The organism is Tolypothrix tenuis PCC 7101 (assembly GCF_963874875.1).
GTDB classification, from domain to species: Bacteria; Cyanobacteriota; Cyanobacteriia; order Cyanobacteriales; family Nostocaceae; genus Aulosira; species Aulosira tenue.
In genome coordinates, this window is sequence record NZ_CAWNJS010000001.1 from 6416335 (window position 1) to 6474005 (window position 57671).

Sequence of the window (57671 nt, forward strand, 5' to 3'; positions counted from 1 at the left end):
ATCTTCAATATGTGAACAAATGGGTAGCTTTGGCTGATTTAGCCCGTATTCCTACAGTTGGGACACAATATTGTGGTTTATTGCTACACGCAGGTATTGGTTCTGTAGCACAATTGGCACAGGTTCCAGCGCACCGATTACACAAACAAATTTTACGCTTGCAGGTAGCAACAATGCAGCGCCGAGATTTATGCCCAGCAATTGAGTTAGTACAGCAGTGGAGTTATCAAGCAAGAACAGTTCTGAGTTCTGAGTTCTGAGTTCTTATCTGTGAGTAATTCTAGTTCCTAGTCCCTAGTCCCCAGTCCCTAGTCCCCAGTCCCTTCCAGTCCCTATTCTTTCGCTAAAACTCCATTAAGAAAGATATCAGCAAGTCCTTCTGCCATTTGCTGCATTTCTTGGGGCGAGGCGTTTGGTTCCATGAGGGTATTGTTGGAAAAGCCTGCGATCGCGAACATTCCCAAGAATACCTTAGCAACCAGTTTGGCATCCGTTTGGCGATAAATGCCTTTATCCATAGCTGTTTGGAAGAAAGCCTCAGCAACGTCCGTCATTTTAGTAATCACATCCAATTGAATGCGATCGCGCAAGTCTGGATGAAACTGCACTTCCATAAAACAGACTCGCATTAAATCGACATTTTTGTGCAAATTCCACATCCGACGGCGCATTACCTGAGCAACTGCTTTATAGCTTCCCATTTCGCTCAATTCTGTGAGCAAATCTGTAAGAATATCTACCCAACCGCCAGTTGCAACTTCTACCAAAATTGCTTTTTTATTAGGAAAATGACGAAACAAGGTACCCTCAGCCACACCAGCTGCTTGTGCTAAGTCGCGGGTAGTAGTACCGTCAAAGCCTTGGGAGGCAAATAATTTTTGTGCCGCTTGTAAAATACGGGTACGTGTTTGCGCTTCTGAGGGGGGAGAAGAATTAAAGACTCGCATAGCAATTATTGTTAATTTTCCGGAACATGACTTGTAGCATTATTGTCTAACGTCAAGTACAAAAATTACAGAAAGCTTAATACAAGATTAACGCTCTGTTGCTCAATTAGCCTGTCTCTTAGGTATTAAACAATTAGTAGTTCATAGTTCGTAATTAATAATTCGTAATCATGTGATGCCAATTCATCTAGAAAATACGAAATTACTCGTTGAGGTAGGGAAAAGTCAACAGTTTACAGGGAGGATTTCCCCATGATTTAGGGCTGCCATCTGTGACAAAGACTGTTTTAATAAACGAGGATATCAATTCAAATTTAATTACGAATTACTAACTAGTAATTACGAATTATGATGAAACTTTGCTTTAGTTACCGCTGATGAATCAACCCAGTTACTTGCCAGCAATTTTATATTCTTCAAAGAAGGTATCTATGATACTTTATCGATTGTTTGCTACTTTATTAGCGCTGACTATGCTTTGGAGCAGCGTGCTACCAGAAGTGGCTTTAGCGCAAACTCAAACAGCATCTCCAGCACCAAAAGTACAGCCACCTAGCAAAACTCCGAGTTCGATTCAACCTTATTTGGATCGCGTCATCAAGCAGTTGACGGAGTTTCGCCTAGATAATGGGCTAAAGTTCATTGTTTTAGAACGCCATCAAGCACCTGTAGTTTCCTTTCTTACCTACGCAGATGTGGGTGGTGTGGATGAGCCAGACGGAAAAACAGGCGTAGCACACTTTTTAGAGCATTTGGCTTTCAAAGGAACGAAACGCATTGGTACAACAGACTACAATGCTGAGAAACCATTATTAGAACGCCTAGAACAGTTAGATGCTCAAATTAGAGCCGCGAAAGCTCAGGGTAAAAAAGATGAACTTGCCAAGCTGCAAGCTGAGTTTGAGCAAGTAGAATCGCAAGCAACCAAGCTCTCCAAGCAAAATGAAATGGGGCGAATTGTCGAACAAGCGGGAGGTGTAGGTTTAAATGCCAATACTTCCACGGAGGCGACTCGTTATTTTTATAGCTTTCCAGCCAATAAGTTGGAACTGTGGATGTCTCTAGAATCAGAGCGATTTCTTGAACCTGTACTCAGCCGCGAGTTTTATAAAGAAAAAGAGGTGATTTTAGAAGAGAGGCGTTTGCGGGTAGAAAATTCACCTATCGGCTTAATGATCGAAAAGTTTATCGATGCAGCCTATAAAGTCCATCCCTACAGACGACCGGTAATTGGCTATGACCAAGATATCCGCAATTTGACACCTGAAGATGTGCAAAAGTTCTATAACACTTACTATGTACCCAGCAATTTAGCGATCGCAGTTGTGGGTGATGTGAACCCAGCAGAAGTGAAAAGACTGGCACAAATTTACTTTGGACGTTTTCCTGCAAAACCCAAAGCGGTTGAGCAAATCCCCACAGAACCAGTACAAAAGCAAACGCGTGAGGTAACTGTGCAGCTACCTTCGCAACCTTGGTATTTAGAAGGCTATCATCGTCCAGCAATTACCGATCGCGATAATGCAGTGTATGAAATCATTGCTAGTTTATTAAGTAATGGGCGCACTTCGCGGTTGTATAAATCTTTGGTCGAACAGCAGCGTGTGGCATTGACTGCCCAAGGTTTTAGTGGTTTTCCTGGCGATAAATACCCAAACCTAATGTTATTTTATGCTCTGACAGCGCCTGGTCATACAGTTGATGAATTAGCCACGGCTTTGCGAACAGAAATTGAGAAATTGAAAACTGAGCCTGTAACAGATGCAGAATTGCAGCGTGTAAAAACTCAAGCTAGAGCAGATTTGTTGCGTACCCTCGATTCTAATATGGGAATGGCGCAGCAGTTGTTGGAATATGAAGTGAAAACTGGCTCTTGGCGGAATTTGTTTAAGCAGTTGGATCAAATTGCGGCGGTAAAGACTGCAGATATTCAACGTGTGGCGAAAGCATCGTTTACAGCCGAAAATCGCACAATTGGCAAGTTGTTATCAAAGCAAGCATAGGAAACTAACCGCGAAGTACGCAAAGGACGCGAAGGGAAGAGATGAAGAAAAATATGCGAAAGTATCAGAGTAAAAGGCAGATGTTATTCAAAATCCAAAATCCGAAATCCAAAATCCAAAATTTGCGGCGGCTGATTTCTGCTTTGGTAATTGCTTTTGCCTTTGTACTTTTTACTTTTAACTTTTCGCAGGCGGCGACAGCAGCAGCCAAGCATTACACAGAGTTACAGCTACCACCGTTACCTGAGATTAAGTTACCCAAGTATGAACGCTTTGTCCTGCAAAATGGCATGGTTGTCTATTTAATGGAGGATCACGAGTTACCATTAGTAGGCGGTACAGCTTTGGTACGCACAGGAAGCCGCTTAGAACCTGCAGATAAAGTTGGCTTGGCTGACTTTACAGGTGAGGTAATGCGAACTGGGGGAACTAAGAAGCATTCGGCGGATGAACTTAACGAATTGTTGGAACAACGCGCCGCTTCGGTAGAAACTGGGATTGGTGACACTTCTGGTAGCGCTAGCTTTGAAGCACTGACGGAAGATTTAGAAACAGTATTTGGGTTATTTACTGAGGTGTTGCGAGAACCAGTATTTGCTCAAGAAAAGTTAGATTTAGCGAAGACACAAGAGAAGGGTAGTATTGCTCGCCGCAATGATAATCCCAATTCTATAGCTATCCGAGAATTTCGCAAATTGATCTATGGGAAAGATAGCCCCTATGCTCGCACCACAGAGTATGCAACTCTCGATAAGATTTCCCGTGAGGATTTGCTGAAGTTTTATCAGCAATATTTCTACCCCAACAATATAATTTTGGGCATTATAGGTGATTTTGATGCCAAAAAAATGCGATCGCTCATTCAAGCAAAATTGGGCGATTGGAAACCAAACCCCAACCTAGCTAAACCCAATTTACCGCAAGTATCCCAAGCGAATACTAGCGGCGTATTTTTTGTCAATCAGCCGCAATTAACCCAAAGTAATATTTACATTGGGCATTTGGGAGGAAAGCTAGACAGCGTAGACTATCCAGCCTTGGATGTAGTCAATGGGGTATTGAATGGCTTTGGCGGACGCTTATTTAATGAAGTGCGATCGCGTCAAGGTTTAGCTTATTCAGTATACGGTCAATGGAGTCCCCGTTACGATTATCCCGGAGTATTCATTGCTGGAGGACAAACGCGATCGCAAACTACTGTGCAGTTCGTGAAATCTCTACAAGCGGAAATTAAACGTCTGCAAACTCAAAGAGTCACCCCACAAGAACTGGCTTTTGCGAAGGAATCTACACTCAATTCTTTTGTTTTCAACTTTGAAGATCCCAACCAAACAATCTCGCGGTTGATGCGATATGAATATTACAGCTATCCTAATGATTTCTTATTTCGCTATCAAAAAGCGGTAGCAGCCACAACCACCGCAGATGTACAACGAGTTGCAAGAAAATACCTCAAACCAGAAAATTTAGTAACTCTGGTGGTGGGAAATCAAACTGCTATTCAACCGCCATTGACACAACTAGCAACACAAGTAACGCCTATTGATGTAACAATTCCCCCTGCACAACCACAAGCCAAAAATTAGTCACCATAACATTTCTGAAGCCAGTTCTAGCCACATTATCTATAGAGATGCAATAAAATGCGTCTCTATTTTTTATTTGCATTGAGCGCCATACTTACCGATAACTTTAATACTTGTCGGTTAAGGGGAAAAATGGGAATGGGAACAGGGAAAGAAAAAACCTTTAACCCTTAACCTTTAACCTTTTCCCCAAAACCAATTTTAGATTCAAAACGCTTAACCGAGTAGTATTACCGATAACCTATCTCTTCTCTAGACTCTATTCTCTATTCCCTAGCCCCTCAAAAAAAGACAAAACTCCTGTACTAAAGTCTGTAGAAGTATAGATAAAATATTGCTTTTATCAATGTAATACTCAACTATAAAAAAGGGATGAAGCGTAGTATAACTCTCTATCACGTTAATTTTATTAGTATAATTCACCTTCTGATTAAGATATCAATCGTCAGACATAAGACCTTTAGTTGTGTCTATAAAAGCATATTTAAAGCCTTGATTTTATAGGTTTATTCAACAAAAATAAAATCATGGATTAAGCAAAACAAAGTTTAATCCTCCTAAAAAAATCCTCAAATTAGTTTTATTTCGGGAGAAAAATCATGGCTTCCATCAAAATTTCTGAATTACGTCCAGCTGGTTCTGAATTATTCCAAGATTCTGAAAGCTTTCTCAATGATTTAAATTCTCAAGAAATGGAAATCATAGGAGGAAGAATTCTATTTATTTCGCGTGCTGGTTCAGTGGCTATTAGTATCAGTGCACAAACAGTTGTTGGCAATACTGTCAATGCCAATACTTTTGGTAACTTAAACACAGTGGCAGTATAAGCTCGCTTGAGCAGCTAAATAAAGGATAATTTCTCATTATTAGCAAAATCTAGTGAAGTAAATAATATTTAATATGATTTACTTCACTTAATTTGCTTAAATTTACTCAAATGTATTTCTCGCTCTCTGCAGATAGCGAAGCTTTGACAATGAATTGATGAGGATTAATTTTGTCTAATAAGACAAATAACAAATAAAAAGGAACCTAAATGTCTAATATCAAAATTTCCGAAATACTTCCCGCTGGCTCAGAGTTATTCCAAGACTCAGAAAGTTTTCTCAATGAGCTAACAAATGAGGAGATACTCGATACAAAAGGAGGTCGTCTGCCTGCCTCACTTGTTACAAATAGTTTTATTAGCATCAATAGTCAGATTAATACCATCATTACAGCTAATTCCAACTCAATTAATGCCAACACAATAGGCAATGTTAACACGAGAATAGCTTAAGAGACTTCCAGAAATTAAATTATCCAATCTTGAAAGTGAAGATGAACATAAAGATTGTTCCTCCCATCGCCTCTTCTACTCTCCTAGTTGCACTAGTGATAGGATACTTATTTACTGAGAAGTCACTAAAAAAGTTTCTCTGATACTACAACTAGATATTCAATTTTTCTGGCTCATGAATCAAAATTCTCTAAAGATTTCAACTGTCATTGCAAATTAACTGAACTGAAATGACTGTAAATATTTTTGTACGTCTATTTACTAGGCGGCAATGCGCCAAAACAAATTGGATAATTGCTCAAAGTTTTGTTTTTAGTACATAGGTTGAGAATTTATTTCTGATTTTTAGACATAATTTAAGGAATTATGTCTAAAAATTTATTTACTGGAATTTGACTTTTAGGCTCACAATTGTAGAGAATAATGTCAAGAGTACAAAGTTGAAAAATTCGACATATGTTTTTCAATATTTAGCTAATCTCGCTTAAATCATATAAGAATTATAACATTCATGTAAATATGGGTTTGAGTTAGGAGTATAACATGACTACAATCAATATCTATGATCTATCTATTCTTGGGTTAGATCTGTTTCAAGATTCTGAAACTTTTCTCAATGAGCTAACGGAAGATGAATTAAATTATATAAGTGGCGGATTTCTAGATGACGTTTTTGATGTATTGCAATTAGCAATAATACCTCAAGAAAACCAAGCAAATATTAATGGGCAAACTATAAATGCATTCACCCAAAACAACTTTAACACGGCTCCATAGTTATTGCCTAAACTCTGAAAAATATATTCTTGTTAGGTAGAGTATTAGCTCAAATCTATAAATGCTGCTCTATCGTTAAATTATTTTATGATAAGCTACGCCATGCTTATTTATAATTTAATTCGCTTACTTTTAGCTCTATCTGACATAGTATAAACTCAAGAAAATACAATCAGATAAATCTGGATTTGGCAATCAATTCTTTACATAATATTTTTTTAAATATGGCATTACATTTGAGTTCTAATAACATTTTGAATTATATAAATGAACAGGGTTTCTGTACAACAGAAGAACAGAAATACTGCAAAATTGAACCGAAATCAGCTAAAAATTTTAACTTATTACTGAGTTTTCCAAATGGTCGTCAACTCCTGGTAAAGCAAGAGCCTTTAAACCAAGCAGGAAAAGCATCTGGTGAATTTTTACGAGAATGGCGAATTCAAGAATTTGTCAATAAATTTCCAGAATCAACACAAATTCGTGACTGGATATCAGAGGGAGTTCACTTTAATCCAGATGAGTCAATCATTATTTTTAATTACCTAGATAACTACCGTGATGTGATGGCTTTTTATGGCAAGGAAAATATTTTTCCGACAGAGATTGCATCTGCTATGGGCATAATTTTAGCCAGCATCCATAGCTTAACTTTCGATCGTAAAGAATATCACGCTTTTTTGACTCAAGAACAGGGGAATGAATGCTCTGAAAACCTGCCTCATTTAGCTCAAAATTTGGGACGAATTAGCCCAGAAATTTTTGGTTCTGTTCCTGCTGATGGGTTAAAGTTCTTTGCTCTCTATCAACGATATGATAGTTTGGGCCAAGCCATAGCCGAACTGGAAAGTGCTTTAAAACCTAGTTGTTTGGCACATAATGACCTGAAATTAAATAATATTCTTGTGGCTGATGATTGGGAGCAAGGTATTGGCAATAGCACAATTAGAATTATAGATTGGGAAAGATGCGGTTGGGGAGATCCAGCTTTTGATTTAGGTACGCTCATTGGTAGCTATCTGCACATCTGGCTGAGTAGCATGATTCCCAGCAAAACTATGAGTATCGATGAATCTTTGCGGATGGCGACAACTCCCTTGGAAGCTATGCAACCATCTATTGCTGCTTTAGCGATCGCATATTTAAATCACTTTCCAGAAATCTTACAGCATCGTCCCGACTTTTTACAGCGAGTCGTACAATTTGCTGGTTGGAATTTGATTATCGCTATTCAATCAACCCTGCAATACCAAAAGTCTTTTGGTAATACGGGTATCTGTATGTTGCAAGTGGCAAAGTCTTTGTTATGTCGTCCAGCAGCATCGATTCCCACAATCTTTGGTATGTCAGCATCAGAACTTACATCTACAAGCTTATCTCCCGTTTAGAAAAGGGTACTTTTGCGCTCACTTTTGCCTTTCATCATCTCTTCCTCGTTAAAGGCTCACAACTATGCAACTACTAGATCCACAGCCTATACAACTGGCAACTATTCCAGAAGCATTGCATACTTCATTGCAAGACATTGTTAATAAAATTCAGATAGAATCGAGATTTTGTATTCGCCATCCCGACTATAAATCTTTAGAAGTACCAGCTGAGACACTTCCACGCTTTCAGCAATTGCCCTCAGATGTACAAAATAAATATTTAAACGCGCAATTATCTAATTTTCTTTACGGCATTTATTACAACGGTTCCCTCAAAAGTGCTTTAGCGCTTGATGGGGAAACCACAAATTTACCAGTTAACCAAAATTTAGAAAATAACACCTTTTTAGGCGTAGATGTGGTGTTTTATAACCGCCTCCATGAAAGTAACAAAGGTGAAGGCTATTTTAGCCCTGATTGGCTAGTTGTTAAAGAAGAATCTGATGGCGCTTTCGCCGTACATAAGGGTGGTTTAACGCTGCATATTGACCGCACTAAACACTTGCGATCGCCAGATGAAGTTGTAGCTGTCGGGAACCAAGTTGCTATCAAACTGCCGAAAAATTTGGTACAAAACGGCTTTTACATGGCTGTTAGTAATGCAGGTTCTTATAGTGGTGAAAATATAGTCCGAGTCTATTTCAACTTAACTACTGATGGTGCAGTTGCGGTGATGGAAAGCTTGACTACCCAACTCAATGCCATCAATTTACCTTTTAACTTTAAAGCTTTGTATAACCCTTCAGATTATGGGCGTTATGACTCAGCGGTGCTTTACTTTGACAAAAACAACTATGCAGATGTTCACCCAGTCCTACAAAGGGTGTATGCAGAACATCAATCCCACTTTTTGCCAGATGTGCCTTTATTTACTAAATTGATTGCACCAGGGTTAGCGATCGCAGAAGAACCAAACCAAAAATTTGGCGAAAAAGAAAGCTTTGGCATGAATCGCTGCCAAATTGTAGCTAATGGTCTGATAGAAGCCTGGCAAAACTATGATGATTCGCCACAAGGTCGTTTAGCATCGATTTTGGCACAATTTTCTTTATTGGAAATAGACTTACAGCGTCCTTACCTCAATGCCAAATCAAAGGATATTTACCCAGCTTTAAAGTTATGAAAATTACTAACCTTGCTCCTGTTATTCAGACCCCTGAGTTTCAGCCGCAATTAACTGCAGCCGATGAACTTGCTCTAGCTAATAGTAGATTTGCTCAATCAGACCTACCTTTTTATCGCAAACTTGGGCGGACTAACTTAACTGTGAGTTGTTTAGGACTAGGAGGTGGGGGGCATATATCTAGTGAAGATACCCTTTACGCCTTCGATCAGGGCATCAACTACTTTTTCTACTCCAGCGATTTACATCAATATCTTTATAGTTCCATGCGTCCCGCACTCCGACAATTATGCGGACGTGGTTCTTCCATACGCGAGAAGGTAGTGCTGGCAACTGTTAGTTACATGATTAGAACCCCAGATACCGTATTCACCTATTTATTCGATCAGTTTATTGACCTGGGTATTGACTACATTGATGTGTTTTTTTGGGGCTGGATTGATGAGCACAATCATCCGGCTTTCGAGAAATGTATCAGCGCCTCTGATGATATTCGCGGGCCAAGTTCAGTAACTCAGCGCCAAATAGAGAGAGTGTTTGGTGTTTCCGAAAAGATGAAAAAAATGGGTGTGGTGCGCTATATTGGTGCTTCTTTTCACGACCATGATTTAGCAAAGCAGTGGGTGAATAGTCCCTTGTTGGATGTGGTCATGGTTAGGCACAACGTGGCACACCGTACTGCCCAAAAAAAGGTTTTCCCACATTTAGATGCCAACGATCCTCATCGTCCAGGAATTGTTACTTTTAAGTCAGCAGGTATGTTTGGCCCCCTTTGGGAACCTCCATTAGGCCTACCAGATAATTGTTGGCAACCTTCAGTCCCAGATTTATACCGCTATTCTTTAAGCCAAAACTCTGTTGATGTGGCCTTAGCAGGTTGGCAAACTCGCGAACATGTAGATGCCGCAATTCAAGCTGTGCAAAAGGGCAAACTTACCTCTGAAGAAATCGACTACCTCAACCTTTACGGGGATTTACACCGCAACCGCATCAAACCTCACGAAATTCCCACAGAACGTTTGCTTGTTGCCAGATAGAAATAACAATTTTATTTGAAGATAATCAAGCCATGACAGAACAATTAGAACAAACTCTATCCCTCAAAGTTTTACCCCAAGAACCAGTCAAACCTCACCCAGTCAGCGATGCAGAAATTTTGGCATATCTGCGTCATTCTGCTAAGTTTGCAGAAGTTGCCGTTGCTGCTGAACGTGAGGCGTTAGTTTTAGCCAACTGCAACCAGTTGGGAATTGAAGTATCTGATGATGAGTGGCAAGCGGCTGGTGATGCTTTTCGCTTAGAACGCAAGTTATGGGGAAACACAGAAACTCTGGCATGGCTGGAGGAACAGCGTATTAACGTAGAGGAATGGTCACAAGGAATTAAAGTTGCATTGTTAGAGAACAAGCTCAAAGAATATCTCTTTGGTGCAACAGTCGATGGCGCTTATATTTCCAACCGTGACAACTATAGACGAGTGGCCCTATCGCAAATTCTGCTGACTGACTTAGCAACTGCTTGGAAAATCGTACAATTGCTACGGGAAGGAGAAGCTTCTTTCTGTGCTTTGGCATTGGAACATTCTAAGGGTAAGCAATCTCAAGAAAATGGCGGCTTTGTTGGAATTCGCTATTTAGTAGAACTAATACCAGAAATTGCTGAACCTCTTAGCCAAGCTAAAGAAGGCGAAATTATTGGCCCTGTGCAAACAAAAATGGGATATCACGTTTTGAGGGTAGAAAAGTGGTTCCCCATAGAATTGAATCAAGGTGTGAGACAACAAATTATGGACTCGTTGTTTGACGCATGGTTACAAAATTTAAAAACCTCTCACCATGAGGGTGAATAGAACTCTGTAGGAGAAGGCCGCAAAGCGGCTCAAACCAATGCTCTGCTACACCCCATCTCTCCTCATTTAGTCTTGCTTGCTGTCTATCAGCAAGCAAGATGCAATTAATGCAGCTCATCAGGAGAAAATTATGAGCATAATTTTGGTAGCTAGTAATGCTAGCGAGACTATTAACGGTACAGATGGTGATGATATCCTTGCAGGTTTCGGCGGTAACGACATCATTAATGGTCTCGCTGGTGATGACATCATTGATGGTAGCGATGGCAATGACCTTATTAACGGTGGTTCTGGCAATGATATATTGACAGGTGGTCTTGGCATAGATACGCTGACTGGTGGGGAAGGTAAAGATGCTTTTTTATTTTCTGATAGCCCCTTTTCTGGTGGCTCTACAGCCCTAGCGCCTAACGGTATCCTGGTTTTGAATCAGCCGGATATTCTAATTGACTACCAAATTGGGGAAGATAAACTAGAATTTCAAAAAAGTCAGCTGGATATTGATGTATTCAACTTCCAGAAAGGTAATAGCAGCAATTTAGCTGGTAAGAGTAATGTGCTAGTGCTACTAGATCCGTTTCCCAATGCTGCAGCTGCTGCTCAAGCGATCGCAGATAATAATGCAATTACCAGCGATCGGGGTTTGTTTGTCTATTTCAACACTACTTTAGGCTTTGCCAGAGTTGTCTATTCCCAAGATTTAAGTGATGGTGGTGCAATCAGCGTTCTAGCCAATTTAACTAATCAAACCGATCCTGCTAACTTGGCACAGTTTTCTTCTGGTAACTTTGCATTGACTTGATAGTTTTTTAATTTTAGATTGATCTCAACATTTTTTAGGGGGTGCACAGTTGTGCGCCCCCATACCATTGGCAATGAAAAGTGATTACCCAGAGATAATATTATGCTGCTTGCGATGATTGTGGCTTGAGCATTTCTGTTTGATAATTATTGTTGATATCAAGTTGTGCCACTATTTCATATTGCTCAAGTTTTTGTTTTAACCAAGCAGTAAATAAATCTCCTAAAATTGTGCCCCGTAGTTGCTCATCTAATTGAGGTTTGATAATTTCTTCTACCCAAATTAAATGTACTCCTTTAGCAGTAATTATGGGTTTGAGAAGTTGTGGCGGATTAGTAGCAAATACTGCTGCTGCTATTTCAGGGCGAAAATCATGACGGCGTTTAATACCTTGATAGCCTCCGGCGCGGCGCAATTCGGGATTGTGAATATATTGACGGGCAATTTCTTGGAAATTAATTTCGCCTTCTTGCAAGGCATAAAATAGTTCTAAAGCGAGTCCTTCATCATCTAAGATTACTTCATAAGTAACCGCACCAGCATAGTTAAGTTGATTTTCATAAAAAAACTGCTCTACTTTTTCACCAAATAGATGAGTTGCTAATTTAGCCGAAATTAAATTAATTTGTGCTACCTCTTCAAAGTCATCAAGGGAAAGATGATATTTTTCTAGCCATTCCCAAGTATCTTCTGCTTTTAGGAGTTGGTTTGCTAAACGTAAGCTATCGGCTGCTTGTTGGATTTCTTCGGGAATTACTTCAATACCTGCCTCTAACGCTTCATTCATGATAATCTGGCGAGTGGCGATCGCCTCCAACAAACTGGGAATTTGACAATTTATTTTGACGTGATGCAATATATCTTTGCTGGAAATAGTTAAGATTTTATTCATGACAAGATTCCTCAAATTAGTCAATCATATCTGTGCGTGGAATTATAATTTTTAGTAATTACACCCTCATTGATATCCTCTATCAAGGTGTTTAAATTTCGCTTTATTTATAAGACTCATATTTAATTTTTGAATCTTCCGTAGGATGCGTTAGCGATAGCGTAACGCATCAGCAACAAATTTATTTTTTTACCTTGATTACTGTATTTTTTAAATACATTTTATCTATTGATTATTGCATAAAATTAGCCTTCCATAGGTAATAATATTGATTTCCTTTACAATTGCATTCCACCTTTCTGCAGCTTCTTAAATGGATCTAAAATAAAGTCGATAACCCGACGTTGGCGAACAATGACTTCTGCAGTTGCCGTTTGTCCTGGTGTTAAGTAAATACGTTTATTTGCTGATGCCAGATAAGGCTGCTTCAGAGTAATTTCTAATTCATACATTTCTATTTTTCCTTGATTAGTTTCTTGAACTTTGGAATCAGGTGAAATCCAGCTAACATGACCTTCTATCACTCCATAATCCTGGAATGGATAAGCATCAAACTTGATTTTTACAGGCATACCTTTCTTCAAGAAACCGCTTTGTTGGCTAGGCATTTGAGCTTTGAGTACATAGCCAGTATTTTTTGGTGCAATTTGAGCAACCATTTGGCCTGGTTGTACAACTGAACCAGGTTTAGAAATAGGTAACGCGAAAACAGTACCATCAACAGGCGATCGCAATATTCTTTGGTTTAACTGCAGTTTTAAGGAGATGATTTGACTGCGACTTTGCATAATGTCCGATCGCAGTACAGCAATTTGTGTTTGTAAGTCTTTAAGTTGTTCCTGACTCTTGAGAACAGTCAACTTTCCAGCTTGCATTAAGCTTTGATAGCTACTTTGTACTTCTTGCAGCCGCAGTCTTGCTTGCTTAATATCCGACTCCATCTGACTGATTGTACTTTGATAGCGGCTTTGTTCTTCCGCTAACCGCAATTGTGCTTGTGTAATATCAGATTTTGCCTTTTCATAGAGTCGTTTGCTTTCTTCTTCTTCTTTTTTGAGTTGATCAACTTGGTTTTCTGAAACAGCACCAGCCTTCACAATTTGAGTAAAGCGTTCGACTTGTCTAGAATCGATAGTTAAACGACTTTGAGCTGATTTTTGATCATTCTGGGCGCTAGTAATTTGTTGCTGCACCTGATTGACTAATGCTTGTTTTTCTAATTTTTGTAAGTTATAAGTACTCAGCTTCCCATCCAGATTTTGCTGCGCCTGATTAACTTGGGCAGTTTTTTCTAACTCTTGGGATTGGTTTTGTTGTTCTTGGACACGAATCGACATTTGCAGTTGATTTTTCAGTAAATCTAATTGCATCATGCGATTTTGTTGTCCATCTAACTTCGCTTTTGTCTGTTGGAGTTCGGTTTTCAAAACACCTGTTTCCAATTCCACTAAAACTTGTCCTGCTGCTACAGTTTCGCCTTCTTTAACCTTGACTGCAGTCACACTCCCACCAACAGCACTATCTAATTTTTGGGCTGATCCTTTAGGTTCTATACGCCCTCTAGCGTTTCCAGTTTCATCAACTTGAGACAGCATACTCCAAGGTAAAGCGATCGCCGCAAAGCCAATCAAAAAATACAGCAAAGAACGTGTCCAACGCCTCGGTAAAGCATCTAATAGTTCCTCTGTACTATGCGACCAATCACTAGTATCATTCGCTGTTGCTATGTGCTGCGACTCAATAGTATCTTTTACAGCTTCAGATTCATAGTTGTTTTGAGGTGCATCTTCATGAGATTTAGTTAATATTGTTAACGAATTCCAGGATGAATCAGGCATATGTTTTTACCTGTATTGAAGAGGTAATTGGAAATGGGTAATTGCTAATTGGTAATGGTTACAAGAAAATCAAAAAAGCAGAGTAAGTAGAGAGAAAATAACTCAATTTTGACTCTTGACTCTATTTAAGAATGAACTTGTGCTAATTGTTGCTGATTGAGATAAAAATAATGACCTTTCTTTGCAATTAATTGCTCGTGAGTACCGCTTTCAACTAATAAGCCACGATCCAAAACTAAAATTAAATCAGCATTCCGCACCGTGGAGAGTCTGTGAGCAATAATTAAGCTGGTGCGGCCTTTGAGTATGGTTTTCAGATTTTGCTGAATAATGCGTTCCGATTCCGAATCTAGGTGACTGGTGGCTTCATCTAAAAGTAATAGACGCGGATTACCCAACAAAGCACGGGCGATCGCTAAACGTTGACGTTGTCCACCAGATAACATCCCGCCACCTTCGCCGATTTGGGTTTCGTAACCCATTGGTAATTGTTTAATAAACTCGTCTGCTCCTGCCAATTCTGCCGCTTCCATAATCTCTGCTAAAGTGGCTTCTGGGTGAGCAATACTAATATTTTCCCGAATCGTACCGCCAAACAAAAACGTATCTTGATCCACCACACCAATTTGACACCGGAGCGATCGCAGGGAAATGCTAGTAACATCTTGACCGTCAATCAAGACTTTGCCATCTGTCGCTGGGTATAAACCTAATACTAATTTCGAGAGAGTTGTTTTACCCGAACCACTACGCCCAACAACTGCTACTGTTTGCTCTGGTTTGATTTCAAAGCTGAGATTTTCGAGGACATTAATATCGCTTTCAGGATGATAGCGAAAAGTCACTTTTTCAAAGCGAATATGGCCACGTAACCTCGGTAAAGACTGTCGGGGTTGATGTTCTAAATCTTCTTCTGGTTCTGCTTCTAAAACATCATTAATTCGTTCTGTGGAAACTATGACTTCTTGCAATTGATTCCACAATACTATTAGCCGCTGGAAAGGATGAATGATGTTAGATAATAACATATTAAAAGCGACTAATTGCCCAATTGTCAGTTGGTTTTGAATCACCAATGATGCGCCAAACCACAACAAACTTGTAGTTACTAAGGTTTGAATAGTAGAACTAAAAATTTGCAATTGGTTACTAATGACCTGGGCTTTAAAAGTTTTTTTGATCAAATTATTCAGGAGTTCTTCCCAATGCCAGCGTACTGTCTGTTCAATGGCCATTGAGCGAATTGAGCTAATCCCTGTGAGACTCTGAATCAAATAACTGTTTTCTTGAGCTAGGGCATTAAATACTTCTTGGGAGATGCGGCGTAAAAAAGGCGTTGCAATCAGCGCCAGTAAAAAGAATGGCGGTATAATTGTTAAGCACAACAATGCCATTTGCCAACTATACCAAAACATTAATCCTACATAGATAAATACTGTGAGCAAATCCAAGCCAATAGATAGCGATTCCCCAGTTAGAAAGCGTTGAATTTTTTGATTTTCTTGGACGCGGGAAACAATATCTCCTACGTAACGCGATTCAAAGTAAGACAAGGGCAAGCGGAAGGTGTGTTTGATAAAACCCACCATTAGCGATACTCCGATCCGGTTAGCAGTGTGATCCAACAGATATTGCCTTAAACCGTTCATTGCTACGCTGAATAACCCAAAAATTAGCAATCCGAAACCAACGGTATTTAAAGTCAGAGTACTGCCCTGGACAATAACTCTATCTAAAAGTAACTGTGTGAATAACGGCGTTACTAGCCCCAATATTTGAATTAGCATAGAAGCCATGAAGACTTCTAGCAAGACTGTAGTATGGGGTTTGACTAAATCAAAAAATTGCCAGAATCCGGAACTTGCTTCTGGAGTTTCTTTTAATAGAGCGGTGGGTTGTAATAATAAAGCGTAACCAGTCCACCCCGCTTTAAATTCTGCAATCTTCAGGTGGCGTTGACCAATGGCGGGATCGCCGACAATTACTTGTTTTTTAGTAACTTCGTAAACGACGATGTAATGCTTGCCTTCCCAGTGAGCGATCGCTGGTAATGGTTGTTGTGCTAATTTATCCAGACTGGCTTTCACTGGACGGGTAGTAAAACCAACGCTTTCTGCGGCCGCTGTTAAGCCCTTAAGTGATGCACCATCGCGGGTAACGTTAGCTAACTCTCGCAAGCGGTTAACACTCAATTGCTTACCCCAATAGCGGCTAATCATTACCAAACAAGCAGCCCCACAGTCAGAAGCACTTTGTTGGTGGTAGAAGGGGTAGCGCTTGCTGATGCGTCCCCACAAATGCCCTAATTTGACTTTTGGGCTAGGAAAGTAAGCACGTCGTTTTTTTTGTGGTTGTTGTAGCTGAATTTGCGAGGGGAAAGAAATAACGTTGCTGTTGGTTTTGGTAGATACTGCTACGGGTTTTTCCTCTATGGGAACTGGGGTAGCTTGAGAATCAATCAACTCTGCCAATTGTCCCCAATGTAGCAGTGCTTTTTGCCAATCATCATGCTTGAGGCTGTAAGCAATGGTTGGTTTTGTCACCTGCCATTTTCCCGGTTTGATCGCAAAGATACTGCCAGGAATTAATTTACTACCATCAGAATGCTGTAATTCGCCTTGGCACAATATCCATAACTGAGTATCTGCAACTAGTTTGGCTGGTACTGTACCCATTTTTAAATGCTGTCGTGAGAAGTAAGCTAAGGCTTTCAGCATATCTTCAACGGATATATTGCCTTTGCCGATGGAGTTCTGGCGAAATAACATCAGTAAATCCCAACGTTCTGCACGTTCCAAAAGGCGATCGCGAATCCTGGGATATTTATCCATCAAAGTTTGCAATGTCTCTTGTTTGAGATAACTCAGCTTTAAGTTCAAAGAAGACCTCGCTGAGTATGGTTGCAACGTGGCTTCAGGAAACAAAGTCAGTTCACCAAATACTGCACCTGGAGAGAGGGTAGTAATTAAGTTCTCCCCTCTATCTAGCAATCGGACTTTACCTGCTAAAACTACATAAATTCCTGCTTTGGCTGTTGTTGCTTGCCAAAATAGTTGTGCTATGGGCGGTTCTACAATTTCTATCGCCGCCAAGCAGCTTTGCAGTTCTTGCTCTTCTAGCTGCTCGCCTAAGACAATAGCGAGCTGTTCACCAAGCTGTGCTTGTGAAAATACTGATGGCATTTCCTCAACTCCAAGACTGAATTAGTGATTAGTCTGCGCCAAATTAAATGACCACAGGAATTTAGGCTGGTTGTTGCTAGATTGCAAATCGCAAATTCTAATGCCAGCATCCTTTAAAGAATCAGTTGCTTGTTGCTTTGAGGATTTTTTCTTGGTTGATAGCCCCATTTGTTTTAGGAGCCGATTAATATGGCGATCGCTAATTTCAATGCCAAATTCTTGAGCTAGATGTTTACTTAACCATTGGGCTGTCCAATTAGCAAATGCATAACCATAATCACGCGGACTCCCATTCACCAATTCTTTTAACCTTTCTAGATATTGATGATTTACGGTTTTTGGTCTACCAATTGGTCGCTCATTCCATTTGTGGGCTAGACCTGCTTCTGCTACAGCAATCCAGTATCGTGCCATCTCTTGAGAGCAACTTAATATTTCGCAGATATGAGTTTGAGATGTACCGCTATCTGCTAACAACATAATTTCTATGCGGCGACGATATTCTGGTTGTAAATCTGCTTGCAAATTCTTGAGTAAAACCTTTCTTTGAAAAGGTGTCAAAAATTTGCTTTCTTGTGTAGAGTCAGGATCACAAACCTTGTTTTGACTAGAATAATGTGACATAATCATTCTCCAGTTGCATTCAACTGTTAAAGATGTGGGTTCAACCTTCTGCTGCAATTGTGTTTGAATCGTGACATCCAAGGTTTCACAATTGCGTAGTTAATTAGTCTTGCCGGACTAATTAATTACTTAACTTTGATTTGCAACTAAGCCGGGTACTATCCCCCTAGGCTTGTAATAGCCTAGGGACTGACCCGGTTAGTTATGTCTAAAGCTTGCACAGCTAAGATTAATGAAGCTAATCTGTGATAAATCAGCAAAATTATCATATCTAGTTCTTTTTCTGTTGTAAATAGTATAAATCTCTCTTAAATTTGGCTTCAGCAATCTCCAAGATAAATTTCTTAGGTACAAACAGAAAAAATCTTTGAATAAATATCTGGAAAGCATAGCTGCGATTTCCCCTGATAAACAACAGTCATCTCCAGATGAGTTAGTTGGCTTAAAAAAACCCAACTATCAAATGTATATGGAAACTTCCAGAAATTGCTTCCTACTTACTGAAAAAGTAGATAGCAATGCCCCAGGCAATACATTAGCCTAGGGCATCACTTCTCTATGAAAAGCTGGCTGAAAATCAATGCCTGTATGCTCCATTAAAATTAATGCTGATAGCAGAAATCTGTTATGCAAAAAAAAGGAGACATTTGTCGTTGGAACATTCATGAACCTTACCAATATGAAACCTTTAACTGCAAAAATAGCATTTATTATTAAGCTACACATAGCATTAGCCTGTTAATAAATTTTGATCAAAAACTACCATATTTTATTCAATGACAAGTGAAGTTTTTTCATAAATATTTTCACTGGTAAATGCATCAATACTTTGACAAATTAATACAATTTCAACCTGTATACAGGCTGATCTGTATCCTTGAACAATTCTGTTGCCTGTAGGTAGTCAGAGTTTTACCCGTAAAAAACCTGCTCTATAGCAATCTTCTATGCAGCATGACACATAAAATCCCTGAAAATCTGAGAAATACGTATTTTTAATCTTTGTATTTTCTTAATTTTCAATTATGAATTGCTATAGATGAATTCGTAATCTTGAATTTCGCGATGCTTTACTAGTGGTTAATTCTTCAAACTCTTAGATATTTTTCTTATCTATAGAGTTTAAATTTTGTTTGCTATTAAATGCAGATGTTAAACTCTTGACATTATGTGCCACTAATCTTTTAATTAAGTATATTTTTTTGACTTAGTCAAGTGTTTTTCCAAGAAAGTTAATATTTTTACAAAAAATTGTTTATAAATTAATTAAATCTTTAATGTCATAGCAATACATTTTGTGATATGCAATATAGTTTTATATAAAATATAGTTATCAATTAAATAAGATTTAAATTGAAAAAAATATAAATTGCGAAAATCCTTGCAAAGACAGAAATAAATTGTTTAACTGATTTGAATTATTGTTTATCTATCTTTAGATATATGTCTCTATAATAACAAATTTTTATCACTTTAGATAGATGAAAATTAGGTTGATCTCATATATATAATTAACACTTAACCAATCTCCTATTTGTAAGGTGTATTAAGACTATAGTCCTAACACACCCGCAGCAATAGAAATCTTGGTGTAAGACTTTCAGTGCTAACACAGCCTGAGTTGATTTGTGAAGCAATGACAACTATGCACTAGACCATGAGTTTGTATTCAAGCAATATTGTTGATGTTTAATTAAACTTTGCCACTACCAATTAAATACAATAATGCCATCCGCACCGCCACACCACTGGTAACTTGCGCTTGAATCAAGCTAAATTCTGGATCGTCCATTAAATCAGAACTAATCTCTACACCGCGATTCACTGGGCCTGGATGTAATACTTTGACATTAGGCTTACAAAGGCGTAGCTTCTCACGGGTAATGCCAAATAACTGGTGATATTCTCGTAAACTGGGCAATAAATGAGCAGTCATGCGTTCCTTTTGCAGACGCAATGTCATCACAAAATCAGCATCACGTAAAGCAGGTTCTAGCTGCCAATGTAAAAATAATTGCCGATTAGATATTGATTCCTGTGTTGTTTCTTCTGCGAAATACTCAGCAAATAACTTTGGTAGTAGGGTAGGTGGTGCGGCTAAATGCACCTCGGCACCACTGGCGGTTAAACTGCTAATATTAGATCGTGCTACACGAGAATGGAGAATATCGCCAACGATCGCAATTTTTTTACCTTTTAATAATTCGATTCGGGGATTAGTGGGGTCAATTAAAGTACAAATAGTAAATAAGTCTAGCAGTCCTTGGGAAGGATGCTCATGTTGACCATCGCCAGCATTGAGTACACTAACTTTGACACCTAAACGATCCATTTCTTGAGCGATCGCATTAGGTACACCTGCTTCCCGATGGCGAATTACCATAATATCAGTACCCATCGCCAAATAGGTCTTCGCGGTATCGAGAATTGTTTCTCCCTTAGTCATCGAAGAAGTTGCAGCCGCAAAGTTCAGCGTATCCGCACTCAGGCGTTTAGCTGCAATTTCAAAACTACTGCGAGTGCGGGTAGAGGGTTCAAAAAATAAATTCGCCACCACTTGTCCCTGCAATGTTGGCACTTTCTTCGTCCGTCTTGATAGCACTTCTTGGAAACTAGCAGCAGTTTGCAAAACAGCGTCGTATTCAACGGGAGAAAAGTCTGTTAAGGAAAGAATGTGATGACGGTTCCAAGTAGTACTAGGCATAAATATTTATCTATTTTTAATGTAGAGACACAATATTAGTAATTCTCTACAGCTTTTAATTTACAGATGCAGTGGCAATGATACCAGCTGTATATGGGGATTGGGGACTGGGGATTGGGGACTGGGGACTGGGGATGAGGAAACAAGGGGAAATTACCAATTACCAATTACCAATTACCAATTACCAATTACCAATTACCAAAGCCAAAAAAAGAGGGGTTGTTTAACCCCCAAAGCTGCTTTGATTTAACTCGGTAAGTGTAAGACATTCAATGCTACAGAAATTAGCGAGAGGAAGGTTAGGAAGCCAATTGTATCTAACATTGTGGTGACTAATGGCCCGCTGACGAGGGCTGGATCTAACTTTAAGCGCTTTAAACCCATAGGGAGTAAAGTCCCCAATGTCACAGCTACCATCGTATTGCTTGCCATTACTATCCCTGCAACTAAAGCTACCCATCTTTCTTGAGGACGCGCCCAAATTAACGACAGCAGAATCATCGTCAGACATAAAGCTAATGCTGTACCTAATCCAGCAATTAGTTCTTTACGGAGGATTTTTAGGGTATCTTTAGGCGTGACTTCGCCTACACCCAAGCCTCGGATGGTAACTGTTAAGGCTTGAATCCCCACAGTTCCACCAGTATTAGAAAAGATGGGCATAATTACCGCTAATACTGGTACTGCAGCAATTACAGATTGAAAAGGCGCGATCGCACTAGCTGCACCTATATACAAGGCCATAATTCCTAATAGCCAAGGTAGGCGGTTGCGGATGGTAAGTAGAGGGGAAGACAAAGCTGCTTCATCACCACTAACACCAGCGAGTTTTTGAATGTCTTCTGTAGCTTCTTCCTCCAAAATATCAACCACATCATCAATAGTGATAATGCCGACTAATCTGTCTTCCCTGTCAACTACCGGGATGGCGATTAAGTCATATCGCTTCATGATTTGGGCGACTTCTTCTTGGGGGGTTTCAGTTCTGACTTTGATGACGCGATCGCTAGCGATATCTCTAATCAAAACATCAGGAAAAGTAAACAACAATTGCCTTAGTGAAACTACTCTCACTAATGTGCGATTATCATCTGTCACGTAAGCGTAGTAAATTGTCTCTTTATCTTCGTCCTGACGACGGATTTTGCTGAGGGCTTCACCGACAGTTAATCCTTCTCTTAACCGGACATATTCTGTTGTCATCACACGCCCAGCTGTACCTTCTGGATAACCAAGAATTGTAGCTGTGGCTTGTCTTTGTTCTGGACTTAATTCTTGTAATAAACGCTTAATTACTCCTGCTGGTAATTCATCAAATAATTCTGCCCGTTCATCGGGACTCATCGCCTCTACAATTTGGACAACTTGCACATCATGAAGAGAATTAATTAATTCTTCTTGTACCTCTGTGGGTAGATATTCAAATACATCAATTGCTTGCGCTTTATTGAGCAGACGAAATGCGATCGCTCTTTGATTTGTTGGTAATTTAGAAATGTATTCGCCAACATCTACCGGTTGTAAATGGTTTAAATCCCATTTGAGTTGGTTTAAGTCGGCGACATCAATCATTGAATCGCGCATCTCTTGTGTCAGCATAGATTCCTCCTAATCTCATAGTCTCCTCCGCGCTAGGAGACTATGTCGCCAGCTCAGAGGAGGTTGATACTACCGTCTTGTGGACTCTGGTCCATAACTTTCAACAATTCACTCTCGATATCCAATCAGGCATCGCTAAGTCATAATACTAACCCGGAACACTGTTATCCGAAATAGATGCAGAAGTTCAGTATGCGGAGTTTATAGCATCCACATAAGTACGTAACTCTTTGCCCTGATTTTTCTTTTGATAAGAGTAGATTCTACTACTGTTACAACCTGTGTCAAGCGCTTCAGAGAAATTACTAGCTAAATTCACACAGTTAAAATATTTACTACTTTTGTAGTAGTGTAGATTATGGATGCGAAACCATATATTGTGTAATTGTACTGAAGATTGACACCCTTATGTAGCTGAGTATTTCTGATATTGCTAGTAATACCACTTCTGTGCAAAATTTCACTTCTGCCTCAGGAAGCAACTATCAAGCTGTTAATACAATTAAAGCGTAAATTGCAGAATATATCTGCTAGAAAATTAGCAGTTTCTCGATACACCTATCTGAGGGACTTCTCAATAAAAAAAATCAATCACTTTGGCAAGCAGAGGAAGCAGAGGAGGACAGTTGAGTGGGCGAGTTTCCCACGCCAGTCAGTACAACGGGGGGAACCCCCGCGAGCGGCTGGCTTGACTTGAGCAAACTGTCCGTGAAGCAGAGGGAGAAGAATACAATTATGGTCTTTGCTCCCAAAAATGGATATTTAATTTCTGGAAGTACCAGAGGGATAATTCTGCGATAGTCAAGGGTAATTTAATAGCTTATTTGGGTGACAAAATATTCATTAGGAATTATATAAGAACAAGGCACAGAGGGAGCATCCCAATTTGAGAAAAATAGTACAAATACCTCTGATAAAACCCCTATGCCATTGTGAGTTTCAAAATAATACATTAATTTTTTAAAAGAGAGCTTTCCTAATTTCAGATTTACCTTATTTCGGTTCGCCAATTAAAGTAAATGCTGCCCAATTTATGGGGTGAGGATGCTTTTTCATGGCGTTCAACATAGCTGTTCGCAATGCAACGGCTTTATCAGGATGTTGCTGCCATTGTTGATAAAATTCGGTCATTAATTCTGATGTTGGTGAATCAGGAACTGACCATAATGAGACAATCACACTCGACGCACCTGCGGTAATTAACGAACGAGATAAGCCAATCACACCATCACCAGTAATTGTACCTCTGCCAGTGTCACAAGCGCTCAAAACTACCAATTCGGCGTTGATGGGTAAATTGACGATTTCTGCTGGCGTAAGTAAACCGTCATCACCACCAGCAGGTGCAAGAGCGATCGCAGTTTCTATGCCTTTGCTGGTATCATCTAACAAGCCATGTGTGGCGAGGTGAATCACCTTGGCGGAGGATAGTTTTTGTGTGAAAGCCGCTTTAGTCGCATCCTCACCGATAATCGCTTTGGTGTTGAGGAGACTAGCAATTGTCTTTGCTTCCTGTTCTGCACCTAATAAAGGTTCAAGTTGTACAGGCGGAACTCCCACTTTTGGCATTGTGGGATTACCAATAACTAATATATCTTTCCCCGTCAGCTTTTGTCTTTGTTTTCTGGTTAGTTCTAATACCTGAATTGCTGGTGCAGTGAGGATAGTATGTTTTTCAATTAAATATTGATTGTTTTTGTCTTGTAGCGCTGCAAATGGAACTAAAAACAGCGATTGATGGGGAATAAAAATTACCCGTTCGTTGGGATTAGTTGGCAGATGAGATGCAATAGGTGCAATTAAAATTTGATAGAGTTCTTGTAAATTTTCTTGTTGTAGAGGTTCACCGATAGGTTCAATTTTAATTCCTCTTCCACCTGCACCTATAGATCTACGACTTTGGTTGACAATATCAGCCAGAGATTGATTGAGGGATTTAAAATTTACTGATTTAAAAGCAACTTCACCATTAGGTTTAACTACCCAAATGTAGATTTCTGAATTATCCCATGCTTTTTTATTACCTTTTTGCGGATAATTCGACAGGGAATATTCTACAATGGTAGCCTTTTGTGCTTGAGCAATCTGTTTAATTTTAGCAATTGTAGGAATTTCCGCCGTTATTTTACTACTGGATTGTGTAGACAACCGCGAAGTTAATAAATTCACAAATGCTCGACCGCGACTGCGTTCAGCTACTTCTAAAGCTTCATCAATTTTGTTTTGAGATATTAAAACTCTTTGTAAAAGGCTATAGGTTTGGGCTTGGGTTTCAAAAATCGAAATTTGACTTTTATCTGTTAAGTCAAGACGAATAGATTCATAGACTTTGATCGCCTCATATAAAGCCACAGTTGCTTCCGGTAGCTTCCCTGCAGCATAACTGGTGATACCCACCTGATTCAACATTAGGGCTTCATCAAACTTTTTTTGAGCTTTTCTAGCAGATAAAGCAGCTTGTCTGTAAAAATTAATGGCTAAATCGTATTTTTGCTGATTTTCGTAAAATCCTCCAACTTTAAAAAAGATATATTGTTGAAATTGAGGATATTCTTGCGATAATGCAATGGCTTTTTGATAGTATTCCCAAGCGCGATCGCTCTCTTGTAATTTGGCATAAGCATCACCAATTTGCGCCAAAGCCAAAGCTTCCATTTCTGGTTTACCTAATGCTTGCGCCTCATTTAATTTTTGCAGCGCTGCTTCTAATTCTGGTGAAGTTTTAGAAGGTTTTGATTTATTTTTATCAGTTAAAGATTTGACATTAGGAGAAATTTCCGCACAAGCTTGCTTAGATTCCTCAAATTGTCCCAAGGATTTATAAGCCAAACACATCTGTGCATAACTAAATCTAATTCCTTGATTGAGTTGTTGCTTGGCTAAATCAACCGCAAACTTTTTAGAAGTATCAGTAATTTGTTCAACTTGTTTAAGAGATGATTGTAAAATTCCTAAAGCATCTTGATAAGATTGAATGGATTGGTCATATTTACCAGTATCAGAGTAAATATTGCCGATATTTGCGATTATTAATCCTTGCTCCTGATTTTTTTCTACTATTTCTAAAGGAGAACTAGCTGGGATTGATTTAGCAATCACCAAAGCTTGCTGATAATATTTCAATGCTGACTCTGGTTGACGCAAACCTTGATGAACTTCACCCAACTTAGATAAAGTATCGCGCAATTTAATTGGAGATTTTTGCTCGGTTTGGAAAATTTGTAGCGCTTGCTGGAGTGGTTCTACAGCTTCCTTGTACTTACTCTTGGCATTGTACATATTACCCAGCCCCAACAGTGCTTGTGCAAGTTGACGGCGATCGCCTGTTTGTTTCGCAATTGTGGTAGCTTGCTGATAAGTTGCGATCGCTTGCTCAAAAGCTGCACCTGGTACTTGAGTTTCAATCACACCCTTGTAAACACCGCTGAGGTAATAATTCCTCGCCAGCGCTATCAAAATATCAGTTTCCTGCTGGCGTAGAAGTCGCTGAGTATCTGGAGAACCACCAGACTGTTTGCGTAGCGTTACTACAGCTTGTTCTAAAGAATCAATCGCTTTGGGAAGATTAACATTAGCGTAGGTATAGCCGAGATTTTCTAACGTGCTAGCTTCTCTATGCAAATCTTGAATTTGGCGGGCTATGACCAATGCTTTTTCATAGTATGCGATCGCTTGAGTAAAATTCCCTAAAGCACGATAATTATTTCCTAAATTATTCAGCGCTCTTGCTGCTAAATCCTTATCTTTGGTACTTTGGGCAATTTCTAAAGCTTGTTGTTGATAGCTAATTGCTTGATTGAAATCATTCAAATCGTAGTAAGCATTGCCAATTCCTTTCAGCGTCCTACCTTCACCTGGACGATACTGAATTTGACGATAAATTTTTAAAGCTTGCTGAAAATTTTGTAACGCCGCTTGAGATTGATATTTATCCAGCAGTTCTTCACCCCGTTGGAGTAGCCTATCAGCCTCAGTTCTGCGTGCATCTGAACCTTGTGCTAATACCTGTGAAGCTCCCAATGGCTCAATTAACAATCCTCCCAAGGGCAACGTCAGGTAAAATACCAAAGAAGCCAGCGTCAGGCTTTGTAGACGATAACTCAGGGAGCGGTGAAAATGACAACGCATAACTAGAGCACTGATAGTATGGGAAGATTTTCTTATATATATCTCCCATCATTCAAAGCTTATGCAAATATTGGTGGAAACCACGGAATATTTTTGTCTTTATTAATTGCAACACAAGCCCTTAACTTTATTGATAGCTCAAGACTCATACCAATTACCCATTACCAATTACCCATTACCAATTACCCATTACCAATTACCCATTACCAATTACCACAAAAACTTTTGAACTAAAAGCAGTCAAGCAAATTATGATATCAACGCAAGTATTGAAAGTCATTGAAGAAGCAATTACCAAACCGCCAATTCCCCACGAACCTTATAAGCAGTCTTTGAAAGCATGGGCGATGTATTGCTTAAGAGATAGAGGTTTTAAAGTAGTTTATGCTCAAAATGCCGATTTCGCCATTGAACCGAAGAATAAAGAAAAGCTGTATTTTAAAGTGACAAATAATGCCGATGATGTAGACAATTCTTGTAGCTGGATAGTTTGGGATAGTACAGCCAAAAGCGCTAGTGTCATTCCTTTGCAATCTTAAATATTTAGAATGGGTTAGAAGGGGATAGAAGTTAAAAAATTTACTCAGCACTCACCACCCAGCACTCACCACTACTCCCGTAAAGTTGATTCACCCCACAGCTTGAGGGCTGTGATATTATTAGAGACTGCTGCATAAATTTAGAAAACTAGAAATTACATCGATCATGGCTCTGACGCAACAGCGCAAACAAGAACTCATTTCGAGCTATCAAGTTCACGAAACCGATACCGGCTCTGCCGATGTCCAAATTGCTATGCTTACTGAGCGCATTAACCGCCTCAGCGAACATTTGCAAGCAAATAAAAAAGACCACTCTTCCCGTAGAGGATTGTTGAAGTTGATTGGTCATCGTAAGCGTCTGCTTTCCTATGTACAAGCGGAAAGCCGGGAAAAATATCAAGCTTTAATTGCTCGTCTGGGAATTCGTGGTTAAGGATACCGCTTATGTCTGCTGAAGAATCGGAACGTAGCCGCTTACCTTTTGAACCGAACAAAAAGAACCCAAAACCAGCCAAAGCTAAGAGTCAACCACCAGCACAGCCAAAAGCATCTCAGGGAAAGACAAGCAAGCAGCCACCTTTTAATAAAGAGGAAATGGCAATCCCAAAAGTTGTTAGCCAACGGATGATTCGACGAGTAGCCGCGTTTTGCGGTATACCCACAGCTTTGGGAATTGCTACTTTGGTAGCCAGCTATTTGCTGGCTATCTATACCGACATCAAACTACCTCCCATTGCTGTGTTATTGGTCAACATGGGATTGTTTGGTATAGGGGTATTAGGGATAACCTATGGTGTACTCTCTGCCTCTTGGGATGAAGACAGAGTAGGCAGTTGGCTGGGTATTGGAGAGTTCGGCACCAATTGGGGACGTATGGTGGCAGTTTGGCGCGAAACTCGGCAAAATAAGGTTTGATATTTTAGCGCTCAGGTATCAGCAAACTGTAATGTTGGGTAAATTTTATAGTGGATGTTGAAGTTGAGATTACGTAACTTCAACATTACTAATTAAAAATTTATGATTTTTTTTAACCCCAATATTTAGTTACAGAACCACTGAGCGCTAGATTTTTTAGATAAATATTTTGTGATTTTGTGCTTAACCATTAAATATCAAAAGGTTACGCCCCTAAGAGTATGTTTATACAAAAGTATATAAGTAGGATGTATTACAGCAAAGAAAAAGCTGGGAATCTATAGTAAATATAAATTCTGCTGTAATGCACCTTATTTAACAGGAATCTTTTACATGGCATTTGTATCAATTCTATAAACTGAGTTTAATCACTCAAGATTTTGTTAACAAACAACTCAAGTCATTAGGGAATTTAATCATGATTGTGGTAATGAAAGTTGGTTCCCCAGAAGCAGAAATTCATCGCATTAACGATGAATTAACTAGCTGGGGACTGACTCCAGAAAAAATTATTGGTAAGCACAAAGTAGTTATTGGTTTAGTCGGTGAGACTGCTGACTTAGATCCCTTGCAAATTCAAGAAGTCAGCCCTTGGATTGAGCAAGTTTTGCGGGTAGAGTTACCCTATAAACGAGCTAGTCGTCAGTATCGTCACGGGGAAGCTTCTGAAGTTGTAGTCAACACTCCTGATGGCCCAGTAGTATTTGGTGAACATCACCCTGTAGTAGTGGTTGCTGGCCCCTGCTCCGTAGAAAATGAAGATATGATTATTGAGACAGCCCAGCGTGTGAAAGCCTCTGGAGCCAAATTTCTGCGCGGTGGTGCATACAAACCCCGCACTTCACCTTATGCATTCCAAGGACACGGCGAGAGTGCTTTGGAATTATTAGCTAAGGCTAGAGAAGTTAGCGGTTTAGGCGTAATTACAGAAGTAATGGACGCTGCTGACCTGGATAAAATCGCAGAAGTTGCCGATATGATCCAGGTAGGCGCAAGAAATATGCAGAATTTCTCCCTACTCAAAAAAGTAGGAGCGCAATCAAAACCTGTGCTATTAAAGCGCGGTATGGCAGCTACTATTGAAGATTGGTTAATGGCTGCTGAGTATGTTTTGGCGGCGGGAAATCCAAATGTAGTTTTATGCGAACGCGGAATTCGTACTTTTGACCGCCAATACACTCGCAATACCCTAGATTTATCAGTAGTCCCAGTTTTACGGAAGCTAACTCACCTACCGATTATGATTGACCCGAGTCATGGTACAGGTTGGTCTGAGTTTGTTCCTTCTATGGCAATGGCCGCGATCGCAGCTGGATCTGATTCTCTCATGATTGAGGTTCACCCCAACCCGAAAAAAGCTATGTCAGATGGGCCGCAATCTCTCACACCAGATGCTTTCGACCGCTTAATGCAAGAATTAGGCGTTATTGGTAAGGCTGTAGGACGCTGGGAGTCTGCTGCTGTTGCGTTGGCGTAGTGGGTGGGGATTGGGTAATGGGTAATGGGTAATGGGTAATGGGTAATGGGGGAGAAATAAACTACCTTTTGACCCTTAACCTTTGACCTTTGACCCTTCAGTACAGACGCGATTAATCGCGTCTCTGCAAGGCTTGACCAATTTGGCTTATTTTTCGGCTAAAATTGCGTAAATTTCGCGTTTCGCGTTTTCTAAGAGTTCGCGTACTCGCTTCATTCGCTCTACATTACCGCTGCGCGCAACTTGTACCACAGCACCAGCTAGTTCTGTGGCTGCATTTCGCAGCTCTATAAACTCCTGAGGTTTACCTGACATAAAGCTTTTGAAGACATCCCAGGGAGAGTCTGAGGTTTCCTGCTGGGTACGTTCTGCTAAGAGTTGTCTGCCTTCATCTGTAATTGTATAAATTCGCTTACCGCCTTCTTGGGAACTCCGCAAATACCCACCTTCTTCGAGCATTTGGAGTGTGGGATAAACTGAGCCAGGGCTGAGTTTACGAAACCCTCCATAGCGGCTTTCCATCTCTTTAATCAGGTCGTAACCATGACTAGGATGCTCAGATAACAATTCCAGCAGGATGAATTTAATATCACCTCTACGAGTTCGGTATTCTTCTTTCCAAGCACCACCAAACATTTCATTGCCAAAGTGCTGCTCGTGAGGTCTACCGTGATGCTTGCGATGCTGGAAGTGTGAACTAAAAAGGCTGAAGTCATCATCACTGGCTCCAGCCCATGCATGTACTGGAAAACGGGAACGAAAGTGTCTAAACATAAATAAATTTCCAATCAACTTTCTCTACTATACGATATATCGGAATATATCGCGATATATCGGAATAGAATTTGTGTAAATTTTTATTGCTTATTAGATTTTTTAGAGAAAATTAGAATAATAAGAAAATAAAATGCGTAAAATAAAGCTAATTTAGTCAAAGATTCTAATTAAGAACTTTTAATAGCTTCAATAGCTGTTTTCAGCCAATCTATATAAGTTTTCTCTCGTTGAGTTACTAAGTCTAGAGCCAGCCGTTGCATAATTTGCTCACGGTTTGCACAATTTTCTAGCTCTGGTAGTTGAATATTGTTACAGTCAGCTAGTTTTTTGCTGCGTGCAGCTAGCTGCTGTTCTAACAATTTAATGATGGCTGGATTGGGTAATTGGGCCGCGAAAAATAATTGCACTAGAAACGGTTCTCGTACTGTTGGTACAGGCTGATGACATTGCAGCCACCTGAGTAATTCGGCTTTACCCTCTTCTGTTAAAGAATATACCTTGCGATTAGGGCGATCGCTCTGAATTTCAACACAACAAGTAGTCCAACCCTGCTCAACTAATTTATCCAGGGTTCTGTAAATCTGTGCCTGATCTGCGGGCCATAAGTGAGCAACACATTGATCGAAGCAAGTGTTTTTCAGGTCGTAACCTGTCATTTCTTGTTGCTCAAGCAGTCCTAAAATTGTGTGTGCTAATGACATGGGCGGTTTTCCGAAGATTAAGTAGGGAAAGTTCTATATGTGACTTTTTATATAATCTTATGCTAATATAAGACTAATCATATATAAGAGCTATAAAGACACTATTTCTACCTCACCTAGTTACTCATAAAAAACACACACGCACAGAGAAAAAATGAGGGTGCGCGTAGGTAAAAAATGTGAAAACTCGATTTTAGCGTAAACATAGAATTTATTACCTAAGTTAGACCAATTCTCTAAACTTCGGCAACTGATTTAAACTTACAAAGCCAGATAAAATCTGATTTGATTAATTACAGATTAAGAGTTCGTATGGAAAATAGTTTCATGGCTTGCAAGTACAGACGAAGGCAATAGAACAGCAGAAACATAGCATCCCCAGGAGGAGATAAATGACAACTCATATAGGAACGATGCGAACAGTCTCAGGAATTATCAATAGTGTGCAAACCCTAGAGGGCGAAGGGATGCTTGTGCGTCGGCCATTTCCTAAAGCTACCTTTGGTGATTTTGACCCCTTTCTCCTCCTAGATGAAATTGGCCCGGTTGATGTCGAACCTGGTGCAGCGAAGGGAGCACCAGATCATCCCCATAGAGGCTTTGAGACAGTCACCTATATTTTGGAAGGCAGTTTTGAACACAAAGATTCTCAAGGAAACGCTGGCAAACTTCATGCGGGTGATGTGCAATGGATGACAGCCGGATCTGGCGTTGTGCATTCAGAAATGCCAGAGCAAGAACTGGCGCGTCATGGCGGAAGGATTCATGGGTTGCAACTGTGGGTGAATTTACCGCAGCGAGACAAAATGATCAAGCCACGCTATCAGGAAATTTCGGCGGAAAGTATTCCCCAGGCTCAAACAGCCGATGGTTTGGTGAGTGTCAAAGTCATAGCCGGAGAAGCACTAGGAGCAAAATCTAGCATCCAAACGCAAACTCCGATTATGTATCTACATTTCACAATTCAACCAGGAGCGATCGCAATTCAACCCATGCCAAAAGCATACAATGCTTTTACATATGTACTTGATGGCGAGGGCTTATTTGGAGCAGAAAAGGAGCGTGCGGGAGATGGGCAAATGGTATTGTTTGCACAGGATGGTGAAGAAGTGGTGATTGCTAATCCCACAAACGCAAATTCAGCATTAGATGTGCTGCTGATTGCTGGTGTACCGCTCAACGAACCAGTGGTTCGCTACGGCCCATTTGTCATGAATACTCAAGCTGAAATTATTCAAGCAATTGAAGATTATCGTAACGGGAGGATGGGTTCAATTGACTTCTAACACACTTTTACAAAGAATAAATCAACAGCAATTTTTACGTAATTTGCGAAACAAACTCCTCACTCTGCACTCCTGTTTGCTGCAGATAGAACGCATCGCTTACGAACAGGTACGTGGAAGAGTAACTAGTAATGAACTCCTGCGACTCGTCATTAGTGATGAACAATTTGCTTGGTTACATCGCATTTCTGAGATGGTTGTGCAAATCGATGAAATGCTAGCAGCCGATGAACCTTTAGCGCTGGAAGATATCCAAAATCTGATTACCCAAGCCCGTAATCTAATTGTACCGTCCGAGGAAGGTAGTACTTTTGCCAAAAAGTATTATGCTGCTCTCCAAAGTGAACCCAGCGTTGTTATGGCACATTCAGACTTATTACAGTTATTAGCATCTAAATAATACCAATTCGTAATTCGTAATTCGTAATTACGAAACTGCAACAGAATCTCGACTGATTGTAGAGAATTGGTATAAGTGATGCCAATTTGAAAAAAGAATGTGACAGATTGTAGGGGCAAGGCAGTGCCTTGCCCTCTAGAATATATTGATTGTCGCAAACATTATTTGAATTGGTATGAGGAAAAAAGACCCGCCCTTATTGAAATCAAGGGCGGGTCTTTTATTTATTCAGTTTGGTTAAACTTTTCGCCAGGGAAAAACGGTGACATTAACGCCAATAATACTCGGTTAAGCGTTTTTAACTCAAAACTGGTTTTGGGGAAAAGGTAAAAGGTTAAGGGTTAAAGGTTTTTTCTTTCCCTTTCCCCATTCCCCTTTTTCCCCTTAACCAACAAGTATTGAAATTAACGCCGTCTACCACCGCCAAAAGCAGGTGCGCGACGAGAACGACCGCCACTACCGAAACTACTACCGCTAGGATTGCTTCTAGGAGATCTAGAACTATTAGAAGGTCTGAGTTGACTACCACCAAAACCAGAACCACTAGGACGGCTATTTGTTGTAGTACGGCTAGGTGTGCTGCGTACTGTTGAGCCGCTAGGATATGTTCTTCTAATTGTTCCTGTACTGCGGAAAACTGTACGATTTCTCACGGCTGCAGGTGCATCATTGTAGCGACTGCGGTAGCTAGAAACAGCTTGATCATAGCTGCTACCGTATCCACCATAGCCAGTTAAAACTTGTCCGGGTTGATAAACAGGAGGTACATAGTACTGGGGTCTAAACAAGAGACTACCAATTGCCTGACCTGCAAGATTACCAGCTACCGCGCCAGCAAAAGGTGTCCAGAAGCTATTTTCTTGGCGGACTACAACCGTTTCTTGTCGTCCTGTTTGGGGATTAGTTTGTTGTTGGGTAACGTTATGAACGTACTCAATTTTAAAGTCTTCTGTCAAGTAGAGGCTGGGCTGGCCATTTTCCACTTTCAGATAACTTTTTTTACCTTCTTTAATTTCTTCATCTGTCAGCCGTGCCATTTGCAAATTCTCGGTGACAAATGTTGGTGGTTTACTGTTAATTAAAAACAGCGTGTACTCACCAGTACCATCATCATAGGTGGCTTGTTGTACTTGATACTGCCCATCACTCAGTTTGGTAGCCGTAGAGTTTTGGCTAACGTTCCTTGCTGGTGGTGTAGTTTCGTTTGAACTGCCGCAAGCAACAGATGTCAAACATAAACTCATGGCTAATACCACGACTGTAAATCTACGCAGTATGTTCATGATCATTGCGCTAAATATCCTATCTTTGAGCTTAACAATTTCTCCCTAGCTGTTGTAAGTAGGGACTACCCAACAAGGGGATTGGGGATTGGGGACTGGGGATTGGGTACTGGGGACTGGGGATTGGGTACTGGGGATTGGGGAGATGAGGGAGAATTACCCATTACCAATTACCAATTACCAATTACCCAATAACAAATGACAAACACCAAACGCTTACAAAGGTATTAATTCTGGATAATATTGCACCAGCTGATCGTTAGTGAGTTCGTCACCTAATTGTGCTGGAGAGAAGTGTACTTGAACTGCCTGGAGTTTATTTTGGTAGTGCAAATTAATAAAGGCTTTTAACCCTTCTTTTAATGCTTGAACGTTGGATAAGTCTGTTTCTATTTGTGGCACTTCTCCGGTAAAAGCTACTGTAATCATCACAATAATGTTGCGTGTTACAGGTATAGATAAAGGGTCATTAAATCCAGAATCAGAACCTAAATCTAGTTCAGCACCGTATCTGGAAGCTGAGTCACTAAATAGTTCATTAACATAATCTCCGGCTTCCCCTTCGTTCCAAAATACATCGCCTTCATTAGCCGCAGAAAGCCAGTATTCATCATAACGCAAAAGGGTTTCGCAGATTTCTACTAAGCCTTCTCCCAAAACTTGTAGGTCTCCATCTGCATCGATCGCTTCTCGGGCTGCGCGATTGAAAACCCCTAAAATTGGTGCTACTTCTGACCCACCTAAATGCAAAAATAGACGACAGACAACATAGCGAGTCCGTCCCATCATTTTATTAAAAGTATCACGCATTTTTATCCTCCACAAATTTATCAGTTTAAAAGTCAATAGTTATTTGACTGATAATTTTCAGTGTTCGATGTAATGAAAACTTTTAACAAAATCTATAACCATATTTAATGCAGGTAATATATTTTGGGCAGTTTCATTGGACATCTTATCAAACAATGCAGCACTGCCATCTGACTGATTAATAAATCGTTTACCAAAATAGGGGTGATCGTACAAAATTAAAGTTTGGGCACTAGAATTGGTTAATATCGTCTGCGTGGGAGTTTTGAAGAAGCTAAGTTTTGCGGCTAACTCCAGAATTTTTTGCATTTCTCTAATTTTCTGGGACTCATTTTTAGCTTCCGCGATCGCAGCCCTTAATTGCCTCACCCGATGGGATGTGTTTAGACCCTGCTGAGATAGATCTTCGCTTTTGATCATCTCTACCAGGTTGTCAATATTTTTTTGGGTAGCGATCGCATCCTGAAATGGCAAAATCGCAATATAAGCAATCGGTAATAATTCTTCGTCTCGATCTACTCGGAATGTAAACACCGTGCGGCGACGACCAATATCTGTAGCTGGGGGTAGTTTCAGCCTGCGGTATTGGCGAGAAATTTGGTAGTAAGCGCCAGCTAGGGCAAAGTTAGCTTCATGTTCTAAGGCAGCATCAACGATAATCCGGATAGTTGGTGAAGTTTCATTAAAAAATTCCCCTGGGTCATCAGAGTTGAACTTCTGGATAATGGAGCGATCGCCTGCGGCGGAGAGGTCAACCCATTCACAAATTATGCCTTCGGTTTTTAACCCAAATCTGGAAGTTGCATAAAGCTTGGCTCCTGTTAAAGTTGCACCTGTTAAATCAGCTCCGATCCATTCCGCCTTCATTAATTTTGCCTGGGTTAAATTGGCGTGTACTAAGCTAGTGTTGGTTAAATTAGCATTGCTAAAGTCTGCTCCCATCAAGTTGGCACCACTTAATTTTGCTCCGCTTAAATCTGCCCAACTGAGGTTAGCTCCGCTTAAATCTGCCCAGCGCAGGTTAGCACCACTTAAATCAGCACCACTGAGGTTTGCACGGTTAAGATTTGCTTGTTTCAGTTCAGCTTCTCGTAAATTTGCCCCACTTAGATCTGCTCGCACCAAATCGCTGGATTGGAAATTGACCATCTCTAAGTTGGCTCCCCGAAAACAAGTCCCGCGAAAGCTAGCTTCACTTAAATTGGCACCACGGAGAGTTGCTTGGCGCAGCGTTGCTTCTCTGAGGTCGGCGCTTTTGAGGTTAGCTCCAGATAGGTCAGCGCTACTGAGGTCTGCACGAATTAACTCAGCGCGAACTAATGAGGCTGCTTTCAGTTGAGCATGATTCAGGTTGGCGCGAATTAAATTAGCAACATTTAGATTGGCGTTATTTAAAATAGCTCTGGTGAGATTCACACCACTTAATCTGGCGACATTGAGGGTAGCATTGCTCAAATTAGCTTGGCTGAGATTTGCACCACTTAAATTCGCTACACTCAAGTTGGCTTTACTAAGATTTATACCACTGAGTTTGACACCACTTAAGTTAGCTTCCGCCAGGTCAACACCAGTAAAATCAAACACTCCAGCAGCGTATTTTTGCAGTAATTCTTCTATATTCATAAATGCTACCCCTGAAATGCCAACTTTAATAGTGAGTAAAGAATGGAGAAAATATTGAACAGACAAACTAACAAAATCAAAAATGAAAATTGGGATCTTAGGACTCGGACTAATTGGTGGATCTTTAGGCTTTGATTTGCGATCGCAAGGTCATGAGGTTTTAGGAGTGAGTCGGCGTGAATCAACCTGTCAAAAAGCAATAGCTTTGGGTAGCGTTGATCGGGCCGAGGTAGATCTGAGTCTCTTTGCTACGGCAGACATTGTATTTATTTGTACACCTATAGCTCTTATTGTTCCCCAAATTCAGCAGTTAATTGAGCATCTGTCTGCGGCTACCATAATTACTGATGTTGGTTCTGTCAAAGCCCCCATTGTGAATGCGATCGCGCCTCTGTGGGAAAATTTTGTGGGCGGTCACCCAATGGCGGGAACAGCCGATAGCGGTATTGAAGCCGCACAACGCCATTTATTTGTTGATCGCCCTTATGTACTGACACCAATCAATACCACACCACCCCAAGCAACTGCAGTAGTAGAAGAAATTGTGCGATCGCTTGGGTCTAAAATCTACCATTGTCAGCCAGAACAACATGACCGCGCTGTTAGCTGGATTTCTCATTTACCTGTAATGGTCAGCGCTTCCCTAATTGCAGCTTGTATGGGTGAAACTGACCCCGCAGTTTTACAATTAGCGCAAAATTTAGCTAGTTCCGGTTTTCGCGATACCAGCCGCGTCGGTGGTGGAAATCCAGAGTTGGGCGTAATGATGGCGCAGTTCAATCAGCAAGCACTGCTGAGTTCACTACAACAATATCGCTATCAGCTTGATCAAGTGATTGATTTAATTGAGCAAGAAAATTGGACAGCGTTAGAAGCGAAGTTGCAGTCAACTCAAAAAGCGCGACCAGAATTTGTGGAATAGATAGTTAAGGGACTTCCAGAAAATAAATTATCCAAATATAGTCCGAGAATATTTTTATTCTCCCCCTGCTCCCCGCCCCCCTGCCAAGAAAGCGATAGTATATTTTTTTGTTGGAAGTCCCTCAGCAGGGCTGAAAACTCTTTACTGCTACGGAATTTGAGAATTTTGCTCCCTGCTTCTTGAGTCAGATTTTTGACCTTTACATAAGTAAAACTAATCACTCGTATTACTTTTCTACAAGAATTAGTACTTGATTAACTTTTGTAAATGAGTGTAAAGTAAGTTTACAGACAAAACAAACCTTGTCTGATTCATAAATCACTAATCGCATTCATAAAACAATGACAGCAACCTTACAACAGCGCTCGAGCGCTAACGTATGGGATCGCTTCTGCGAATGGATTACCAGCACCAATAACCGTTTATACATCGGTTGGTTCGGTGTCCTCATGATCCCAACCCTACTAGCTGCAACCGCTTGCTTCGTAATCGCCTTCATCGCAGCGCCTCCAGTAGACATCGATGGTATCCGCGAACCCGTTGCAGGTTCCTTAATCTACGGAAACAACATCGTCTCTGGTGCAGTTGTTCCTTCTTCTAACGCTATCGGTTTACACTTCTACCCAATTTGGGAAGCAGCTTCTCTAGATGAGTGGTTGTACAACGGTGGCCCTTACCAATTGGTAATATTCCACTTCTTACTAGGAGTATTCTGCTACCTAGGTCGTGAGTGGGAATTGTCTTACCGCTTGGGAATGCGTCCTTGGATCTGCCTAGCATTCTCTGCACCAGTAGCAGCAGCAACAGCAGTATTCTTGATCTACCCCATTGGTCAAGGTTCCTTCTCTGATGGTATGCCCTTGGGTATCTCAGGTACCTTCAACTTCATGATCGTGTTCCAAGCAGAACACAACATCCTCATGCACCCCTTCCACATGTTAGGTGTGGCTGGTGTATTCGGTGGTAGCTTGTTCTCTGCAATGCACGGTTCTTTGGTAACAAGCTCCTTGGTTCGCGAAACCACCGAGAACGAATCTCAAAACTACGGTTACAAGTTCGGTCAAGAGGAAGAAACCTACAACATCGTAGCTGCACACGGTTACTTTGGTCGTCTAATCTTCCAATACGCATCCTTCAACAACAGCCGTTCTTTACACTTCTTCTTGGCTGCATGGCCAGTAGTCGGTATCTGGTTCACCGCGTTGGGCGTAAGCACAATGGCGTTCAACTTGAACGGTTTCAACTTCAACCAATCAGTGATTGATTCTCAAGGTCGTGTAGTAAACACCTGGGCTGACATCATCAACCGCGCTAACTTGGGTATGGAAGTAATGCACGAGCGTAACGCTCACAACTTCCCCTTAGACTTGGCTGCTGGCGAGCAAGCACCTGTTGCACTAACTGCTCCCGCTATCAACGGCTAATTTCTGAGACAAAAGTAATAGCTTCTCTGTGAATTAAAAGCGCCCTCCCAATTGGGAGGGCGCTTTTGATTTTGGCATGAAAAATTTTAGGCTATGCTGGCGGTATAAAAATTATGTATGTTTTATGACTGCATAAATAATATATTACTGAAACAATATGGAACAGTCAGATCCTAGAGAAATGGCGCGCCTGGGAAATTTAGAGGCGATCGCAACCTTAATCAACCGCGCACTGCAAACACAAGGAGTCACTGCTAAAATTAACCTCGCGGATAGCTGTTTGCAAATATTACTGCAATCTCACAGGATTCCCAATCAACCAGTTTCAGTAACTTTAATTCAGCGCGAGTTACAGGCGTTAAATGCAGATTTTGCCAAAACAGTCAGAATTTATGGACGCGCCGCAGGTAGTGAAATTCCCGCTTGGACTCAAGAATTTGCTTTGCAGCCAACAGCAACAACTAATAAAACAGATAGTACTGTGGTGCGATCGCCAATTACTAATAATCAAATACCATCGAAACCTAGCATTAATTCACCTCGCTTCAGCACAGATTTTCTGCACCAGCACATCGATACCGTAGAGTTTTTGCAAACACTGCGGACTTTTCGCTTTGCTGCGGTTGTTCCATATCGCGAAGCACTCAGCCCAGCTTTGTATGGTCACACAAGTGTAAAACTCCTGCTATTTTTTGGCTTATTTCCCTTAGCTGTCAGCTTTATTTTCAACCGCACGGGTTTACACGTAGGACTAGAAAAAACTGCTTGGGTGTTGGGTGTCTACTACGCTTCCATTTGGGGAGTTGTGCTGCAAAACTTAATCAAACCAAGACATTTTTCTTGGCAAGAGATATTAAAATGCATTGCTTTTACAGTTTTTGTAGGTATACCACTTTTACTATTTATTCAAAAATTTCCTTTATTTAGCTTTCTCTATGCTGCGACAGATTGGGGATTAATTCCCCGATTAATTGGCTTTATTTTAGGTGTAGGTATTTTAGAAGAAGTTTGTAAAGCACTACCAATTTACATCTTATTTTTACGTTCTGGTAAATTGAACGATCCACTCACATTAGCATTTTATGGCACAATGTCGGGACTGGGATTTGCAATTTCTGAAGGTGTTGTTTACTCTGCAGTTTATGCCTTTGGTTTAGTGCAAGGTGAGATAGATATTAGCGCTTATGTTTTAACTAATACGATTAGATTTGTCTGTCTTCCCTTATTTCACGCTATCTGGGCAGGAATTACTGGTTATTTCTTAGGATTAGCGGCAATTAACCCTTCGCGCCAAGGTGCGATTATTGCCATTGGCATTGCGATCGCAGCAGTATTACATGGTCTTTATGATACCTTTGCTGGCGGTTTTTTAGGTCTTGCTGTCATGGCATTTTCGATTTTATTGTTTGTTGCTTATCTTCAACACAGTCAACAAATGATTGAGGATTTACGCCAGGAAGAATTAAAGAAAAGCAATCAGGAACCTCATAGTAATTCGTAATTTGTAATTCAAGATAAATAATATTTGCGTATCGAAATTATATCAATTTAAATAATGTTTACGACAGATAAATTCTTTGTAAGGGCACGGCATCCACAATCTTTTGGCATATCAAATATCTTACTGGTGCCCATTGGTGTCAACTTAAGCTAAAAGCTATATACGGCGAGTGTTGTGCAAATCTCTCGCGCCCTCATCCCCTAACCCCTTCTCCCTGAGGGAGAAGGGGAATTGAATCTCTTGCTCCCCTCTCCCTGAGGGAGAGGGGCTGGGGGTGAGGGCGAAACCTGGCAAACAAGCGGGTTTCACGTTAAGTTGACACCAGTGACTGGTGCCGTGCCCCTACCCATCTGTCGCATTCTTTCTTCAAAATATTATTAATTACAATGATGTATATCTCGAAAGAAATATAGTTAGATATTTAATGAAGATTAATTTAAAAATTTAAAGGCACAACAACGTTGTGCCTTTTCAATAGTCTCTACATCACCTAGTTTGAATCTGCTGTATTTTCCTCAGAAGCACAAAAATTACGAATTACAAATTACGAATTAGTAATTACCTGCTAGTTGTTCCTCAGAAATCCAAGTACCATGAAATCCATAAGGTACACGTTGAGGGATGATGACCCGCGCTACAGGTTCAGCTGTAATATCTTGAGCATTCACTACAATTAATTCAGAAGTTTCTGAGCTTTCATCGTAAACGAAAGTAATTAGCCAGCCATCATCCTCAGTAGTTGCTCCCGGACGTGGCGCAAATACAGCTTCACCACCATAGCGTCCCTTGCCAAATTCATAGGTTTGAGATTTGCCATTGCTGAAGTCGTATTTAATTACGCCTTCAAATAGAGGTAAGGGAGTATTCGCTAACTTACCAGTGTAGCCATAGCGGGTTTGTCGCCCTAATAAGTTTTCGTTGACGCGGGGAAATTCCGCCGCCACATCATCTAATTGTTGTTCGCGCACTGTTCCGGTTTTGAGGTTAAACCGCCATTGATGCAAGCGGGGAATATTGCCATCTGGGTCTGCTTGGCTATCTGTATCCACTAAGACAGTAGTAGAACTCATACGACAACCTATCAGTACTACTTCGTCACCTTCTTCATAAGCATTGAGGGTATGGAAGACGTAGCAAGGAGAACTTTCAAACCAGCGGATATTACTATTGTTGCCGGAACGTGGAACAATGCCAAAACGACTAGGGCGATCGCTCTCAAACATCAGCATCGGTTCCCCACGATATAATCGTTCAGCGCTCAATGTTAGCGGTAAATCCATGAAAATCGTATAGTTTTCCGTGATGGCAAAATCATGCATCATCACTGGCACAGGTATTTCAATGGGTACTGTTGTTAACAACTCCCCTGTGGCAGAAACTCTACTGTATTGCAGATATGGCGGAGCAGGGGAGTAGCCAAAAAACATCATCTCGCCTGTAACTGGATCTACCTTGGGATGAGCTGTAAAGGCAGAAACCAGCTTACCGTTATAGGTATACTCGCCAATAGTGTCTAACTCAGGTAGCGTAATGCTGTGAGGTACACTACCTTCATTCAGTGCCAAAAACTTTCCCGCGTGCCAAATTAAAGCAGTATTACCAGTATTTTTATATGGGCCATAGGGATTATCCATCTGGGGTGGTTCCATAAACCCAGACCAAATAGCCTTTCCCGCTTCGTTTTCAATTTTCCATCCCCTAGTTTGCACATAGCGATTGCGATAAGTGGCTTTACCCTCGCTAATGTGCACACCATGTAACATTCCATCACCATCAAACCAATGGTATTTACCAATAGGCGGCCATTGGGGATTAGGGCCATTGCGGACAAACATCCCCGCTAACTCTGGCGGTAATTGACCAATAACTTGCAAGCTATCCGTGGTAATTTCTTGACGCACTGGTGCAAAATTGCCATCCAGATACGGCTCAACTGCTGGCGTAGAAATTGTGTGAGTTGTCATAAAAAGCAAATGCGATCGCGGCATTGTATCCTATTTATTTTAGCGATCGCACTAGGAGGCAGGGGGGCAGGGAGCAGGTGAGCCAGCGCGGTCTTGGGAGTTTCCCCCATGAGCGACTGGCGAATCCGAAGGAGAGCAGGGGGAGAAATAACAACTATCAATTACCCATTACCCATTACCCATTACCCATTACCCAGTCCCCATTACCCATTACCCATTACCCATTACCCATTACCCATTACCCATTACCCAGTCCCCATTCATTGATAGAGTTAACTTAGCGATCGCTACCCTAGTCTTTCAAAGTTGTAATATTTACGTTCTCTGACATGAGAATACCCTTAAATGGAATATAAGTACTGGAAAAATCTCATGGCTGACCTGAATGGTACTTGGCTAGGAACGTACTGGCAACAAGGAGTGCCTAGCCGCTTTGAAGCAGTCTTTGTTCAAAGTGGCAATGCTCTCAGTGGCTCAATTTTAGATGACAATTATTTAGGAGAAGCCCAAATCCGTGGTGAGGTTAATGGGCGTAGTATTAGCTTTACTAAGCGGTATTTAATCACCTCTCCTGCACCAATTCAATACATTGGCACTCTCTCGGAAAATGAAGATTATATCCAGGGACAATGGAATATTGGTCGTCGTTTCTTTGGCCCTTGGGAAGCGCGACGCAGTGGCGACAATTTGATGGCTGAGTTAAATACTCGGATTCAAAAGCAGATTCCTCAGGCGACGGGGTGAGAAGAAAAGGCAGGGGGGCAGGGAGCTGGGAGCAAGGGGGAAATAAGAAACACCGAACACCTAAAACCAAACGCCAAACGCCAAAAAAGGAACAATATTTTGAGCTTAACTCTTTATTTTCTCCGTCACGGACAAACAGAATGCAGCCGAAATAATGCTTTTTGCGGTTCGCTAGACTCTGAATTAACGCCCGAAGGTTTGGCAATGGCTAAAGCTTTTGCTGCTGCATATAGTTCTACACCTTGGAGAGCAGTGTTTTCTAGTCCGATGCGGCGGACTGTGTTGACAGCAGCGCCTTTGTGTGAATTGTTAGATATCCAACCAGAACTACGGGATGGTTTAAAGGAAATTAATTATGGTAAGTGGGAAGGAAAACCGCCGGAAGTGATTAGCCAAGAATATCACGATGATTATCTGCGTTGGTCAGCCGATCCCGCATGGTACGCGCCAACTGGCGGAGAAATGGCAATTACTATAGCTCATCGTGCTATCCAGGTAATTGAGGAAATCAAACACCTTTATCAAAGCGGTAATGTTTTAGTCGTTTCTCACAAAGCAACCATCAGAATTATCTTGTGCAGCTTATTGGGTATTGATGTGGGACGCTTCCGGTATCGTATTGGTTGCCCGGTTGCTTCTGTGAGTGTTGTAGAATTTAGCTCTCACGGGCCGCTGTTGCGTTCTTTGGCAGATAGGACGCATTTAGATGAGCATTTACGGAATTTACCAGGAACTTGAGTCTTGATTGAATCAATTTACTGAATTTCTGGGATTTTTGCAGGGTTAATTGAGCAATCATGTAGTATTGTAAATTACATGACTTTTTCAGGCTGCGATCGCTTTTCTTGAGAATGAGAGATAGGATTGGTTGTTCCTGAAGATGCAAAATCTTGGTGTTTTCGTTACTAACATTGAAATATTGGTCACCGAAGTTACAACATTTCATGCTTTGCAATTAATGAGCAGAAGCACGACAAAATTTAAAATTGATTAACTTGTTAGTCAGTAATGGCAATAAGTAAATGATTTACCATCACTATTACCATTATGACAATCAGGTAATTCCAATTCAAAAAATATTCCATTATTATTGCCGACATTCAACAGTCAACAACTTGAAGCAGAATAATTGATTTTTTGGAGTTTCCTAAAAATTAACCTAGTTTGAAGGCATCATTACACGTTGAGCACTAGGAGGTGAAGAAAGGTTCAAGAAGGTGATTAATTTTAGTGTGCGACGGCTAATTTTCCAACGCCCATTTTGTTGGATAACCTCATCTTCATAAGTACCATTAGCAACATCAATGCTAGTATCAGAACGTTTGTGAGTTGCATGGAGATAGGAAGTCATCGTTGCATTATTACCATTAACGTTAATGTTGATTGTACCTATCAAATGCTGGGTAGCTACATAGCCATTCCCTTGGAATACACTATAAACAAAATCCGCCCAAGCATTGGTGCCGATATATGTCTGGCTGTCTCCATTAGGGAAAACTGCTGTAATCGTTGCATTCGGTGTAAAGCAGTCCGGATAAATATTCTTTCCTCCTTGGAGATCTCCTCTCCCAATTGCATCTGTTCCCAAAGCGTAGCAAACCGTCAATTTTTCAATATCTAATTGAGCATTAGGTTGCGACGCAGAAGCAAATTGAAATGTCCCCCCCAGTAGTACAAGTACAGTAGCAATCACTGCTATTAAGGTTGTCATACCTGGAAAACTCATCAATCTCTGATATTTGTTTTTTTTCATTTAATTTTGCTACCCTACGTAAGTCATTACCAATTGTTCTACTTGGAATTGCCCATCTAAATATAGATGTCAGTGTTTTTACAGCAATGCTAAATACTGTTGCATATTTGGGAATACTAAATGCGAAACTCGCAAATATACAATGAGTATGGTTAGCACTCTAGTTAGTATTCCCGGATATCAAGTAAAAGAAATCATTTATGATGGTTCCAAAACTTTGGTATATCGAGCAATCCGAGAACAAGATTCCTTAAGAGTAGTCATCAAACTGCTGAAAAATCCTTATCCTAGCTTTAGTGAGCTGATACAGTTTCGTAATCAATATACTATTGCTAAAAATCTTGACTTCCGAGGAATCATCCAAACCTATAGCTTAGAACCTTACCAAAATGGTTATATATTGGTGATGGAAGACTTTGGGGGAATTTCCCTCAAGGATTATTTTACTCAGCAGGCTTTACATATCAAGTCTCTACTGGAATTTTTAGCAATTGCTGTATCTCTGTGCGATACCTTAGATTTTCTCTATCATCATAAAATTATTCATAAAGATATTAAACCTGCCAATATTTTAATTAATCCCGAAACAAAGCAAGTTAAATTAATAGATTTTAGTATTGCTTCCTTACTCCCAAGAGAAACCGAATCCCTAAAAAATCCTCAAGTTTTGGAAGGAACAATATTCTATCTATCACCCGAACAAACGGGGAGAATGAATCGGGTAATTGACTATCGTACTGATTTTTATTCGTTAGGCGTAACTTTTTACGAATTATTAACTGGTCAATTACCATTTCAATCAGCAGACTTGATGGAGTTGGTACATAGTCATATTGCTAAAATGCCTGCAGTATTAGGAAACAGGGAAGAGATTCCACCAGTGCTGTCAGATATTGTGATGAAACTGATGGCGAAAAATGCGGAAGACCGTTATCAAAGCGCCTTAGGATTAAAGCATGATTTAGAAAAATGTTTAGAACAAATCACAGAAACCGGGGAGATTGGTGATTTTGAAATTGGTAAGCGGGATATTTGCGATCGCTTCCTCATCCCTGAAAAATTATATGGTAGAGAAAAGGAAGTTGAGCAACTATTAGCAGCATTTGCCAGGGTTTCTCAAGGTGATAGCGAACTCATGTTAGTTGCTGGGTTTTCTGGTATTGGTAAAACTGTCGTAGTTAACGAAGTTCATAAACCCATTGTTAAACAACGGGGATATTTTATTAAAGGCAAATTTGACCAGTTTAATCGAAATATTCCTTTTTCAGCATTTGTGCAAGCATTTCGGGATTTGATGGGGCAATTACTCGCTGAAACTGATACTCAAATCCAACAATGGAAAAGTAAAATTATTCAGGCATTAGGGAACGATGGACAAGTAATTATTGATGTTATTCCTGAATTAGAAAGAATTATTGGTCAACAACCACCTGCAATAGAATTATCTGGGACTGCGGCTCAAAATAGATTTAATTTATTATTCCAGAATTTTCTACAACTATTTACCAGCAAAGAACATCCTTTAGTAATATTTTTGGATGATTTACAATGGGCTGATTTGGCTTCACTGAAGTTAATTCAATTATTAATATCAGAAACAAATCAAGGATATTTACTCTTAATTGGTGCCTATCGAGATAATGAAGTCTCGCCAGCACATCCGTTGATTATGACTTTAGATGGCATTAGCAACGCGGGGGCAATTGTAAATACACTCACCCTGCAACCTCTGAGTCAATTACACTTGAATCAACTCGTAGTTGAAACATTAAAGTGTGCAGAAAATTTGGCATTACCTCTTTCGCAATTGATTTATCGCAAAACTCAAGGTAATCCTTTTTTTGCTACACAGTTTCTCAAGTCATTACATGAAGATGGATTAATTATTTTTAATTGGCAAGAGGGCTGCTGGGAATGTGATATTGCTCAAATCAACCAGCAAACACTCACTTCAGATGTTGTTGAGTTTATGGTATTTCAATTACAAAAATTACCAGAATTGACTCAACAAGTATTAAAGCTTGCTGCTTGTATTGGCAACTCTTTTGATTTAAATACATTGGCGATTGTTTGCCAATTATCGGTGGTAGAAACGGCTGCGTCTTTATGGAAAGCCTTACAGTCAGATTTTATTTTGCCCCAAAGTGCGGTTTATAAGTTTTATCAAGATACTGAAGAACAAACTCAACTGACAATTAGCGATCAGCACAGCTTAACGCCTTTGGCGTATCGCCACACAGCTAAGTATAAATTTTTGCATGATCGCATCCAACAAGCAGCTTATTCTCTGATTCTGGAAGCAAACAGACAAAAGACACATTTACAAATCGGGCGATTGCTTTTACAAAGTATTCCCGCAGCCAAACAAGGAGAAAAGATTTTTGATATTGTCAACCAGTTAAATATTGGTAGGGTATTCATTTATGAACGCCGAGAACTAAATCAATTAGCGCAATTAAATCTGATTGCTGGAACAAAAGCGAAAGCTGCAACTGCTTATACTGCGGCTGTGGAATATTCTTTGATTGGGTTAGAATTACTTGATGAAAATAGCTGGGAAAAGCAATATCAATTAACATTAGAATTGCATACATTAGTTGCTGAATCTGCTTACTTAAGTGGCGATTTTGAGAATATGCAACACTTTACAGCAATTATTCTGCAAAATGCCAAAACATTACTAGATAAAGTTTCTATCTACGAAATTCAGATTACTGCTTGCATTATGCAAAGCAAACAAATAGAAGGAATCCAAATTGCCCGCTCTATTCTGCAACAATTAGGCATTGAATTTCCCGAACAACCAACACCCTTAGATATTCAACAAGGTTTACAGCAAGTTATTGACAATTTACAGGGTAAAGCCATCACGGAATTAGTTCATTTACCGATAATGACAAAACCCGAAAACATCGCAGCAATGAAAATTTTAATGCGAGTCCTTCCTGCGGCTTTTCAAAGTGATCCGGTAATGGTTCCCTTAATCACCTTTGCAATGGTTCAGTTATCGATTAAATACGGCAATACACCCGTTTCTGCCTATGGTTATAGTTTGTATGGATTGCTGCTTTGTGGAGCCTTCAGTGATATTAACGCTGGCTGTGAATTTGGTAAATTAGCTTTGGGCATATTATCCAAATTTAATTCCTCAGAACTAAAAGCGAAGATCTTGACTGTTGTTAATGCACACATAGCCCATTGGCAACAGCATATTAAGGACACATTAGCACCTGCAATCGAAGGTTATTCTACAGGATTAGAAACAGGTGACCTCGAATATGCTGGTTATTGTGCTTATATTTATCCAGTTCATTCTTTTTGGTTAGGAAAGGAACTAGAAATTTTAGAGAAAGAATTTAGTATTTATGTTGATTCTTTAAAAAAAATCAAGCAGCAAGTCGCTTTCTATTGGAGTTCAATTTATTATCAAACTGTGTTAAATCTTCAGGGTAAGTCTGAAAATCTATATAAGCTAATTGGCACAGCATATGATGAAGAAACGATGTTAATTACACATCAAAAAGCCAATGACTTGTATACAATTAATCACCTGTTTGTTAATAAACTATTTATCAGTTATTTATTTTATGATTATGACCAGGCATTAAAAAATGCTGAAATAGCAGAACAGTCTCTAGGAGGAGTTACTGGGCTAGTTGTTGTGCCTCTGTTTTATTTTTACGATTCTTTAGTACGATTAGCTTTGTATTCTAGAGTTCCAGTTTCTGAACAACAAGCAATTCTAGAAAAAGTCCAAACTAATCAGGAAAAAATAGAAGTTTGGTCTAATCATGCTCCGATGAATTATTTACATAAATTCAGCCTAGTAAATGCAGAAAAATATCGAGTTTTAGAAAGAAAATATGAAGCTGGAGATTGGTATGATCGAGCTATTTCTCTTGCCAAAACTAACGGTTACACTCAAGAAGAAGCCTTAGCCAACGAACTTGCTGCTAAATTTTACCTTGACTGGGAAAAAGAAACAGTCGCCGCAGGATATATGCAACAAGCATACTATTGCTATTCCCGTTGGGGCGCTAAAGTTAAAACCAACGACCTAGAAAAACGCTATCCTCAACTCCTCAAACCCATCCTGCAACAACGACGAATCAACCTCAATCCCTGGGAAACAATTTCGACTATAGCCTTTCCTCAAACATCTTCATCTGCTCATAGTTCCACGGCTAGTACCAGCAATATTTCTGAAATTCTAGATTTTACCAGCGTACTCAAAGCGGCTCAAACTATTTCTAGCAGTATCGAATTAGATCAACTCCTCACCAGCCTCTCCAAAATTATCTTAGAAAACTCCGGTGCCAAAAAAGCTGTCTTAATTCTTCCCCAAGAAAATACTTGGCAAATCCGAGCAATTACCTCTATTAATTCTCAAACCCAAATCCAAACATTGCTCGAACAACAGTTACTAGATACTTATCAAGATGTACCACGAAAAATTATTAATTACGTTACCAATACTCAGCAAACAATAGTTATAGATAACTGTCAAACAGAGATATCTGGGTTAATTAGCGAATATATACTTACACATCAACCAAAAAGTATATTATGCACACCAATTATTAACCAAGGAAATTTAGTAGGTATTCTCTATCTAGAAAATCAACTCACAAGCGGGGTATTTACCCAAGAACGCTTGCAAGTAATTAATCTACTTTCCTCCCAAGCAGCCATCGCTTTAGAAAATGCTCGACTTTATCAAAAAGTTCAACAAGCACTAGAAGATTTACAACAAGTCCAATTACAAATTGTCCAAAGTGAAAAAATGTCAGCTTTGGGAAATTTAGTAGCAGGTGTAGCACATGAAATGAACAATCCTCTCGGTTTTATTTCTGCCAGCCTGAAACAAGCTAAACCCACAATTGCTGATATTAACGAACACCTAAAATTGTATCAAGCAACTCTACCTAATCCAACTGAAGAAATTATTGATCACGCCGCAGAAATTGACCTAGATTACATCCAAGAAGACTTACCGAAGATAATGGATGCAATGGTTATGGCTTGCGATCGCCTGAAAAATATCAGCACTAGTCTTCGCACTTTTTCACGAGCAGATAAAGATTACAAAGTACCTTTTAATATCCATGAAGGTATCGATAGCACCATTTTAATTCTGAAACATCGTCTCAAAGCTAACGAACAACGTCCAGCTATTGAGGTGGTTACTGATTATGGTAATTTACCACAGGTTGAATGCTTCCCTGGACAATTAAATCAGGTATTTATGAATATTTTAGCCAATGCCATTGATGCTCTAGAAGAAGCAAATAATGGGCGGAGTTTGGCAGAAATTCAAGCAAATACTAACCAAATTACCATTAAAACTTCATTACAAGGTAAGCAAGTAAAAATTTCTATTGCTGATAATGCTCTGGGGATGAGTGCAGAAGTAAAACAGCAGATATTCGAGCATTTATTTACTACGAAAGCTGTAGGTAAAGGCACAGGATTAGGATTGGCGATCGCTCGGCAAATTGTAGTAGATAAACACGCTGGGTTACTGGAATGCAATTCCTCTCTAGGAAAAGGGACTGAGTTTATCATTCAAATACCTATAACGAGCCTAAATGAGCCGTAAACTTTTTCGTTGACGCAGGGAAAAGCCTTGAAAATTTTACTTAGGGACTTCCAGAAATTAAATTATTCATTTTTACACAGCGAAGACCATAATTGTATTCTTCCTCCTCTGCTATAGCTCTTTTACACCACTTTTGTATCTAAAGTTCAATGATTTGATTAACTTTGCTCAGAAATTGGGGGTTGAAGATAAAAGAGCGATCGCATTAATACTCTGGCATTTCTCGTTAGTGCGATCGCACACAACTTAATTCTGCTTGAAATCAAAAATATAATGGCTATAGTAGCGATCGCTAGCGAAAGTACGAATAATTAAATCTCTCTCTTCCTTGGTAAAAGGATTAACGCCCTGTTCCTCGGAATACACTATTTACACCACTTTTGTATCTAAAGGTATCCAAAAACGTCCAAAAATGGCATAAAGACTAGAACGATTGTCCTCTATATTTTCAGGAAGTAGAAACCAAAAACCCCTTGAAATCGTTGATTTCAAGGGGTTTCGAGGAGTATGCCAGGAACCAGACTTGAACTGGTGACACGAGGATTTTCAGTCCGAGGACTATTTAGTATCTGCAAGTGTTTCGAGTAATAAAACATTTATTACACCCAATTTACACCCAATTTATTCCATTGTCGATCTGTACCTTGTCTGGTTCTAAACCTCATCTAACTTGAGAACTGTAGTTTTTTACCAAAGTTTTGCGATCGCTTACTACCCTGCGGGAACGCTAAGAGCGCTAAACGAAGCTATGACGTACTCCTACGGGGAAGCAAGCTACGCCCAGCGTCTTTGTTAGAAGAAGGCTTTACGTTGCCATAACACAACAAAATAATTAAAAACTCTAGGGTTCAACATGGACGAGGTTTAGAGGGTGAATTCCTAAACTTGCCTTCTTAGCTAGATAAATTTATATCGAAATTTTGTCAGGGAGAAGAACGGGGTAATTTAGCTCAACTGCTTGAAAACTCCACTGACCTAGCTAATAGAGTCTGTCGCTGCCTAAATACTGAACTACTTTACACTTGTTTACAATATTAGCCAAAAAATCCATTCATCATTGACCCCGTATAAGCTGAGTTAGTGTACAAAAAGCTCCAAATTGCAACGTTAATTGCCATTGTGAGCATAATTATTCACCTAGTATAGAGACAATAATTATTCTTGTATGGGCAATTCCAAACCTCAAGATTATCAGTTTGTTACTAAGCAGGTAATGTCTGAAGTAACTGGTTTATCAAGTAACACTTTGAAGAAATATAGACTTCAAGGAAAATTGCAGAGAGATATTCATTGGATCACTCTAAATTCAAGAGTTGTGAGATATAACATAATCCTTGTGTTGGATTGGGTGCAGAACCACATTAGTAATCCTGAAGCCCACTTGAGAGCCATTGAAAATTATTTGGCTGACTTACCTTCTAACCAACCAAAAAGAAGACGCAATCGTTCTCAGGGGAAATGATTTAGATCTACAATAATTGTGCTGCTCCGAGGAAAACAGATGATCATTTGATTCGGATAAGCAACTAAGAAATTCTTCTCAAGATCCTCAATAAGGAAGTAAAAATACTTGCTACTCAAGTAGATATTTACTACCTGTTCTGTTTGCACAAAAAAAGCCATTAGTCAGCAATTATTGCTCTACTTATGACTCTGGTAATTATAGATTTTTTCTTTTTCTAAACTATGAGTATACCAAATAATGAAGATTTTAGGAACAACCTTGTTCCTAATTTATCTATGTCCTCTTCATCCGAAGCAACTTCATCCTATATATGTGCTAGGCATTTAGAAGAGTGGGTGAAGGGGAGTGGAGTTTCGGAACAAATTACCCGCCTCAATGTTAAAACACTCGAAGATAATGAGGAAATAGCACAGCATTTAGGCTGGAAAAAATATAAGCACACTGCTGGTTGGTGGTGTAGTGGCATCAATCCCAGGAATGGATTACCGATAGTGTTACTCTTTCATCTCTGAACAACCATCAATTCCAAGCCGGGAACATTTATGGCAAACGATTAGTATGTATCAACGATGCTGATGACTATCGAGGGAACATAGAAATACTGAAAAATATCACTGGCGGAGATGAGATTAATATCGAGCATAAATATGAGATGCCTTTCACAGCAACTTATACAGGAATGCTAATGATCACTGCTAATCACCTTGTCTTTAATGCGAGTGATTCAGGATTAGATCGACGTATGATTATTTTTAAGTTCAACCGTCTAGTTCCAAAAGTTGACCCAGATTTTTCAGCAAGTCTTTCTGCACAGATCTCTGGTTTTACTAATTATCTACTTAGTATTCCAGAAGAGGAAATTATTCAGACTTTAATTGACAAGGTTGATGAAAGTGGAATGATAGCTGAGAATGAATTGGAGTTTTTACTACAAACAAATTCTGTTGCTGACTGGTTGAATAATAACTATGTCTACGATCGCAATAATCAAATTCCTATTGGGAGCAACAAAGACGAAATAAATCAACTCTTTGGAGATTATTGCAGTTATTGCTACAAAACCTTGTCTAAAATGCGTACTAACAAGGAGTTTAGCCCAGAGATTATCCGTTTAGGAAGGGGAAAACTGGAGAAAGTGAAAACTAGTGGCGGTTTCGTAATTCGTGGGCTTAAACGTGATGATTCGGGAGGAGTAGTCGAAGCTATCATTCGCGAATCTTATTCCAAATAAACTTGTCTTTCTCACCCTGCATACCCTTCACTCCCTGCATTCAGTCCTTGAAAAGCTTATTATACTAGGACTTAATGAATGCAGGGTCTTTAGGGTGAATGCAGTGAGGACATAACTTAACTGCATCACCCTACAAATTAGTTAAGTCAAGCCTTCCAGCTATCATCAATCACTTTAATGCAGGATGTGGAGGGTGAAAATGAAAAAGGTTTAGTCCTTCAATTTAGTAAGTTTGTCCATTAGTAATATTGCTTGATATAAGCATAAGCCTTTTCAAAAAGTTCTTTATCTTGGTGCAGAGCATATTTAAATAGGGTTTTCCGTAAGGCTTGCTTGACTTCCCGTTCTCCAGCACTTGTTTTCTGCCAACCAGGGAAGCGTACTAAGCGTACTATTTCGTCAATATCATTAACAATTCGCTCCACCATTTTAGGCGTTTGCTCATTACGGACTTCCAAAAATAGCTCTGTCAACGCTGCCTTACCCCGGTCTTCATCTTCCTCTGGAGGTGTGTCTTTTTCTGTTTGCACCAGGTCACGAGCTAAGTCAAGCAAATCCTTGAGGAAGGCTACACTATGAATTTGTCCTTGTTCATGGCGTTCTTTCAAAGCTTCTAGACGCTCTGATAAAGCTCGAAAGCGGGGATTATCAATATGTTGGCGAAGTCTTCTAGCAACTTTAATCTCAATTTCCTTGGCTTTGTTCCTGGGATCTGCGGAATTTAGCACCACCTCTAATAATTCGGCATCCAGGACGATTTCTTCGAGGTCATCACGCACTGCTTCTACACGTACGTTTTGGTGTATTAGCTCAATAGTTTTAGCTCCGAGTGCGTGCCAGAGCAGTTTACCCATGCCAGTTGTCGGTTGAACTGAAATGTAAACCTGGGAAAGCCACTTGTAATCAGTTTCATACTTGACAAGTATGGGATCTGGTGATAATGCTTCCCATAAATTAGCTAGGTAACTGTAATCGGCAGCGAAGTTATCACGCACATCATTGTTGGGTAAACAATCCTGCGCTGCAATTAGTCCTTCATAACCAGTAAGGGTACGATCTACTCCTGGGAAATATGCTAAACATTTCTGGACTGCACCAGGAAGTTCATTCTTTAAGGCACTAATTCCAGAAACAACCTGCTGGAAGCCTTGCTCGTCAAAGTCTAAAGCTTGGGCGACATCATCAAATACGCCGAGATAATCCACTACCAAACCATGTGTTTTTTTATTGCCGTAGGTACGGTTAGTGCGACAGATAGCTTGGAGTAAGGTATGTGCTTTCAGTGGCTTGTCTAGGTACATCGCCTGGAGGATCGGAGCATCAAATCCTGTGAGTAATTTGGCGGTGACAACCAAAATTTTCAATGGATCATTGGGGTCACGGAACCGATCTAAAAGTTTTTCTTCTTGGTCACGACTACGTAGATAAGGTTTTAATCGCTCATCTTTACCTGTAGCGGAAATAATTATTTCGCTGGCTTCTGGAGGCAGATGTTGATCCAGTTCTGCTTTATATAAAAGACAGCATTCTTGATCGTAGGTAACGACCATGCCTTTAAAGCCATTGGGAGAAACTTTTTGTTGGTAATGTTCAGCGATGTCGGCACAAATTGTGGTAATCCGGTCTGGAACTTTCACCAGCACTGCCATTTTAGAAATACTCACTAAAAACAAAAACTCTCCTTGAACCTATTCATCCAAGAGATAGGAATTATACAATCATGTTGAAGTCGTCCTACAACGATAGCGGGATGAATACCTATACGCTCTGCAAAATCAACAACATCAGCTTTAGATTTAAGTTGGGCTAATTCTCCATCGTACTGAGGTGGTATCAAAAATTCTCGCGCCCATTGATCTGCTTCGCGTTCTGCTTCAGATGCCAAACTTTCCCCACTATCCCATTCATCCAGAAAAATATTTTCTTTATCATGAAGTAGGATATGTGCTGCTTCATGGAAAAAATTAAACCAGAAGCGGTCATTGGTCTTACCATAAAGTGAAAGTTGAATCAATGCTTTGTGGGGATTTAGCCACCGCGCTACACCACTGACGTGCGCTCTCTTAATTGCTGGTACTAAAACCAGCACAACCCCTGCTTCTCGGCACAACTGTTGCATCTTTGGTTCAAATTCCTCTGGTGGTAACACCGTCAAAGTGCGAATTTCCTGCACTGCTTTTTCAAACTTTGGTTTACTGTATTTGGGACAGTCTAGTTTTTCTGCTTCTATTTCACCCAAACGTAACCAAGCAGAAATAGCAGCAACATCACTTTGTTCGTCGCGAGTGCGACGAAAGTAAACTTCCATACCAGCATAGTAACTTCGCCACTCGTCCGGCGAAGCCACACCGAAAAAATGTAATAACTTTTTTACCAAGCTAGGTTTATTCTTGGCAATTAAATGGCACTTAGGAATAACACCTTGGTTCATCAATTCTTTGACTGGTAATTGATCTAACCAAGATGTCCACCCCTTTAAGCGGTTTTCTTCCTCTTTCCTTGCTAAAGCGGCACGATATTGGGCTTCACGATTGAGCCAGAATGCTGCTGTACTTCCCAGAACCCGTTCTAACTTCATGGCAGTTTCTTCATTGATGGGTGCTTTGCCATTAATTAACTGACTGATATGTTTCGTGGTGTAGCCTAAACGCTCTGCTAACTGTACTTGTGTCCAATCACGCTCTTCTAAGAAATCAGCGATAGTATCACCAGGGGGAGAAACCCAATCTGGTGTAAAGGGACGGGTTGTCTTAATCATGGTAATCTCCGATGAAAACAATACAAACAGCAGTGACTTTTGACCAATCAATGCTTCCATCCTCATTCAAGGGGATGGGTTCGTTATCTGGCTTGAATACAAGTCGTGTACCACCTTCTAGGTCTACTGCAAATTCACCTGCTCTATCTCCCGTTAAAGGATGGGGACGACCCATAACTAATTCCGTGACACAACTAACAGCAGCAAGATCCGCCAATCGGGTTCTCAATTTCTTGGCACAGTTTGCACCCAATTTTCTTTGCGCTAGGTCTTGTTGCTCGCATAGTTTTTGTAGTTTGCGATCGCCGAAAGTGATTTCCATTCGTTACTTGACTAATACAAGTTTACCACTTTGGTAAACAAATTTGTTATGTCCAGAGAACATATCATATCAATAATGCTTTACCATTTTGGTAAATAAATTTTTTATACTATTGTTGCCAACTAGGTTTTAGCTAATTCTTTACCATTCCAGTAAATAAATTAGTTTACAAGGAATCCAGCATATCAACTAAGGCATCCATTTCTTGCCAAAAAGCTCTACTACCCTGTTCCCAGTCTGCCCAAACTTCTGCTAGCGTCTTGAGATCCTCAGTTTGGCTATTAGCTGTTTTTCGCCGCACATAAAGCGGGATGGACAAGCTATAGTCCTGGGCAGCAATTTCCTCTAAAGTAGCAACTGTAGCAAAGCCAGGGTCATTACTGTAACTTTGATACGCACTGAGAATACGTGACTGATGTTCTGGTTTGAGAAAACTTTGTCCTTGCACACGAGCTACTTCATGAACAGCATCAATGAATAAAATCTGCCCTTGACGTTTTGGTGGCTTGCGAGTACAGCAAATCAGAATACAAGCTTCCATTGGCGAATTGTAAAACAGGTTTGCTCCTAAACCAAGGACACATTCCACTAAATCAGCTTCAATCAGCTTTTTACGCATCTCGGCTTCTTCTTTACGGAACAGTACCCCATGCGGGAAGAGAATTGCACAGCGTCCTGTTTTTGCATCAAGACTTTTCAAAATGTGCTGAAAAAAGGCATAGTCAGCTCTTCCTTGAGGAGGTGTTCCTAAAAAATTACGCTGCCAAGGGTCACTTTGAAACTTCTCCCGGTTCCACTGTTTAATAGAATAGGGGGGATTAGCAAGAACTACATCAAAAGTTTTTAGTTGATCGTCTTCACTAAAAGCGGGATTTTCCAAGGTATCACCGCGCATGACTTGATAATCATCTACACCGTGCAGCACCAAATTCATGCGAGCAATGGAAGCAGTTGTTAAATTCTTCTCTTGCCCGTATAACTTGCCAAAGAATGTCCTTGCATCTCCACCTTTATTGCGTAAATGGGTGACAGCAGCAAGTAGCATTCCTCCTGTACCACAAGCTGGATCATAAACTGTTTCCCCTTCTTGGGGATCTAACATATCTACTATCAGATGTACTACACTACGTGGGGTGTAAAATTCCCCAGCTTTATTCTTGGTAGTATCAGCAAACTTCTTGATCAAGTATTCATAGGCATCGCCCATGACATGACTGTGGACACGCTTGTTGCTAAGGTTGAGAGCAGAGAAGTGTTCAATAAGGTCTTTTAGCAGTTGATCAGACAGCTTTTCCTTGTTTGTCCACTGAGCATCCCCAAATACACCGTATAAATGTTTCTGGTTGGCAACTTCAATATTCCGCAGGGCATTTTGCAGAGCAGTACCCACATTACTAGATGCTTCACGCAC

General features: G+C 40.2%; 46 protein-coding genes (2 of these 46 only partly in view). 27 read left to right on the plus strand and 19 right to left on the minus strand.

Annotation, left to right across the window (positions count from 1 at the left end; all coding sequences use genetic code 11):
* A protein-coding gene (locus AACU25_RS25360) for a DUF4332 domain-containing protein (protein ID WP_096580404.1) crosses the window boundary here: on the plus strand, positions 1-260 show its 3' portion. Its footprint begins 187 nt before the window's first position; only the last 260 of its 447 coding nucleotides appear in the window; its start codon lies beyond the left edge, outside the window; the stop codon is at positions 258-260.
* Positions 261-332: 72 nt separating this feature from the next.
* Here AACU25_RS25360 and AACU25_RS25365 read toward each other — a convergent pair whose 3' ends face one another.
* Positions 333-947 carry a TetR/AcrR family transcriptional regulator gene (locus tag AACU25_RS25365; protein ID WP_096580406.1) on the minus strand — a complete coding sequence of 205 codons (615 nt, stop codon included), beginning with the start codon at positions 945-947 and terminating at the stop codon, positions 333-335.
* Between the two features lie 431 nt (positions 948-1378).
* On the opposite strand from AACU25_RS25365, the gene AACU25_RS25370 reads away from it, so the two are divergent.
* The 10 genes from AACU25_RS25370 to AACU25_RS25415 all read left to right on the plus strand — a co-directional run bounded on the left by AACU25_RS25370 (position 1379) and on the right by AACU25_RS25415 (position 11796).
* Positions 1379-2950, plus strand: coding sequence for a M16 family metallopeptidase (locus AACU25_RS25370; RefSeq protein ID WP_321206845.1), 1572 nt, complete (start codon positions 1379-1381; stop codon positions 2948-2950).
* Between the two features lie 80 nt (positions 2951-3030).
* Positions 3031-4536 carry a M16 family metallopeptidase gene (locus AACU25_RS25375; protein ID WP_422641112.1) on the plus strand — a complete coding sequence of 502 codons (1506 nt, stop codon included), beginning with the start codon at positions 3031-3033 and terminating at the stop codon, positions 4534-4536.
* 599 nt (positions 4537-5135) lie between these two features.
* Positions 5136-5363: a hypothetical protein gene (locus tag AACU25_RS25380; RefSeq protein ID WP_096580412.1), complete on the plus strand. Its 228-nt coding sequence runs from the start codon at positions 5136-5138 to the stop codon at positions 5361-5363.
* 209 nt (positions 5364-5572) lie between these two features.
* Positions 5573-5815: a hypothetical protein gene (locus AACU25_RS25385; protein ID WP_096580414.1), complete on the plus strand. Its 243-nt coding sequence runs from the start codon at positions 5573-5575 to the stop codon at positions 5813-5815.
* 543 nt (positions 5816-6358) lie between these two features.
* Positions 6359-6592, plus strand: a complete 234-nt coding sequence (locus tag AACU25_RS25390; protein ID WP_096580416.1) for a hypothetical protein — start codon at positions 6359-6361, stop codon at positions 6590-6592.
* Between the two features lie 224 nt (positions 6593-6816).
* Positions 6817-7980 (plus strand): phosphotransferase, encoded by a 1164-nt coding sequence (locus tag AACU25_RS25395; RefSeq protein WP_096580418.1) that lies wholly within the window; start codon positions 6817-6819, stop codon positions 7978-7980.
* Between the two features lie 64 nt (positions 7981-8044).
* Positions 8045-9145 (plus strand): T3SS effector HopA1 family protein, encoded by a 1101-nt coding sequence (locus AACU25_RS25400; RefSeq protein ID WP_096580419.1) that lies wholly within the window; start codon positions 8045-8047, stop codon positions 9143-9145.
* Positions 9142-10182 (plus strand): aldo/keto reductase, encoded by a 1041-nt coding sequence (locus AACU25_RS25405; protein WP_096580421.1) that lies wholly within the window; start codon positions 9142-9144, stop codon positions 10180-10182. The genes AACU25_RS25400 and AACU25_RS25405 overlap by 4 nt, the downstream gene beginning before the upstream one ends.
* Before the next feature lie 32 nt (positions 10183-10214).
* Positions 10215-10994 carry a peptidylprolyl isomerase gene (locus AACU25_RS25410; RefSeq protein WP_096580423.1) on the plus strand — a complete coding sequence of 260 codons (780 nt, stop codon included), beginning with the start codon at positions 10215-10217 and terminating at the stop codon, positions 10992-10994.
* Between the two features lie 130 nt (positions 10995-11124).
* Positions 11125-11796, plus strand: a complete 672-nt coding sequence (locus AACU25_RS25415; RefSeq protein WP_190445952.1) for a hypothetical protein — start codon at positions 11125-11127, stop codon at positions 11794-11796.
* 100 nt (positions 11797-11896) lie between these two features.
* On the opposite strand, the gene AACU25_RS25420 is transcribed toward AACU25_RS25415, so the two are convergent.
* The 4 genes from AACU25_RS25420 to AACU25_RS25435 form a co-directional block, all read right to left on the minus strand.
* The gene (locus tag AACU25_RS25420) at positions 11897-12688 is read right to left on the minus strand and encodes a peptidylprolyl isomerase (RefSeq protein WP_096580429.1); all 792 of its coding nucleotides are present in this window, start codon (positions 12686-12688) and stop codon (positions 11897-11899) included.
* Between the two features lie 278 nt (positions 12689-12966).
* On the minus strand, positions 12967-14526 hold the full coding sequence (locus tag AACU25_RS25425; protein ID WP_096580431.1) for a beta-barrel domain-containing protein: 1560 nt from the start codon (positions 14524-14526) through the stop codon (positions 12967-12969).
* Positions 14527-14651: 125 nt separating this feature from the next.
* Positions 14652-17708 (minus strand): peptidase domain-containing ABC transporter, encoded by a 3057-nt coding sequence (locus AACU25_RS25430; protein WP_096580433.1) that lies wholly within the window; start codon positions 17706-17708, stop codon positions 14652-14654.
* A 21-nt stretch (positions 17709-17729) separates the two neighbouring features.
* Positions 17730-18332 carry a helix-turn-helix domain-containing protein gene (locus tag AACU25_RS25435; RefSeq protein WP_190445951.1) on the minus strand — a complete coding sequence of 201 codons (603 nt, stop codon included), beginning with the start codon at positions 18330-18332 and terminating at the stop codon, positions 17730-17732.
* 367 nt (positions 18333-18699) lie between these two features.
* Between AACU25_RS25435 and AACU25_RS25440 the strand changes: the two genes are divergently transcribed.
* Positions 18700-18876, plus strand: a complete 177-nt coding sequence (locus tag AACU25_RS25440; protein WP_190445950.1) for a hypothetical protein — start codon at positions 18700-18702, stop codon at positions 18874-18876.
* Between the two features lie 1149 nt (positions 18877-20025).
* Here AACU25_RS25440 and AACU25_RS25445 read toward each other — a convergent pair.
* From AACU25_RS25445 to AACU25_RS25455, 3 genes are all read right to left on the minus strand, one after another.
* Complete coding sequence (locus tag AACU25_RS25445) at positions 20026-21036, minus strand: aspartate carbamoyltransferase catalytic subunit (protein ID WP_096580435.1); 1011 nt, start codon at positions 21034-21036, stop codon at positions 20026-20028.
* 246 nt (positions 21037-21282) lie between these two features.
* A complete protein-coding gene (gene mgtE, locus AACU25_RS25450) occupies positions 21283-22635 on the minus strand; it encodes a magnesium transporter (protein WP_096580437.1) in 1353 nt (450 codons plus the stop codon).
* A 993-nt stretch (positions 22636-23628) separates the two neighbouring features.
* Positions 23629-26763, minus strand: coding sequence for a CHAT domain-containing protein (locus AACU25_RS25455; RefSeq protein WP_096580439.1), 3135 nt, complete (start codon positions 26761-26763; stop codon positions 23629-23631).
* Between the two features lie 18 nt (positions 26764-26781).
* On the opposite strand from AACU25_RS25455, the gene AACU25_RS25460 reads away from it, so the two are divergent.
* From AACU25_RS25460 to aroF, 5 genes are all read left to right on the plus strand, one after another.
* A complete protein-coding gene (locus tag AACU25_RS25460; RefSeq protein ID WP_096580441.1) occupies positions 26782-26997 on the plus strand; it encodes a hypothetical protein in 216 nt (71 codons plus the stop codon).
* 17 nt (positions 26998-27014) lie between these two features.
* Positions 27015-27302 carry a hypothetical protein gene (locus AACU25_RS25465; RefSeq protein ID WP_045871188.1) on the plus strand — a complete coding sequence of 96 codons (288 nt, stop codon included), beginning with the start codon at positions 27015-27017 and terminating at the stop codon, positions 27300-27302.
* A gap of 166 nt (positions 27303-27468) precedes the next feature.
* Positions 27469-27738 (plus strand): 30S ribosomal protein S15, encoded by a 270-nt coding sequence (gene rpsO, locus AACU25_RS25470; protein WP_045871189.1) that lies wholly within the window; start codon positions 27469-27471, stop codon positions 27736-27738.
* Between the two features lie 11 nt (positions 27739-27749).
* Positions 27750-28220 (plus strand): PAM68 family protein, encoded by a 471-nt coding sequence (locus AACU25_RS25475; protein WP_096580443.1) that lies wholly within the window; start codon positions 27750-27752, stop codon positions 28218-28220.
* A gap of 418 nt (positions 28221-28638) precedes the next feature.
* Positions 28639-29697: a 3-deoxy-7-phosphoheptulonate synthase gene (aroF, locus tag AACU25_RS25480; RefSeq protein ID WP_096584040.1), complete on the plus strand. Its 1059-nt coding sequence runs from the start codon at positions 28639-28641 to the stop codon at positions 29695-29697.
* 147 nt (positions 29698-29844) lie between these two features.
* Here aroF and AACU25_RS25485 read toward each other — a convergent pair whose 3' ends face one another.
* Together AACU25_RS25485 and AACU25_RS25490 are read right to left on the minus strand one after the other, a co-directional pair.
* A complete protein-coding gene (locus AACU25_RS25485; protein WP_096580445.1) occupies positions 29845-30471 on the minus strand; it encodes a PadR family transcriptional regulator in 627 nt (208 codons plus the stop codon).
* A gap of 170 nt (positions 30472-30641) precedes the next feature.
* The gene (locus AACU25_RS25490; protein ID WP_096580447.1) at positions 30642-31175 is read right to left on the minus strand and encodes a PadR family transcriptional regulator; all 534 of its coding nucleotides are present in this window, start codon (positions 31173-31175) and stop codon (positions 30642-30644) included.
* 392 nt (positions 31176-31567) lie between these two features.
* Here AACU25_RS25490 and AACU25_RS25495 point away from each other — a divergent pair, with 392 nt between their 5' ends.
* Together AACU25_RS25495 and AACU25_RS25500 are read left to right on the plus strand one after the other, a co-directional pair.
* Positions 31568-32461 carry a pirin family protein gene (locus AACU25_RS25495; RefSeq protein WP_096580449.1) on the plus strand — a complete coding sequence of 298 codons (894 nt, stop codon included), beginning with the start codon at positions 31568-31570 and terminating at the stop codon, positions 32459-32461.
* The gene (locus tag AACU25_RS25500; RefSeq protein WP_190445949.1) at positions 32451-32861 is read left to right on the plus strand and encodes a hypothetical protein; all 411 of its coding nucleotides are present in this window, start codon (positions 32451-32453) and stop codon (positions 32859-32861) included. The genes AACU25_RS25495 and AACU25_RS25500 overlap by 11 nt, the downstream gene beginning before the upstream one ends.
* A 404-nt stretch (positions 32862-33265) precedes the next feature.
* Here AACU25_RS25500 and AACU25_RS25505 read toward each other — a convergent pair whose 3' ends face one another.
* The 3 genes from AACU25_RS25505 to AACU25_RS25515 all read right to left on the minus strand — a co-directional run bounded on the left by AACU25_RS25505 (position 33266) and on the right by AACU25_RS25515 (position 36577).
* The gene (locus AACU25_RS25505; protein WP_096580451.1) at positions 33266-34150 is read right to left on the minus strand and encodes a hypothetical protein; all 885 of its coding nucleotides are present in this window, start codon (positions 34148-34150) and stop codon (positions 33266-33268) included.
* A gap of 210 nt (positions 34151-34360) precedes the next feature.
* Positions 34361-34954, minus strand: a complete 594-nt coding sequence (locus tag AACU25_RS25510) for a DUF1517 domain-containing protein (RefSeq protein WP_096580453.1) — start codon at positions 34952-34954, stop codon at positions 34361-34363.
* A gap of 57 nt (positions 34955-35011) precedes the next feature.
* Complete coding sequence (locus AACU25_RS25515; RefSeq protein ID WP_096580455.1) at positions 35012-36577, minus strand: pentapeptide repeat-containing protein; 1566 nt, start codon at positions 36575-36577, stop codon at positions 35012-35014.
* Positions 36578-36659: 82 nt separating this feature from the next.
* On the opposite strand from AACU25_RS25515, the gene AACU25_RS25520 reads away from it, so the two are divergent.
* From AACU25_RS25520 to AACU25_RS25530, 3 genes are all read left to right on the plus strand, one after another.
* A complete protein-coding gene (locus AACU25_RS25520) occupies positions 36660-37499 on the plus strand; it encodes a prephenate/arogenate dehydrogenase (RefSeq protein ID WP_096580457.1) in 840 nt (279 codons plus the stop codon).
* 341 nt (positions 37500-37840) lie between these two features.
* Entirely contained in the window at positions 37841-38923 is a 1083-nt protein-coding gene (psbA, locus tag AACU25_RS25525; RefSeq protein WP_096580461.1) for a photosystem II q(b) protein, read from the plus strand.
* A gap of 157 nt (positions 38924-39080) precedes the next feature.
* On the plus strand, positions 39081-40424 hold the full coding sequence (locus AACU25_RS25530; RefSeq protein ID WP_321206769.1) for a PrsW family intramembrane metalloprotease: 1344 nt from the start codon (positions 39081-39083) through the stop codon (positions 40422-40424).
* Between the two features lie 551 nt (positions 40425-40975).
* Here the strand turns inward: AACU25_RS25530 and AACU25_RS25535 are convergent.
* Complete coding sequence (locus AACU25_RS25535; protein ID WP_199347390.1) at positions 40976-42388, minus strand: carotenoid oxygenase family protein; 1413 nt, start codon at positions 42386-42388, stop codon at positions 40976-40978.
* Between the two features lie 372 nt (positions 42389-42760).
* On the opposite strand from AACU25_RS25535, the gene AACU25_RS25540 reads away from it, so the two are divergent.
* Both AACU25_RS25540 and AACU25_RS25545 read left to right on the plus strand, forming a co-directional pair.
* Positions 42761-43132 carry a hypothetical protein gene (locus tag AACU25_RS25540; RefSeq protein ID WP_096580465.1) on the plus strand — a complete coding sequence of 124 codons (372 nt, stop codon included), beginning with the start codon at positions 42761-42763 and terminating at the stop codon, positions 43130-43132.
* A gap of 99 nt (positions 43133-43231) precedes the next feature.
* A complete protein-coding gene (locus AACU25_RS25545; RefSeq protein ID WP_045871203.1) occupies positions 43232-43870 on the plus strand; it encodes a histidine phosphatase family protein in 639 nt (212 codons plus the stop codon).
* A 421-nt stretch (positions 43871-44291) separates the two neighbouring features.
* Here AACU25_RS25545 and AACU25_RS25550 read toward each other — a convergent pair whose 3' ends face one another.
* Positions 44292-44885 (minus strand): nuclear transport factor 2 family protein, encoded by a 594-nt coding sequence (locus tag AACU25_RS25550; protein WP_096580467.1) that lies wholly within the window; start codon positions 44883-44885, stop codon positions 44292-44294.
* 148 nt (positions 44886-45033) lie between these two features.
* Here AACU25_RS25550 and AACU25_RS25555 point away from each other — a divergent pair, with 148 nt between their 5' ends.
* From AACU25_RS25555 to AACU25_RS25565, 3 genes are all read left to right on the plus strand, one after another.
* A complete protein-coding gene (locus AACU25_RS25555) occupies positions 45034-50484 on the plus strand; it encodes an AAA family ATPase (protein WP_096584052.1) in 5451 nt (1816 codons plus the stop codon).
* 1740 nt (positions 50485-52224) lie between these two features.
* Positions 52225-52461 (plus strand): hypothetical protein, encoded by a 237-nt coding sequence (locus tag AACU25_RS25560; RefSeq protein WP_096580471.1) that lies wholly within the window; start codon positions 52225-52227, stop codon positions 52459-52461.
* Positions 52462-52487: 26 nt separating this feature from the next.
* On the plus strand, positions 52488-53180 hold the full coding sequence (locus AACU25_RS25565; RefSeq protein ID WP_321206777.1) for a DUF5906 domain-containing protein: 693 nt from the start codon (positions 52488-52490) through the stop codon (positions 53178-53180).
* A gap of 239 nt (positions 53181-53419) precedes the next feature.
* On the opposite strand, the gene AACU25_RS25570 is transcribed toward AACU25_RS25565, so the two are convergent.
* From AACU25_RS25570 to AACU25_RS25585, 4 genes are all read right to left on the minus strand, one after another.
* Complete coding sequence (locus AACU25_RS25570) at positions 53420-54844, minus strand: type I restriction enzyme subunit R domain-containing protein (protein WP_321206770.1); 1425 nt, start codon at positions 54842-54844, stop codon at positions 53420-53422.
* Entirely contained in the window at positions 54844-55938 is a 1095-nt protein-coding gene (locus tag AACU25_RS25575; RefSeq protein WP_096580475.1) for a HigA family addiction module antitoxin, read from the minus strand. Before AACU25_RS25575 ends, AACU25_RS25570 begins: the two co-directional genes overlap by 1 nt.
* Positions 55931-56260 carry a type II toxin-antitoxin system RelE/ParE family toxin gene (locus AACU25_RS25580; RefSeq protein WP_045868478.1) on the minus strand — a complete coding sequence of 110 codons (330 nt, stop codon included), beginning with the start codon at positions 56258-56260 and terminating at the stop codon, positions 55931-55933. Before AACU25_RS25580 ends, AACU25_RS25575 begins: the two co-directional genes overlap by 8 nt.
* A gap of 166 nt (positions 56261-56426) precedes the next feature.
* Positions 56427-57671, minus strand: the 3' portion of a protein-coding gene (locus AACU25_RS25585; RefSeq protein ID WP_096580477.1) for an N-6 DNA methylase. Its footprint extends 255 nt past the window's final position; 1245 of the gene's 1500 nt are visible here — the last part of the coding sequence; its start codon lies off the right edge, out of view — the gene reads right to left on this strand; it ends in the stop codon at positions 56427-56429.

Excerpts from the sequence above, each read along its gene's own strand:
- AACU25_RS25365 (WP_096580406.1), bottom strand. The coding sequence starts at position 947 with ATGCGAGTCTTTAATTCTTCTCCCCCCTCAGAAGCGCAAACACGTACC.
- AACU25_RS25370 (WP_321206845.1), top strand. The coding sequence starts at position 1,379 with ATGATACTTTATCGATTGTTTGCTACTTTATTAGCGCTGACTATGCTT.
- AACU25_RS25375 (WP_422641112.1), top strand. The coding sequence starts at position 3,031 with ATGTTATTCAAAATCCAAAATCCGAAATCCAAAATCCAAAATTTGCGG.
- AACU25_RS25380 (WP_096580412.1), top strand. The coding sequence starts at position 5,136 with ATGGCTTCCATCAAAATTTCTGAATTACGTCCAGCTGGTTCTGAATTA.
- AACU25_RS25385 (WP_096580414.1), top strand. The coding sequence starts at position 5,573 with ATGTCTAATATCAAAATTTCCGAAATACTTCCCGCTGGCTCAGAGTTA.
- AACU25_RS25390 (WP_096580416.1), top strand. The coding sequence starts at position 6,359 with ATGACTACAATCAATATCTATGATCTATCTATTCTTGGGTTAGATCTG.
- AACU25_RS25395 (WP_096580418.1), top strand. The coding sequence starts at position 6,817 with ATGGCATTACATTTGAGTTCTAATAACATTTTGAATTATATAAATGAA.
- AACU25_RS25400 (WP_096580419.1), top strand. The coding sequence starts at position 8,045 with ATGCAACTACTAGATCCACAGCCTATACAACTGGCAACTATTCCAGAA.
- AACU25_RS25405 (WP_096580421.1), top strand. The coding sequence starts at position 9,142 with ATGAAAATTACTAACCTTGCTCCTGTTATTCAGACCCCTGAGTTTCAG.
- AACU25_RS25410 (WP_096580423.1), top strand. The coding sequence starts at position 10,215 with ATGACAGAACAATTAGAACAAACTCTATCCCTCAAAGTTTTACCCCAA.
- AACU25_RS25415 (WP_190445952.1), top strand. The coding sequence starts at position 11,125 with ATGAGCATAATTTTGGTAGCTAGTAATGCTAGCGAGACTATTAACGGT.
- AACU25_RS25420 (WP_096580429.1), bottom strand. The coding sequence starts at position 12,688 with ATGAATAAAATCTTAACTATTTCCAGCAAAGATATATTGCATCACGTC.
- AACU25_RS25425 (WP_096580431.1), bottom strand. The coding sequence starts at position 14,526 with ATGCCTGATTCATCCTGGAATTCGTTAACAATATTAACTAAATCTCAT.
- AACU25_RS25430 (WP_096580433.1), bottom strand. The coding sequence starts at position 17,708 with ATGCCATCAGTATTTTCACAAGCACAGCTTGGTGAACAGCTCGCTATT.
- AACU25_RS25435 (WP_190445951.1), bottom strand. The coding sequence starts at position 18,332 with ATGTCACATTATTCTAGTCAAAACAAGGTTTGTGATCCTGACTCTACA.
- AACU25_RS25445 (WP_096580435.1), bottom strand. The coding sequence starts at position 21,036 with ATGCCTAGTACTACTTGGAACCGTCATCACATTCTTTCCTTAACAGAC.
- mgtE (WP_096580437.1), bottom strand. The coding sequence starts at position 22,635 with ATGCTGACACAAGAGATGCGCGATTCAATGATTGATGTCGCCGACTTA.
- AACU25_RS25455 (WP_096580439.1), bottom strand. The coding sequence starts at position 26,763 with ATGCGTTGTCATTTTCACCGCTCCCTGAGTTATCGTCTACAAAGCCTG.
- AACU25_RS25460 (WP_096580441.1), top strand. The coding sequence starts at position 26,782 with ATGGGAAGATTTTCTTATATATATCTCCCATCATTCAAAGCTTATGCA.
- AACU25_RS25465 (WP_045871188.1), top strand. The coding sequence starts at position 27,015 with ATGATATCAACGCAAGTATTGAAAGTCATTGAAGAAGCAATTACCAAA.
- rpsO (WP_045871189.1), top strand. The coding sequence starts at position 27,469 with ATGGCTCTGACGCAACAGCGCAAACAAGAACTCATTTCGAGCTATCAA.
- AACU25_RS25475 (WP_096580443.1), top strand. The coding sequence starts at position 27,750 with ATGTCTGCTGAAGAATCGGAACGTAGCCGCTTACCTTTTGAACCGAAC.
- aroF (WP_096584040.1), top strand. The coding sequence starts at position 28,639 with ATGATTGTGGTAATGAAAGTTGGTTCCCCAGAAGCAGAAATTCATCGC.
- AACU25_RS25485 (WP_096580445.1), bottom strand. The coding sequence starts at position 30,471 with ATGTTTAGACACTTTCGTTCCCGTTTTCCAGTACATGCATGGGCTGGA.
- AACU25_RS25490 (WP_096580447.1), bottom strand. The coding sequence starts at position 31,175 with ATGTCATTAGCACACACAATTTTAGGACTGCTTGAGCAACAAGAAATG.
- AACU25_RS25495 (WP_096580449.1), top strand. The coding sequence starts at position 31,568 with ATGACAACTCATATAGGAACGATGCGAACAGTCTCAGGAATTATCAAT.
- AACU25_RS25505 (WP_096580451.1), bottom strand. The coding sequence starts at position 34,150 with ATGATCATGAACATACTGCGTAGATTTACAGTCGTGGTATTAGCCATG.
- AACU25_RS25510 (WP_096580453.1), bottom strand. The coding sequence starts at position 34,954 with ATGCGTGATACTTTTAATAAAATGATGGGACGGACTCGCTATGTTGTC.
- AACU25_RS25515 (WP_096580455.1), bottom strand. The coding sequence starts at position 36,577 with ATGAATATAGAAGAATTACTGCAAAAATACGCTGCTGGAGTGTTTGAT.
- AACU25_RS25520 (WP_096580457.1), top strand. The coding sequence starts at position 36,660 with ATGAAAATTGGGATCTTAGGACTCGGACTAATTGGTGGATCTTTAGGC.
- psbA (WP_096580461.1), top strand. The coding sequence starts at position 37,841 with ATGACAGCAACCTTACAACAGCGCTCGAGCGCTAACGTATGGGATCGC.
- AACU25_RS25530 (WP_321206769.1), top strand. The coding sequence starts at position 39,081 with ATGGAACAGTCAGATCCTAGAGAAATGGCGCGCCTGGGAAATTTAGAG.
- AACU25_RS25535 (WP_199347390.1), bottom strand. The coding sequence starts at position 42,388 with ATGACAACTCACACAATTTCTACGCCAGCAGTTGAGCCGTATCTGGAT.
- AACU25_RS25540 (WP_096580465.1), top strand. The coding sequence starts at position 42,761 with ATGGCTGACCTGAATGGTACTTGGCTAGGAACGTACTGGCAACAAGGA.
- AACU25_RS25550 (WP_096580467.1), bottom strand. The coding sequence starts at position 44,885 with ATGAAAAAAAACAAATATCAGAGATTGATGAGTTTTCCAGGTATGACA.
- AACU25_RS25555 (WP_096584052.1), top strand. The coding sequence starts at position 45,034 with ATGGTTAGCACTCTAGTTAGTATTCCCGGATATCAAGTAAAAGAAATC.
- AACU25_RS25560 (WP_096580471.1), top strand. The coding sequence starts at position 52,225 with ATGTCCTCTTCATCCGAAGCAACTTCATCCTATATATGTGCTAGGCAT.
- AACU25_RS25575 (WP_096580475.1), bottom strand. The coding sequence starts at position 55,938 with ATGATTAAGACAACCCGTCCCTTTACACCAGATTGGGTTTCTCCCCCT.
- AACU25_RS25580 (WP_045868478.1), bottom strand. The coding sequence starts at position 56,260 with ATGGAAATCACTTTCGGCGATCGCAAACTACAAAAACTATGCGAGCAA.